Here is a 56505-nt window from a genome sequence, read left to right as displayed (position 1 = left end):
CACGCAGCGACTGGACGATCCGGCTGCACCGGCCCGAACTGTCATGGGACGTGCGGATCGAGACCCACTCCGACCTCACCTGCGACCACATCGGCTTCCGCACCCGGGACGAGGTGGTGTGCCGGGACGGCGACGAGATCGTCTTCCACCGCACCTGGGAGAAACGCGTCCCCCGCGTGACGGGGTGACCCGGCTGCCCCGGCGGACGCGGCGGACCCACGACGCCCGGCACCCCGCCGACCGCGAAAGCGGCCGGGTCGCGAGAAGTTGCCGTTCCGCCGCGCACCGCCCGGCGGAACGGTGCGAACCTCCCCCTCACCTGGGACTCCCGCGACACTCATGGGGCACTGCCACCACCTGGGGGTGCCGACGTAACGTGTTCCCCACACACGTGGAAAGCGAGGCAAGCACCGATGCCCGAGCAGAGCCCGCTCGATCTGGCCGAAGGCGATCCCTTCGGCCCGCACAACCTCCCGTACGGCGTCTTCACCACGGCCGACGAGCCGGATCGCCGGCGGCTCGGCGTCCGCATCGGAAACCATGTCCTCGACGCCGGGGCCGCGGCTCATGCCCTCGGCTCCCCGTACGCAGCGCTGCTGGCGCAGCCCACCCTCAATCCGCTGCTGGCGGCGGGCCGGACCGCATGGCGCGATGTGCGGCGTGCGCTGACCGCGTGGGTCTCGGTGCCCGCGCACCGGCCCGACATAGAGCCCCTGCTGCACCCGCTGGGCTCGGTGACGCTGCACCTTCCGTACGAGGTCGCCGACTACGTCGACTTCTACGCGAGCGAGCACCACGCCACCAACGTGGGCAGGATCTTCCGCCCGGACGGCGACGCGCTCACCCCCAACTGGAAGCATCTGCCGATCGGTTACCACGGCAGGTCCGGCACGATCGTCGTCTCCGGCACGGAAGTGACGCGCCCCCACGGGCAGCGCAAGGCCCCGTCCGACGCGGCTCCCGTCTTCGGCCCGTCCGTGAAGCTCGACATCGAGGCCGAGGTCGGCTTCGTCGTCGGCACCCCTTCCGAGCGGGGCACACCGGTCGCCCTCGGGGACTTCCGCGACCATGTCTTCGGGCTCTTCCTCCTCAACGACTGGTCGGCGCGCGACATCCAGGCCTGGGAGTACGTGCCGCTCGGCCCGTTCCTCGGCAAGTCCTTCGCCACCTCCGTCTCCGCCTGGGTGACCCCGCTGGAGGCCCTGGACGCCGCGCGGACCGACCCGCCCGCCCGGGACGTCGACCTGCTCCCGTATCTCGACGACTCCGCCGACGAGGAGCCGGGCGGCTTCGACGTACACATCACGGTGTCGATCAACGGCGAGGCCGTCGCCGAGCCGCCGTTCGCGAGCATGTACTGGACAGCCGCCCAGCAGCTCGCCCATATGACGGTCAACGGCGCCTCGCTGCGCACCGGTGACGTCTTCGGCTCCGGCACCGTCAGCGGCCCGGAGGTCCAGCAGCGCGGCTCGCTGCTCGAACTCACCTGGAACGGACGGGACGCCCTCGAGCTGACCGGCGGCAAGCGCACCTTCCTGGAGGACGGCGACGAGGTGACCATGACCGCCTGGGCCCCCGGCCCCGACGGCGTACGCGTCGGACTCGGCGAGGTCACCGGACGGATCGCTCCCTCGGCATGACCCGCACGGTCCGGGGTCTCGTCACACCCGCGTCCCTGGGACTGCTCCTCGCCGGCTGCTCGGACACGCCGAGCCCGGCGGAGCGGTACCGGGAGGGCTACCGCTACGGCCGCGACGAGATCCCGGACGGCCATGTGGACGATGCCACCTCCCCGGCCGACACGGCCGGGGAGGCCGGGGCGGACGCGGAGTGCGGCGAGCACGCAGAGACCGACGGGATCGAACCCTTCCCGCCCTCCGAGGCGTGGACGGCGGGCTGCCGGGACGGGGCCCGCGGCCTGCCGCCGTCGTGGGACTGAGTGGCAGATCTTCGACTCTCCGCCCTGAACATGCAGGTCAACGCGTTGCTGCCGGGTGCTCAGGTGGCGCAATACTGTGGCAACACCATTGTGCGGAAAGCGTCGGTATGGTCCCTCGCATGCCAGCCGAACGCCTCCGTGAGCACACCGTGCCCCTCGCCGCCGCACGCCGGCGACGGCTGCGCGCGGACCAGGCACGGCAGCTCGCCGACCTGCTGCGCCACCAGGCGCGCACGGGCGGGTTCCCCAGTGGTGTACTGCCGCTGGAGGGCGCGATCGGCGAGGAGTACCGGGTATCGCGCAACACCGTCCGGCAGGCACTCGACCTGCTGCGCACGGAAGGACTGATCGAACGGCAGCCGGGCGTCGGCACGGTCGTGGTGTCCGAGAAGTACCCGCACGGCCTCAACCGACTGCAGGGTCTCGCCGAGACCCTGCGCGAACACGGCGACGTCACCAACGAAGTCCGTACCGTCGGCCCCGTCACCGCGCCCGCACCCGTGGCCCGGCGACTCCGCCTCCCGGAGCACGCCGACGTGCTCTACATCGAACGGCTGCGCCTGCTGGGCGGGCTGCCGCTCTCCCTCGACCTCACCTACATCCCGATGGACATCGGTGCCGACCTGATCGGCTGCGACCTGGAGAACACCGATGTCTTCCGGCTGCTGGAATCCCTGACCGGACAGCCGCTCGGCACCGCCGAGATCACACTCGAGGCCGTCAACGCCGACGCGCACTCGGCGAACGTGCTCCAGGCACCGCGCGGCGCCGCCGTGCTGATGCTGGAGCGGCTCACCCATCTCGCCGACGGGCGCCCCGTCGACCTGGAGTTCATCCGCTTCCGCGGCGACCGCATCACGATGAGCGGTCTGCTGCACCGCTCCTGCTGACCCCCGAGCTCCCTTCCGTACCGCTCTTACTGGAGACAGCCATGCCTTTGGCGCCCCAGCGGGCCGACGTGCCCGTGACCATCGACGAGTCGAAGTGCATCGACGGCTGCACCCTGTGCGTCGACATGTGCCCGCTCGACTCACTCGCCATCCACCAGGACAACGGCAAGGCGTACATGCACGTCGACGAGTGCTGGTACTGCGGCCCGTGCGCCGCCCGCTGTCCCACCGGCGCGGTCACGGTCAACATGCCCTATCTGCTCAGGTGAGAGGTCCCACCCCATGTCGCGCAAGACCATTGCCCTGCTCGTCACCACCGCCGCCCTGCTCCCCCTGGCCGGCTGCGGCGGGGACGCGGACGCCGGCGGCTCCCGCACCGTCACGGTGACCGTCGGCTACCAGTCCAAGACCATCAACACCGTCACCGCCGGCACGCTGCTGCGTTCCCTCGGCTACTTCGAGGAGGAGTTGAAGAAGCGCGGCACGCGGGACGGCGTCACCTACAAGGTGGAGTGGCAGGACTACGCCACCGGTGCGCCGATCACCGCGCAGATGACCGCCGGAAAGATCGACATCGGTTCGATGGGCGACTTCCCGCTGCTGATCAACGCCGCCCGGGGCAAGCAGCTGAACCGGCCGACCCACCTGGTCTCCGTCACCGGCTACAACCTGCGCGGCGGCCTCAACACCATCGTCACGGCCCCCGCTTCGAAGCTCGCCTCTCTGAAGGACCTGCGCGGCCGCAAGGTCTCGACGAGTGTCGGCTCCGCGGCCGACGGCACGCTCGTACGGGCCCTCCAGCGCGCCGGGATCGACCCGCAGAACGACATCCGCAAGCTCAACCAGCAGCCCGCGGTAGGGGCGTCGGCGCTCCAGTCCGGCAGCGCGGACGCGCTCTCGCAGTTCGTGGCGTGGCCGGGACTGCTGACCTTCCAGGGCCGGGCGAAGGCGCTGTACGACGGTGCCGAGCTCAACCTGCCCACGTTCCACGGGGTCACCGTGCGCGAGGACTTCGCCGAGAAGCGTCCGGCGGTGCTGGAGGACTTCCTGCGCGCACAGATCAGAGCCACCGACTATCTGCACAAGAAGCCGGTTCAGGCCGCCGAGTCGGTCGCGAAGGCGACCGGGCTGCCGGCCGAGGTCGTCTACCTCTACAACGGCGCGAACGGCATCGCCACCTTCGACCCGTCCGTGAAGGCCGAGCTGGTCGCGGCGCTGAAGAAGGACGTGCCGGTGCTGAAGTCGGCGAAGCTGGTGGGCGACGTGGACGTGGACGACTTCGTCGACGAGCGCCATGTGAAGCGGGCGTACGGCTCGGGCTACGAGAAGGCTGTGGCCACCAAGGCCGGTGCCGCCCGTGCCGAGCTCTGGCTGAAGGACGGCACCACCACGGCCTTCGACTCCCCCGCGGCGCTGCTCGCCCGGGTCGCCGCCGACCCCGACAAGGTGCGCGCCGCGTATGTCCCGGACGCCACGACCGGCACGCTCTGGTTCGCCGACAAGGCGGTGTGGGTGGCGGACGGCACGAAGCTGCTGCCCTTCGTCACCCCGTCCGCCGCAGCGGCCTACGAGGCCGGCCACACCGGTGCCCGGACCGTCCCGTACACCGAAGCGCTGAAGCAGGCGTCATGACACCCCGGCATGCGCTGCGGGTGGCGTCCCTCGCCGGCGCGCTGGGGCTGTGGCAGCTGCTGACCTCGCTGGACGTCAATCTGTGGCTGCGCTTCGAGCAGTTCCCGACGGTCACGGACATCGCCCGTACCTTCGGGCAGCGCGCCGGCAGCGGCCCGTACTGGCAGGACCTGACCGACAGCCTCACCCGTATCGTCACCGGCTTCTCGCTGGCGTCGGTGGCGGGTGTGGCGGTCGGCACGGCGATCGCCAGGTCGCGTCTCGCGGCGGACCTGCTGGGCCCGATTCTCGAGGTGCTGCGCCCCATCCCGGCGATCGCCCTGGTCCCGGTGGCGATCCTGCTCTTCCCCAGCAATGAGCAGGGCATCGTGTTCATCACCTTCACCGCGGCGTTCTTCCCGGTCATGGTCTCCACCCGGCACGCGGTGCGCGCGCTGACCCCGGTCTGGGAGGAGGCGGTCCTCACGATGGGCGGCAGCCGGTGGCGCGTACTCGGCTCGGTGGTACTGCCGGGGGCGCTGCCGGGCATCTTCGGCGGACTGTCGGTGGGCATCGGCGTCTCGTGGATCTGTGTGATCTCGGCGGAGATGATCTCCGGTGAGTACGGGGTGGGTTACCGCACCTGGCAGGACTACACGGTCGTGGACTACCCGGGCGTGTTCGTCGGGATGGCGACGATCGGCCTGCTGGGCTGGCTGACGTCGACGGCGGTGGAGCTGCTGGGGCGACGGCTGACGAGGTGGCTGCCGCGTACGGAGTCGGCCCCACCGGGCCGGGTCGCGCCCCGCCGCGGGGGGCCGGCGCGCGAGCGGGTGCCGGCGGGGACATGAGGTGCGCCTGCGGCGGGCGTTGTTCCCCTACGGCCTGGCGGCCGTAGGGGAAGGGCGGGCAGGGGAGAGCCCGCCGCAGGCCCCAACACCCGCACCCACCCCATTCCTGGTCCCACCCCACCCCGCTCCACTCAACTCCACTCCACTCCACTCCAAGGAGGCGTAGACCGATGACCACACCCCCCGACACCACCCTCGCCCCCGTCGTCGCCCCACTCCGTGGAACCCGGCTCACCCTGCGCGGGGCGACGCTCGGGCGGCCCGGGGCGCCCGTGCTCGACGGGGTCGACCTCGATGTCGTACCGGGCGAGATCCTCGCCGTCGTCGGGCCGTCCGGCTGCGGAAAGTCGACCCTGCTGCGCACCCTCGCCGGGCTGCTCCCCTCCCTCGGCGGCGACGTGACGCAGGACGGCGAGAACATCACCGCCCCCCGCGCCGACCGGGCGCTGATCTTCCAGGACGACGCCCTGCTGCCGTGGCGCAGCGTCCGCGCCAACGTGGAACTCCCCCTCGCCATCAGGGGTGTTACCCGTGCGGCACGGCGGGCCGTCGCCGAAAGCTGGCTGGAGCGAGTGGGACTCGCCGGGCACAGTGCGAAGTTCCCGCACCGGATCTCCGGCGGGCAGCGCCAGCGCGTCCAGCTCGCCCGGGCGCTCGCGGGCGAGCCGCGGGCCGTGCTGATGGACGAGCCCTTCGGCGCGCTGGACGCCCAGACCCGCGCCGGTATGCAGCAGTTGCTCGTCGACGTGCTGCGCGGCACCGGCGCGACCGTCGTCTTCGTCACGCACGACGTGGACGAGGCGCTCTTCCTCGGCGACCGGATCGCACTCCTCGGCACCGATCGCGTCCTCGACGTACCGCGCCCGCGCGACCGCGAGGCCCATGGCGACCCGGCCACCGTCGCCCTGCGCCGTACCGTCCTCGAATCCCTCGGCACCTGAGAGGCCTGCACCATGGACATCCCCTCCCTCGCGGACGCCGACGAGCTCTCCTGCGACGTCCTCGTCATCGGCGGCGGCACGGCCGGGACGATGGCCGCGCTGACCGCCGCCGAGCACGGCGCCAACGTCCTCCTCCTGGAGAAGGCACATGTGCGTCACTCGGGCGCACTCGCCATGGGCATGGACGGCGTCAACAACGCCGTCATCCCCGGCCGCGCCGAGCCCGACGACTATGTCGCCGAGATCACCCGTGCCAACGACGGCATCGTCGACCAGTCGACCGTCCGCCAGACCGCGACCCGCGGTTTCGCGATGGTGCGGCGCCTGGAGTCGTACGGCGTGAAGTTCGAGAAGGACGAGCACGGCGAGTACGCGGTCCGCCAGGTGCACCGCTCCGGCTCGTACGTGCTGCCCATGCCCGAGGGCAAGGACGTCAAGAAGGTCCTCTACCGGCAGCTGCGGCGCCGCGAGATGCGCGAGCGCATCCGGATCGAGAACCGGGTCATGCCGGTGCGCGTGCTGACGGCGGACGGGCGCGCGGTGGGGGCCGCCGGGTTCAACACCCGTACGGGCGCGTTCGTGACCGTACGGGCGGGTGCGGTGATCCTCGCGACCGGGGCGGCCGGGCGGCTCGGGCTGCCCGCGTCCGGCTATCTGTACGGCACGTACGAGAACCCCACCAACGCCGGTGACGGCTATGCGATGGCCTACCACGCGGGCGCCGAACTCACCGGGATCGAGTGCTTCCAGATCAATCCGCTGATCAAGGACTACAACGGCCCGGCCTGCGCGTACGTCGCCAACCCCTTCGGCGGCTACCAGGTCAACCGGCACGGTGAGCGTTTCGTCGACTCCGACTACTGGTCCGGTCAGATGATGGCGGAGTTCGCCGCCGAACTCGCCTCCGACCGCGGCCCGGTCTACCTCAAGCTCAGCCACCTCCCCGAGGAGTCGGTGGCGGCGCTGGAATCGATCCTGCACACGACCGAGCGGCCCACCCGCGGCACCTTCCACGCCAACCGCGGCCACGACTACCGCACCCACGACATCGAGATGCACATCTCGGAGATCGGCCTGTGCGGCGGCCATTCGGCCTCCGGCGTACGGGTCGACGACCACGCCCGCACCACCGTGCCCCGGCTGTACGCGGCCGGGGATCTGGCCTGCGTCCCGCACAACTACATGATCGGCGCCTTCGTCTTCGGCGATCTGGCGGGCGAGGACGCGGCCCGGTACCGGGCATGGGAAGGAGAGCTGCCGGCCGAGCAGCTGCGCGACGCGCATGAGTTGATCTACCGGCCCCTGCACAACCCGGACGGTCCGCCGCAGCCGCAGGTGGAGTACAAGCTGCGCCGCTTCGTGAACGACTACGTGGCGCCCCCGAAGAGCGGGGCCCGGCTCTCCCTCGCCGTGGAGCACTTCGAGCGGATGCGCACGGAGATCGCCGCGATGGGCGCCACCACCGCGCACGAGCTGATGCGCTGCGCCGAGGTGAGCTTCATCCGGGACTGCGCCGAGATGGCGGCCCGCTCGTCGCTGGCACGGACGGAGTCCCGCTGGGGTCTGTACCACGAACGTACGGATCACCCGCAGCGCGATGACGAGGACTGGCTGCACCACCTCGATCTGCGCAAGTCCGCTTCCGGGACGATGGAGTTCACGGCCCGTCCGGTCGCCCCCTATCTCGTCCCGGTCGAGGAGTTCACCCCGGTCGGCGGCCCGTCCCGGCATCTCGGCGAGGTCCGCCTCGAGCAGGTCGCGACGGCCGGCGCGCGCGAGGTCGCGCCGACCGGCTCCGGTATCGCCGCGCCCGTACGTCCCGAGGCGCAGGCCGCGACCGCATCTCCGCGCATCCTGGAGCTGGTGGCCCTCGCCGACGAACAGCCCGAACTGGACGCCGTTGTGCCCTACTTGGCCGACGCCGACCCGGCGGTCCGCCGGGCGGCGGTCGCCACGCTCACGGAGACCACCCCGAACGGCACCGGCCCCGCGTTGGCCGGGGCGCTCGCGGACCCGGACCAGGGTGTGCGGACAGCGGCCGCCGACTCGCTGCGCGAGCTGGTCGAGACACTGCCACCGGAGCCTGCGCTGCGGGAACTGCTCGTGGCCGCCCTCTCCTCCAGCGACCCGGCGGTCCGCACGGCCGCGCTCGATGTGCTGCGCGCCCTGCGGCTGGCGGAGTCCGCCGTCTACTCACCTGCCCTCGGGGACCCGGACATCGGCGTACGGATCGCAGCCGTTCGCGCCCTGGTCTCGGTCGATGCCGTCGACCCGCTGGAGACGGCGGCGGCCGACCCGGCCCGCGAGGTCCGCGTCGCGACGGCGAAGGGTCTGGCGGCGGTCACGGACCCGCGCGTGCTCGCACCGCTCACGCTGCTGGTCCGCGACGACGACGTCCTGGTGCGGGCGGCCGCCTTCGAGGCGCTCGGCACCACGGGGTGCCCCCCGGAGCTCACGGAGCCGGCGGTGGCGGGACTGGCGGACGCGGCTTGGCAGGTCCGGGCCGGAGCGGCCATCGCCCTGCGCGGCGCAGCCTCCGAGGTGGCGGTTCCTGCCCTGGCGAAGACGCTCGACGACCCGAACGCCGATGTGCGCAAGGCGGCGGTGCTCGCCCTGCTGCGCCACACGGCCGACGAGGCCGCCCGCGCCGCTCTGGCGACCGCCACCAGCGACCCGGACGCGGATGTTCGGGCGTACGCGGGGCGGGTCGGCACGACGTGACGCGTGCACACGTGCACGGGGCCGGCAGGAAGGAAGCGGCCGCTCCCCACGCTCGACGGCCGAGGTCCGGCGCCCGGAAGGACGCCGGACCTCGGCCGTCGTTTGCGCTTGACGCACCGCGAGGCGGCGCTACCGCACGAACACCCCCGCCTGGCCGGCCAGGTCCAGGAAGTACTGCGGCGCGACACCGAGCACCAGCGTCACCGCGACACCGACCCCGATCGTCGTCATGGTCAGCGGCGACGGCACGGCGACCGTCGGACCCTCCGGCTTGGGCTCGCTGAAGAACATCAGCACGATGACCCGGATGTAGAAGAACGCGGCGATCGCCGACGAGACCACACCCACCACGACCAGCGCACCCGCGCCGCCTTCCGCCGCCGCCTTGAAGACCGCGAACTTTCCGGAAAAACCGGAGGTCAGCGGAATGCCGGCGAAGGCGAGCAGAAACACGGCGAACACCGCGGCCACCAGCGGCGAACGCCGCCCGAGACCGGCCCACTTGGACAGATGCGTCGCCTCGCCGCCCGCGTCGCGGACCAGGGTGACGACCGCGAAGGCGCCGATCGTCACGAACGAGTAGGCGGCCAGGTAGAACAGCACGGACGAGATGCCCTCGGGCGTGGTCGCGATGACACCGGCGAGGATGAAGCCTGCGTGCGCGATCGAGGAGTACGCCAGCAGCCGCTTGATGTCGGTCTGGGTGATGGCGACGATCGAACCACCCAGCATCGTGACGATGGCGATGGCCCACATCACCGGCCGCCAGTCCCAGCTCAGGCCCGGCAGCACCACATAGAGCAGCCGCAGCAGCGCACCGAACGCAGCCACCTTGGTGGCCGCGGCCATGAAGCCGGTGACCGGGGTCGGCGCGCCCTGGTAGACGTCGGGCGTCCACATGTGGAACGGCACCGCGCCGACCTTGAACAGCAGACCCGTCAGGATCATCGCGCCGCCGATCAGCAGCAGCGCGTCGTTCCCCATGGTGTTGGCGAGCGCCGGGTCGATCGTGCGGACGCTGCCGTCGACGACATCGGCGATCTGCGCGTAGGAGACCGAGCCCGCGTACCCGTACAGCAGCGCGATGCCGAAGAGCAGGAACGCGGAGGAGAAGGCACCGAGCAGGAAGTACTTCACCGCCGCCTCCTGCGACATCAGCCGCTTGCGGCGGGCCAGCGCGCACAGGAGGTAGAGGGGCAGCGAGAAGACCTCCAGCGCCACGAAGAGCGTCAGCAGATCGTTGGCGGCGGGGAAGACCAGCATGCCGGTGATCGCGAACAGGGCGATCGGGAACACCTCGGTGGTGGTGAACCCGGCCTTGACCGCGGCCTTCTCGGAGTCGCTGCCCGGCACGGCGGCCGCTTCGGCGGCGAAGGAGTCGACGCGGTTGCCGTGTGCCTCGGGGTCGAGCCGGCGCTCGGCGAAGGTGAACACCGCGACCAGCGAGGCCAGCAGGATCGTGCCCTGCAGGAACAGCGCCGGACCGTCGACCGCGATCGCGCCCATCGCGGCGATGCGCGCCTTCGTGGTGCCGTACCCGCCGGCGGCGAGGGCCACGACCGCGGCGAACGCGGCGGCGAGGGCGACAACGGCGAGGAACACCTGCGTGTGGTACCGGGCCTTGCGCGGTACGAAGGCTTCCACGAGCACGCCCACGATGGCCGCGCCGACGACGATCAGCGCGGGTGCCAGTTGGGCGTACTCGATGTGCGGCGTGGGGATCTTGCCGATCGGCTCGACCGCCGCCGTCGTCCACAGGCTGTGGACAGCTGTAGCGCTCACTTGGCCGCCTCCACCTCGGGCTGGGGGTCCTTCTTCTGGACGTCGGACATCGTGTGCTCCACCGCCGGGTTGATGATCTCGGTCAGTGGCTTGGGGTACACACCGAGGAAGAGCAGCAGCGCGATCAGCGGCGCGACGACCACCAGCTCGCGTGTCCTGAGGTCCGGCATCTTGCTCACCTCGGCCTTCACCGGGCCCGTCATCGTCCGCTGGTACAGGACGAGGGTGTAGAGCGCGGCGAGCACGATGCCGAAGGTGGCGATGATCCCGGCCACCGGATAGCGCGTGAACGTGCCGACCAGTACCAGGAATTCACTGACGAAGGGCGCGAGGCCCGGCAGCGAGAGCGTGGCCAGACCGCCGATCAGGAACGTGCCCGCGAGGACGGGGGCGACCTTCTGCACACCTCCGTAGTCGGCGATGAGGCGCGAACCGCGGCGCGAGATCAGGAAGCCCGCCACCAGCATCAGCGCGGCGGTGGAGATCCCGTGGTTGACCATGTACAGCGTCGCGCCCGACTGGCCCTGACTGGTCATCGCGAAGATGCCCAGGATGATGAAACCGAAGTGCGAGATCGACGCGTAGGCGACCAGGCGCTTGATGTCGCGCTGGCCCACCGCGAGGAGCGCGCCGTAGACGATGCTGATCAGGGCCAGCACCACGATGACGGGCGTGGCCCACTTGGACGCCTCCGGGAAGAGCTGGAGGCAGAAGCGCAGCATCGCGAAGGTGCCGACCTTGTCCACGACCGCGGTGATCAGTACGGCGACCGGGGCCGTCGCCTCACCCATGGCGTTGGGCAGCCAGGTGTGCAGCGGCCACAGCGGCGCCTTGATCGCGAAGGCGAAGAAGAAGCCGAGGAACAGCAGCCGCTCGGTGGTGGTCGCCATCTCCAGCGAGCCGGACGCCCGGGCCTCGGCGATCTCGGTGAGCGAGAAGCTCCCCGCGACCACGTAGAGGCCGATGACGGCGGCCAGCATGATCAGTCCGCCGACCAGGTTGTAGAGCAGGAACTTCACGGCCGCGTACGAACGCTGGGCCGCCGCGTTCTCGTCGCTGCCCGCGTGGGCGCGGTCGCCGAAGCCGCCGATGAGGAAGTACATCGGGATGAGCATGGCCTCGAACAGGATGTAGAAGAGGAAGACGTCGGTGGCCTCGAAGGAGAGGATCACCATCGCCTCGACCATCAGGATCAGGGCGAAGAAGCCCTGGGTCGGCCGCCAGCGTGAGCTCTTCGTCTCCAGGGGGTCGGCATCGTGCCAGCCGGCGAGGATGACGAAGGGAACGAGCAACGCGGTGAGCGCCAGCAGCGACACCCCGATGCCGTCCACGCCCAGTTCGTACCGGACTCCGAAGTCCTTGATCCAGGCATGGGATTCGGTGAGCTGGTAACGGTCGCCGCCGGGCTCGAACCGTACGAGCACGATCGCGGCGAGCACAAGGGTGGCCAGCGAGACGAGCAGCGCGAGCCACTTCGCTGCCGTTCTCCGGGCGGCGGGCACGGCGGCGGTGGCGATCGCACCGAGCGCCGGCAGCGCCGCCGTGGCCGTCAGGATCGGGAAACTGGACATAGGCTCAGACCGCCCTCATCAGCAGGGTCGCGGCGATCAGGATCGCCGTACCGCCGAACATCGAGACCGCGTAACTGCGGGCGTAGCCGTTCTGCAGCTTGCGCAGGCGGCCCGAGAGCCCGCCGACCGAGGCGGCCGTGCCGTTGACAACTCCGTCGACCAGTGTGTGGTCGACATACACCAGGGAGCGGGTGAGGTGCTCGCCGCCGCGGACCAGGACCACATGGTTGAAGTCGTCCTGGAGCAGGTCGCGGCGGGCGGCCCGGGTGAGCAGCGAGCCGCGCGGTGCGGTGACCGGGACCGGTCGGCGCCCGTACTGCGCGTAGGCGAGCGCGACGCCGATGACCATCACCGCAACGGTCGCGCCGGTGATCGCGCCCGCGCTGATCGGCGGGTGACCGTGGTCGAAGCTCGTGACCGGCTTCAGCCAGTTCACGAAGGCTTCGTGCCATGAGAACAGCCCGCCCGCGAAGACCGAACCGAAGGCGAGCACGATCATCGGCACCGTCATCGTCCTTGGCGACTCGTGCGGATGCGGCATCTCGCCCTTCTCGTCCTGCTGCCAGCGCTTCTCGCCGAAGAAGGTCATCAGCATCACGCGCGTCATGTAGTACGCGGTGATCGCGGCGCCGAGGAGCGTGACCGCGCCGAGGATCCAGCCCTCGGTGCCACCCTTGGCGAACGCCGCCTCGATGATCTTGTCCTTGGAGAAGAAGCCGGACAGACCCGGGAATCCGATGATCGCGAGATAGCCGAGACCGAACGTGACGAAGGTGATGGGCATGAACTTCCTCAGGCCCCCGTACTTCCGCATGTCGACCTCGTCGTTCATGCCGTGCATGACCGAGCCGGCGCCGAGGAAGAGTCCGGCCTTGAAGAAGCCGTGTGTCACCAGGTGCATGATCGCGAAGGCGTAGCCGATGGGGCCGAGGCCCGCGGCCAGGATCATGTAGCCGATCTGCGACATCGTCGAACCGGCCAGTGCCTTCTTGATGTCGTCCTTCGCGCAACCGACGATCGCACCGAAGAGGAGCGTGACCGCGCCGACGACGGTGACGACGAGCTGGGCGTCGGGTGAGGCGTTGAAGATCGCGCCGGAGCGGACGATCAGGTAGACACCAGCGGTCACCATGGTCGCCGCGTGGATCAGGGCCGAGACCGGGGTCGGGCCCTCCATCGCGTCACCGAGCCAGGACTGCAGCGGGACCTGTGCGGACTTGCCGCACGCCGCGAGCAGCAGCATCAGAGCGAGGGCCGTCAGCGTGCCCTCACCGGTCTCCCCCACGGCCCCGAGGACCGGCCCGAAGGCGAAGGTCCCGAAGGTCGTGAACATCAGCATGATCGCGATCGACAGGCCCATGTCGCCGACCCGGTTGACCAGGAAGGCCTTCTTCGCGGCGGTCGCCGCGCTGGGCTTGTGCTGCCAGAACCCGATGAGCAGGTAGGAGGCGAGACCGACGCCCTCCCAGCCCACGTACAGCAGCAGGTAGTTGTCGGCGAGGACCAACAGCAGCATCGCCGCGAGGAACAGGTTCAGATAGCCGAAGAAGCGGCGGCGGCGCTCGTCGTGCTCCATGTACCCGACCGAGTACAGGTGGATGAGCGAGCCGACACCGGTGATCAGCAGGACGAACGTCATCGACAGCTGGTCGAGCTGGAAGGCGACGTCCGCCTGGAATCCCTCGACGGGGATCCAGGTGTACAGCATCTGGTGCAGGGTGCGTTCGTCCGCGCCCTTGCCCAGCATGTCCGCGAACAGCACCACGCCGATGACGAAGGACGCGGCGGCGAGCAGTGTGCCGACCCAGTGGCCGACGCGGTCGAGCCGGCGTCCGCCGCACAGCAGGACCGCTGCTCCGAGCAGAGGCGCCGCGATGAGCAGCGCGATCAGGTTCTCCACGATTCAGCGACCCCTTACAGCTTCATCAGGCTGGCGTCGTCGACCGAGGCCGAGTGGCGGGAACGGAACAGCGACACGATGATCGCGAGCCCGACCACGACCTCCGCGGCGGCGACGACCATCGTGAAGAACGCGATGATCTGGCCGTCGAGATTGCCGTGCATGCGGGAAAAGGCGACGAACGCGAGGTTGCAGGCGTTGAGCATCAGCTCGATGCACATGAAGAGGATGATCGCGTTCCGCCGGATCAGCACTCCGGCCGCGCCGATGGTGAACAGCAGGGCCGCGAGATAGAGGTAGTTGACCGGATTCACCGCTTGGCCTCCTCATTGTCCCGGTCCCGTCCGAGCCGCGCCTCGGAGCGCTGCTCGAGCGCTTTGAGGTCGTTGAGCGCGTCGGTGGACACATCGCGGATCTGGCCGCGATCGCGGAGCGTCTTGCTGACAGTGAGCTGGGACGACGTGCCGTCCGGCAGCAGGCCGGGGATGTCCACCGCGTTGTGCCGGGCGTAGACGCCGGGGGCGGGCAGCGGGGGCACCTGCCTGCCTTCCCGTACGCGCTGCTCCGACATCTCGCGCTGGGTCCTGGCCCGCTCCGTGCGCTCCCGGTGGGTGAGCACCATTGCGCCGACGGCAGCGGTGATCAGCAGCGCGCCCGTGATCTCGAAGGCGAAGACGTACTTGGTGAAGATGAGCCGGGCGAGGCCCTCGACGTTGCCGCCGTTCGCGGTATTGGCGACGCCCAGTCCGTTGAAGTGGTTCAAAGAGGCGTGGGAGATGCCCGCGATCAGCAGCACGCCGAAGCCGAGCCCGCAGACAACGGCCCACCAGCGCTGGCCCTTCAGCGTCTCCTTGAGCGAGTCGGCGGCGGTGACACCGACCAGCATGACAACGAAGAGGAACAGCATCATGATCGCGCCGGTGTAGACGATGACCTGCACGACGCCGAGGAAGTACGCCCCGTTGGCGAGGTAGAAGACCGCCAGGACGATCATGGTTCCGGCGAGGCACAGCGCACTGTGCACGGCCCGCTTCATCAGGATCGTGCCCAGCGCCCCGATGACCGCGACAGTGCCGAGCACCCAGAACTGGACGGCCTCGCCCGTCGAAGTGGCCGATGCGGCAAGGGCGTTCATACGTCCGCCTCCTCGCCCTTGTCGGCCTTGGAGACGGCGACCTGCTGGACCGTGCCGGGCGCGGCCTCGGTGACCAGACCCCGGTAGTAGTCCTGCTCGTCCATACCGGGGAAGATCGAGTGCGGGGAGTCGACCATGCCCTCCTCCAGGCCGGCGAGCAGCTGCTCCTTGGTGTAGATGAGGTTCTCGCGGCTGCTGTCGGCCAGCTCGAAGTCATTGGTCATCGTCAGCGCGCGCGTCGGACAGGCCTCGATGCACAGGCCGCACAGAATGCAGCGGGCGTAGTTGATCTGGTAGACGCGGCCGTACCGCTCGCCCGGGGAGTAGCGCTCCTCGTCGGTGTTCTCCGCGCCTTCCACATAGATCGCGTCCGCCGGACAGGCCCAGGCGCACAGCTCGCAGCCGATGCACTTCTCGAGCCCGTCCGGATGGCGGTTCAGCTGGTGCCGGCCGTGGAAGCGCGGCGCCGTGACCTTCTGCTGCTCCGGATACTGCTCGGTCAGCCGCTTCTTGAACATGGCCTTGAAGGTCACGCCGAAGCCGGCAACCGGATTCTGGAACTTCTCGGATTCCTCAGACACCGTCAGCCTCCTTTCCGTCACGAGGACCATCACTGTCAGCATTGGGTCCGCCACTGACAATCAGCTCGCGGTCACTGCGCGGGCGCCTGCGCGGCACCTGCGGCAATTCCTGCCCGGGCAGCGGCGGTACGGGGAAGCCGCCCGCCATCGGGTCGAAGGCCGGGGGCTCCGGCTTGGCCGCCTCGGCCTCCTTCTCCTTCTTGCCGCGGAAGATGTCTGCCACGAAGGAGAGCAGCAGCACGGCGATCACCCCGCCGCCGACGTACAGCACGATCTGCTGGAAGTCGTAGTTCTCGTTCCGCAGCGCCCGCACGGTGGCGACCAGCATCAACCAGACCACCGAGACCGGGATGAGGACCTTCCAGCCGAGCTTCATCAGCTGGTCGTAGCGCACCCGGGGCAGCGTGCCGCGCAGCCAGATGAAGAAGAACAGCAGCACCTGGACCTTGAGGACGAACCAGAGCATCGGCCACCAGCCGTGGTTCGCGCCCTCCCAGAAGGTGGAGAGGGGGTACGGAGCCCGCCACCCGCCGAGGAAGAGGGTGACCGAGACGGCGGAGACGGTGACCATGTTGACGTACTCGGCCAGCATGAACATCGCGAACTTGATCGAGCTGTACTCGGTGTTGAAGCCGCCGACCAGGTCGCCCTCGGACTCCGGCATGTCGAACGGGGCACGGTTTGTCTCACCGACCATCGTGACCACGTAGATGATGAACGAGACCGGCAGCAGCACGATGAACCAGCGGTCCGCCTGCGCCTCCACGATCGCCGAGGTCGACATCGACCCGGAGTAGAGGAAGACCGAGGCGAAGGCCGCGCCCATCGCGATCTCGTACGAGATCATCTGCGCGCACGAGCGCAGTCCGCCGAGCAGCGGGTACGTCGAGCCCGACGACCAGCCCGCCAGCACGATGCCGTAGATGCCGACCGAGGCGACCGCGAGGATGTAGAGCATCGCGATCGGCAGATCGGTCAGCTGCATCGTGGTGCGCTGGCCGAAGATCGAGATCTCGTTGCCCGCCGGTCCGAACGGGATCACGGCGATCGCCATGAACGCCGGGATGGCCGCGACGATCGGCGCGAGGACGTAGACGATCTTGTCCGCCCGCTTGACGATCAGATCTTCCTTGAGCATCAGCTTGATGCCGTCGGCGAGCGACTGCAGCATGCCCCAGGGACCGTGCCGGTTGGGGCCGATGCGCAGCTGCATCCAGGCCACCACCTTGCGCTCCCACACGATGGAGAACAGCACGGTGATCATCAGGAAGGCGAAGCAGAACACGGCCTTGACGAGAACGAGCCACCACGGGTCGCGCCCGAACATGGACAGGTCCTCGAGCGCGAGGACGCTGCGCTGGGCTTCGGCGACATGAGCCAGGGTGATCATGCACGCACCTCCGATGCGGGGGCGGCCGGTGCAGCGCCCGGCAGGACGGCGTGGGCTGGAAGCGCGCTCGGCCACCCGGGTTCGTGCCTGGGCGCGGACCCGGGTCGGCGGGAGACTCCTCGGACGGTCATGACTCCACCTCCGGTGTCGCCTCGACTGCCTCCGGCTCGGCGGCCGGACCGATGCGAACCAGTTGGCCGGGTGTCGCCCCGGTGTCGGCGGCGACCCCACCGCCGACGGAGTTCAGCGGCAGCCAGACCACCCGGTCGGGCATCTCGCTCACCTGGAGCGGCAGCCGGACCGCGCCGGCGGGCCCTGAGATCTCCAGCTCGTCGCCGTCCTTGACGCCCGTCTCGGCCGCGGTCACCGCGGACAGCCGGGCCACCGCGGCGTGCCGGGTACCGGCCAGCGCCTCGTCGCCCTGCTGCAGCAGCCCCTGGTCGAGCAGCATCCGGTGACCGGCGAGCACCGCCTCGCCCTCGCCCGCGCGGGGCAGCGGCGGCGCGGTCCTGATCGGCTCGGAGGCACCGGCGTCCACCGTGCCGAGGGCATCGGAACCGTCCCAGTGGCCGAGCCGGTCCAGTTCAGCGCGTACGGACTTCAGATCTGGCAGCCCGAAGTGGATGTCGAGCGCGTCGGCGAGCATGTGCAGCACCCGCGCATCGGCCGGTGCGAGGCGCCGCGTCATCTGCTCGGGCTTGAGCGCCGCCTCGAACAGCCGCACCCTGCCTTCCCAGTTGAGGAAGGTGCCCGGCTTCTCGGCGACGGCGGCGACGGGGAAGACGACGTCCGCCCGCTCGGTGACCTCGCTCGACCGCAGCTCCAGTGAGACCAGGAAGCCCACCGAGTCGAGCGCTTCGCGGGCGCGCGCCGGGTCGGGCAGGTCGGCGACCTCGACGCCCGCGACCAGCAGCGCCGCCAGCTCGCCGGTGGCCGCCGCCTCGAGGATCTGGCCGGTGTCGCGGCCGTAGCGGTGCGGGAGTTCGCGTACCCGCCAGACCTCGGCGGTCTCCTCACGGGCCCGCGGGTCGGTGGCCGGGCGGCCCCCCGGAAGCAGCGACGGCAGCGCGCCCGCCTCGATCGCGCCGCGCTCACCGGCCCGCCGCGGGATCCACACCAGCTGGGCGCCGGTGGCGCTCGCCGTGCGTACGGCTGCGGTGAGTCCGCCGGGCACGGCCGCGAGCCGCTCGCCGACGAGGATCACCGCGCCGTCGGAGCGCAGCGCCTCGGCCGCCTCGGCGCCGACCTCGTCGAGGCCGACGCGGGAGGCGAGCGCGTCGAGCCACTCGGTCTCGGTGCCGGGGGCCGCGGGCAGCAGGGTGCCGCCCGCCTTCACCAGGCCACGGGTCGCGTGCGTGGCGAGGGCGAAGGTGCGCTGACCGTGCTTGCGGTGGGCCTTGCGCAGCCGCAGGAAGACGCCAGGTGCCTCCTCCTCGGACTCCAGGCCGGCGAGCAGCACCGCCGGGGCCTTCTCCAAGGTGCTGTACGTGACCCCGCTCGATCCCCCGGAGCCTTCGGCCCGGGAGGTGCTCCCGAGGTCCCGGCCCCGGCCGGCGACCCTGGCGGCCAGGAAGTCGGCCTCCTCGCTGCTGTGCACGCGCGCGCGGAAGTCGATGTCGTTCGTGTCGAGGGCGACGCGCGCGAACTTGGCGTACGCGTACGCGTCCTCGACGGTCAGCCGGCCGCCGGTGAGCACGCCGGCCCGGCCGCGGGCCGCGCTCAGCCCGCGGGCCGCCGCCTCCAGCGCCTCGGGCCAGCTCGCCTGCTCCAGCTCACCGGTCCCGGCGTTGCGCACCAGCGGAGTGGTCAGCCGGTCCCGCTGCTGCGCGTAACGGAAGCCGAAGCGCCCCTTGTCGCAGATCCACTCCTCGTTGACCTCGGGGTCCTCGGCGGCCAGCCGCCGCATGACCTTGCCGCGACGGTGGTCGGTACGGGTGGCACAGCCGCCCGCACAGTGCTCGCACACGCTCGGCGAGGAGATCAGATCGAAGGGGCGGGCGCGGAAGCGGTAGGCGGCCGAAGTCAGCGCGCCCACCGGGCAGATCTGAATGGTGTTCCCGGAGAAGTACGACTGGAACGGGTCGCCCTCGCCGGTGCCGACCTGCTGCAGCGCGCCCCGCTCGAGCAGCTCGATCATCGGGTCGCCGGCCACCTGGTTGGAGAACCGGGTGCAGCGCGCGCAGAGCACACAGCGCTCACGGTCCAGCAGCACCTGGGTGGAGATGTTGACCGGCTTCTCGTACGTCCGCTTCCTGCCCTCGAAGCGGGAGTCGGCCTGGCCGTGCGAGACGGCCTGGTTCTGCAGCGGGCACTCGCCGCCCTTGTCGCAGACCGGGCAGTCCAGCGGATGGTTGATCAGCAGCAGCTCCATCACGCCCTTCTGCGCCTTCTCGGCGACGGGCGAGGTGAGCTGCGACCTGACGACCATGCCGTCGGTGCAGGTGATGGTGCAGGACGCCATCGGCTTGCGCTGGCCCTCGACCTCGACGATGCACTGGCGGCAGGCGCCGGCCGGGTCGAGGAGGGGGTGGTCGCAGAACCGCGGGATCTCGATGCCGAGCAGTTCGGCGGCACGGATGACCAGCGTCCCCTTGGGGACGGAGATCTCGATGCCGTCGATGGTCAGCGAGACCAGGTCCTCGGGCGGTACCGCTGCCTCGCCGCTCCCGGAGGGAGCGCCAGTCGTCACAGTCATGCGTTCACCTCCGTGTGGGTGGCGTGCCGGTCCGCCCATACCGTGGACTTGGCCGGGTCGAAGGGGCAGCCCCTGCCCGTGATGTGCTGCTCGTACTCCTCGCGGAAGTACTTGAGCGAGGAGAAGATCGGCGAGGCGGCGCCGTCGCCGAGCGCGCAGAAGGACTTGCCGTTGATGTTGTCGGCGATGTCGTTCAGCTTGTCGAGGTCGGACATGACGCCCTTGCCGGCCTCGATGTCACGCAGCAACTGGACGAGCCAGTACGTGCCTTCACGGCACGGTGTGCACTTGCCGCAGGACTCGTGTGCGTAGAACTCGGTCCAGCGGGTGACGGCCCGCACCACGCACGTCGTCTCGTCGAAGCACTGCAGCGCCTTGGTGCCGAGCATCGACCCGGCCGCGCCCACGCCCTCGTAGTCCAGCGGGACATCGAGGTGCTCGTCGGTGAACATCGGGGTCGAGGAGCCGCCCGGCGTCCAGAACTTGAGCCGGTGGCCGGGGCGCATCCCGCCGCTCATGTCGAGCAGCTGGCGCAGGGTGATGCCGAGCGGGGCCTCGTACTGGCCGGGGCCCGCGACATGGCCGCTGAGCGAGTACAGCGTGAAGCCCGGGGACTTCTCGCTGCCCATCGACTTGAACCAGTCCTTGCCCTTGTTCAGGATCGCGGGAACGGACGCGATGGACTCCACGTTGTTCACCACAGTGGGGCACGCGTACAGACCGGCGACCGCGGGGAAGGGTGGACGCAGCCGGGGCTGGCCGCGGCGGCCTTCCAGGGAGTCCAGCAGCGCGGTCTCCTCACCGCAGATGTACGCGCCCGCGCCCGCGTGCACGGTCAGCTCGAGGTCGAGTCCGCTGCCCAGGATGTTCTTGCCGAGGTAGCCCGCCTCGTACGCCTCACGCACGGCCTCGTGCAGCCGCCGCAGTACGGGGACGACTTCACCGCGCAAATAGATGAAGGCGTGCTGGGACCGGATCGCGTAGCAGGCGATCACGATTCCCTCGATGAGGGAGTGCGGGTTGGCGAACAGAAGGGGGATGTCCTTGCAGGTTCCCGGTTCCGACTCGTCGGCGTTGACGACGAGGTAGTGCGGCTTGCCGTCGCCCTGCGGAATGAACTGCCACTTCATCCCGGTGGGAAAGCCGGCGCCGCCGCGCCCGCGGAGCCCCGAGTCCTTCACGTAGGCGATCAGGTCGTCGGGCGACATCCTGAGCGCCTTGCGCAGACCCTCGTACCCCTCGTGCCGCTTGTATGTCTCCAGGGTCCAGCTCTCCGGAGCGTCCCAGAAGGCGGAGAGGACGGGCGCGAGAAGCTTCTCGGGGCTCGTCTCTCCCCCGACCTCCGGCCGTGAGGAGCCCTCGTACTCGGTGGACAAGGACATCACTCCCCCTCCTCGGCTGTGGGTCCGGCCGGGTGCGCCGGGTCGGACGCGGACGTCTGCTGCGGTGCGTCATGCGAACTGAGGTGTTCACCCGGCGACGGCTCGTGCGACGCCGCCTCGTGCCGCGTCTCGCCGCGCTGGGAGACGACCCGGGCGGCCGACAGCTCGCCCTTGGCGAGGCGCAGGCCGATCAGCGAGGCGGGACCCGCTCCGCCGGACGCCTCGACCGCGCCGGGGCGCTCGTCGGGGAAGCCGGCCAGGATGCGGGCCGTCTCCTTGTACGTGCACAGCGGCGCGCCGCGGGTGGGGGTGACCTGCTCCCCCGCCCGGAGATCGTCCACGAGCCGCTTCGCCGACTCGGGCGTCTGGTTGTCGAAGAACTCCCAGTTGACCATCACCACCGGCGCGAAGTCGCAGGCCGCGTTGCACTCGATGTGCTCGAGGGTGACCTTGCCGTCCTCGGTGGTCTCGTTGTTGCCGACGCCGAGGTGCTCCTTGAGCTCCTCGAAGATCGCGTCTCCGCCCATCACCGCGCACAGGGTGTTCGTACAGACACCCACCTGGTACTCACCCGACGGCTTGCGCCGGTACATCGTGTAGAAGGTGGCGACCGCGGTGACCTCGGCCGTGGTCAGGTCCAGCATCTCGGCGCAGAAGCGCATCCCGGTGCGGGAGACATAGCCCTCCTGCGACTGCACGAGGTGCAGCAGCGGCAGCAGAGCGGAACGGCTGTCGGGGTAGCGGGGGATGATCTCCTTGGCGTCCGCCTCGAGCCGGGCGCGTACATCGGCCGGGTAATCGGGGGCGGGGAGCTGGGGCATCCCCAACTGGACGTCAGTCATCGGTCGACGCCTCCCATCACGGGGTCGATGGACGCGACGGCGACGATCACGTCGGCGACCTGGCCGCCTTCGCACATGGCCGCCATGGCCTGCAGATTGGTGAACGACGGATCCCTGAAGTGGACCCGGTAGGGGCGCGTGCCGCCGTCGGAGACGACATGGGCGCCCAGCTCGCCCTTGGGCGACTCGACCGCGGCGTAGGCCTGCCCGGCCGGCACCCTGAAGCCCTCGGTCACCAGCTTGAAGTGGTGGATCAGCGCCTCCATGGAGGTGCCCATGATCTTCTTGATGTGGTCGAGGGAGTTGCCGAGCCCGTCCGGGCCGAGCGCGAGCTGCGCGGGCCAGGCGATCTTCTTGTCGGCGACCATGACCGGTCCCGGCTCGAGCCGGTCCAGGCACTGCTCGATGATGCGCAGCGACTGCCGCATCTCCTCGAGCCGGATGAGGAAGCGGCCGTAGGAGTCGCAGCTGTCGGCGGTCGGGACGTCGAAGTCGTACGTCTCGTAACCGCAGTAGGGGTCCGTCTTGCGCAGGTCGTGCGGCAGCCCGGCCGAGCGGAGGATCGGTCCGGTGGCGCCGAGCGCCATGGCTCCGGTCAGGTCGAGATAGCCGACGTCCTGCATACGGGCCTTGAAGATCGGGTTGCCGGTGGCGAGCTTGTCGTACTCCGGCAGGTTCTTCTTCATCGTCTTCACGAACTCGCGGAGCTGGTCGACGGCACCCGGCGGCAGGTCCTGGGCGAGTCCGCCGGGCCGGATGAACGCGTGGTTCATCCGCAGACCGGTGATCAGCTCGAAGATGTCGAGAATCAGTTCACGATCGCGGAATCCGTAGATCATGATCGTGGTGGCGCCGAGCTCCATACCGCCGGTGGCGATGCACACCAGGTGCGAGGAGAGCCGGTTGAGCTCCATCAGCAGAACCCGGATGACAGTGGCCCGGTCCGGGATCTGGTCCTCGATACCGAGCAGCTTCTCCACGCCCAGGCAGTACGCCGTCTCGTTGAAGAACGGCGTCAGGTAATCCATGCGCGTGACGAAGGTGGTGCCCTGCGTCCAGGTCCGGTACTCGAGGTTCTTCTCGATACCGGTGTGCAGATAGCCGATGCCGCAGCGGGCCTCGGTGACCGTCTCGCCGTCGATCTCCAGGATCAGGCGGAGCACGCCGTGCGTGGAGGGGTGCTGAGGGCCCATGTTGACGACGATCCGCTCGTCGTCGGCCTTGGCCGCGGACTGGACGATCTCGTCCCAGTCGCCACCGGTGACCGTGTATACAGTCCCCTCGGTGGTCTCGCGGGGCGATGCCGGTGAAGTGCTCACGAGTACGACCTCCGCTGGTCCGGAGCCGGGATCTGGGCGCCCTTGTACTCGACGGGGATGCCGCCGAGCGGATAGTCCTTGCGCTGCGGGAAGCCCTGCCAGTCGTCCGGCATCATGATCCGGGTGAGGGCGGGGTGGCCGTCGAAGACGAGCCCGAAGAAGTCATAGGTCTCGCGCTCGTGCCAGTCGTTGGTGGGATAGACCGACACCAGGGACGGGATGTGCCGGTCGCTGTCCGGGGCGCAGACCTCGAGCCGGATCAGCCGGCCGTGGGTGAGCGAGCGCAGGTGGTAGACGGCGTGCAGCTCGCGGCCCTTGTCCTCGGGGTAGTGGACGCCGCTGACGCCCGTGCACAGCTCGAAGCGCAGTGCCGGGTCGTCGCGCAGGGTCCGGGCGACCTGCGGCAGGTGCTCGCGGGCGATGTGGAAGGTGAGCTCTCCACGGTCGACGACCGTCTTCTCGATCGCGTTCTCCGGGACGAGTCCCTGCTCCTCCAGCGCGCCCTCGAGCTCGTCGGCCACCTCGTCGAAGTAGCCGCCGTAGGGGCGGCTCGCGGGGCCCGGCAGCCGTACGGAGCGCACGAGCCCGCTGTAACCGGACGTATCCCCTCCGTTGTTGGCGCCGAACATGCCGCGCTGAACGCGGATCTCCTCGCCGTGCTCACCGCGCTGGCCGGGAAGGTTCTGCTCGGAGAGCTCCTTCTCCGGATTCGGCTGGTCGCTCATCGCAGCAGCCCCTTCATCTCGATCGTCGGGAGCGCCTTGAGGGCCGCTTCCTCCGCCTCACGGGCCGCCTCCTCGGCGTTCACACCGAGCTTGGAGCTCTGGATCTTCTGGTGAAGCTTGAGGATCGCGTCGATCAGCATCTCCGGGCGGGGCGGACAGCCCGGCAAATAGATGTCAACGGGGACAATATGATCAACGCCCTGCACAATCGCATAATTATTGAACATTCCGCCCGATGATGCGCAGACACCCATGGAGATGACCCACTTGGGATTGGGCATCTGGTCGTAGACCTGGCGCAGAACGGGCGCCATCTTCTGGCTCACCCGCCCGGCCACGATCATCAGGTCGGCCTGGCGCGGCGAGCCGCGGAAGACCTCCATGCCGAAGCGGGCCAGGTCGTACCGGCCGGCACCCGTCGTCATCATCTCGATGGCGCAGCAGGCCAGGCCGAAGGTCGCTGGGAAGACGGATGCCTTGCGCACCCAGCCCGCGGCCTGTTCGACGGTGGTCAGCAGGAAACCGCTCGGCAGCTTCTCTTCGAGTCCCATTGGTGCCCCTCAGCCCCTCAGTCCCATTCCAGGCCGCCGCGCCGCCACACATACGCGTAGGCGACGAAGACGGTGAGCACGAAGAGCAGCATCTCCACGAGCCCGAAGATCCCCAGGGCGTCGAAGGTGACGGCCCAGGGATAGAGGAAGACGATCTCGATGTCGAAGACGATGAAGAGCATCGCCGTCAGGTAGTACTTGATGGGGAAGCGGCCGCCTCCGGCCGGTGTAGGGGTGGGCTCGATGCCGCACTCGTACGCTTCAAGTTTCGCCCTGTTGAACCGCTTTGGGCCGATAAGCGTGGCCATGACCACGGAGAAGATCGCAAACCCTGCCCCGAGGGCGCCGAGCACAAGGATGGGCGCGTAGGCATTCACCCTCCCGCTCCTTCCAGTCGTCCTTGACCGTTGGACCGCACCGGGCCTCCACCTCGCCGCCTCACGAAGATCGTGCATATGTGAGGCAGTTCACAAGCCCGACTGCTCCGCATCCTATGCCTGCCGGTCTGTGATCTGCGACACGGGGTCCGCCCTCGCGTTTGTGATCTCCACCACCCCACGAACGATCATGAAGTCGGATGAGCGGTGATCTTCATACGCGAAGCGCCCGGGCGGTCACCAGACGTGACATCTGGCGCTGTTACCGCTGGTCAGAGGGGGGTCGCCCTATCAAGGGGTGGCGGGTGCGGGCAAATTGGCGATGGACCGCATCGGGTGATAGTGGACGCCTGTTCACTCGACCGTGGGACGGCGCGGACGGGGATGGACGCACGCGTGACGCGTGCACACATTCACGAGCCCCCCACACCGCCGCCACCCGGGTCCGGCGTTGACCATTCTGTGACCTGCACCACTCGTTACCGTTCCGCGACAAAAGCGGGCTTGGCCATCGGTGTGAAGCGGTGGTAAGTGACAGGCAATTCGGACCTTTTACGGAAAGCCCATGATCACAGCTGTGATCACGAGTGCCGGATTTGCCCGTTACGGCGTCAATAAGGGCCCCAGGGGAGCGGATTCGAGGATTCCGGCCACAACTGTGGCGCAACACACGTTTCTTGAAGGGAACCGCCAACCCCTGATAGCGGTTGTTCTCATGTCCCAGACCGCTCACATACCCAGCCACCGGAAGCCCCGCCGCAGCGCCTCCAAGCTCGCGCTCCGCGCCGGAGTTGCCGGTGGCTTCCTCGGCACCATCGCGGTGGCCGGTGCCGCCGGGCCGGCGAGCGCCGACCCGGTGACCGAGACCATCGAGATCCCCGTCCTCACCACCGACCTCGCCGCCTCGGTCGCGCAGTCCGCGGAGGCCACGCAGCTGGTCGCGCTCGACCTCGAGCTGCAGGCCCAGGAGGACGCCGCCGCGGCCAAGGCCGCCAAGGCCGCCAAGAAGGCCAAGGCCGAGGCGGACCGCAAGGCGGAGGCCAAGGAGAAGGCCGAGGCCAAGGAGCGCGCGGAGGCAGCGGCCAAGGAGCGCGCTTCGCGCACCGCCGCCCGCACCACGCTCTCCGCGTCGGCCTCCACCAGCTCCGCGCCGGCGAGCGGCTCCGCCGCCACCGTCGTGGCCTTCCTCAAGGCGCAGCTCGGCGACGCGTACATCATGGGCGCCACCGGTCCGAACGCCTGGGACTGCTCCAGCCTCGTCCAGGCCGCGTTCCGCACCGTCGGCGTCGACCTGCCGCGCGTCTCGCAGGACCAGTCGGTCGCGGGCACCCAGGTGGGCACCTCCAACCTCCAGGTCGGCGACATCCTGTACTGGGGTGGCGCGGGCTCCGCGTACCACACGGGTGTGTACATCGGTAACGGCCAGTACCTGGACGCCGCCAACCCCAGCAAGGGCGTCGTGATCCAGGACCTGTCGGGCTACCCGGCTTCGGGCGCGATCCGCGTTCTCTGAGCACAGGCCGCTTCATCCGTCGAAGGGCCGCCGGCTCCCGCCCGGGAGCCGGCGGCCCTTCGACGTCTGCACGGGGCATCGCGTCAGCAGGTGCGCCCTGTGTACGCCGCACCGTCGATGCGCCCCGCCGGGCCCAACCACGTGACGCCGGGCACCACACACCGCTCGTAGTTGGGGCCGAACACCTCCACCTCGATGACGATGTGTGAGCCGTCGCCGGTGCAGTGGTTGTAGTACGCGTCGCTGGCCGTCTCGTAGAACCCGCAGGGGTTGGCGGCTGCCGACGGAGCAAGGGCGACGGTCAGGCCGAGGGCCAGGGTGACGGCGCCGACGGCGGCGGTCAGGGAACGGCGAACGCTCACGGAAGTACTCCTTCTCAAGGGTGCGGCACCGAGCACTGCCTGCTCGCGCGCACCTAAAGGATCACTGCCGCTACCCTCGGTAGTCGTCGATCTTGTGTCTGTGGACGAGGAGTTCACCGGATCGAGCGATGACGCCCTGCCGGGCCACAGCACTGTGCGGGGCGTACCCGCCGGCTTTCGCTCTCCGGGGCCTCAGGCCTTGCGGAAGGCCTCGATCAGCCGGGCGTAGCTGTCGGTGCCGTAGCCCGCCGCGGAGGCCTTCGCCATCAGCTCACGGTGCAGTTCCGGCAGGCGCACGTCGACGCCTCGGTCACGCGACGCCTCCAGCAGGTGCTCCACCGCGGCCAGCTGGACGTCGATCGTCGCGTCGTCGCCCGGGTAGTGGCCCGCGTCGATCTGGGCCGCGTACGTGTCCATGAAGCCGCTGACCGCGGTCAGCCAGCGGACCGCCAGCGGCGTGAAGGCGGCCGCGGGCACACCGTCCGCTCCGACCAGAGCCGTGGCCTGCAGCCAGCCGCCGAACACCGACCACATCAGGCCGAGCAGACCCGTGTCGTACAGCGAGGCGAGCCCGGCGTCCGCGCCCAGGTCGATGGGGTCGCCCAGGGCCCTCAGCGTCTCCCGGTGCGCGGCGAACGCGTCCGGCGATCCGCTGTAGAGGATCATGCTCGCCGGATTGCCGACGCCTGGCGGCGTGGACATGATGCCGCCGTCCAGATACGCGAAGCCGTTGCGATCGCCCCAGGCGGCGCTCTCGCGGGCCTGCTCCGGCGAGCCCGACGTCAGATTGACCAGGGTGCGGCCGGCCAGTTCCGCCGTCACCGGGTCGAGGAGTTCGTGTGCGGCAGCGTGGTCGAGGACACAGACCACCACCACCTCGCTCGCCGCGACAGCCTCCGTGACCGACCCGGCCCGCACCGCGCCCCGCTCCACCAGGGCGTCCGCCTTGCCCGGCGTTCGGTTCCAGACCGTCGTCGGATGCCCGGCGGCCAGGAACGCCCCCGCAAGCGCCGCCCCCATCTGTCCCAGCCCCACGACAGAGACCTTTTCATGACTCATGCTCACAAACTCCTCATCTGCCCTGTCGGCGTCCTTCTCGGTACGAGAACAACCCTCACAGCGGGCCGAAGCGGCCGACAGTGGCAGGACTGCCTCCTTCCGCAAAATTCCTGCCGTAGCCTCGGCAGCATGAGCGCAGGAGTCGTCGCCGTCGCCGTCGTACCCGATCCGCGAGGCGGTCTCTCCCTGTGGGACATGTACGAACTCACCATCGCCTGCACGGTGTTCGGCATCCCGCACCCCGACCTCGCCGACCCCTGGTACGAGCTGAGGCTGTGCGGCAGCCCCGCCGCCGCGCCCGGGTCCGCGTTCGCCGTCCGTACGGACCATGGCCTCGACGCCCTCGCCGGCGCCGACACCGTGATCGTGCCCTCCGTGCCCGAGGCATGCGTCGACGCGGACGCGCCCATACCCGCCGAGCTCGTCGACGCCCTGCGCGCCGCCGCCGCGGCCGGGTCCCGGATGGTCTCGCTGTGCACCGGCGCCTTCGCGCTCGCCGCCGCCGGGCTGCTCGACGGCCGCAGGGCCACCGCCCACTGGCAGCACACCCGCGAACTCGCCGCCCGCCACCCGGAGGTCGTCGTGGACGACTCGGTCCTCTACACCGACGAACGCACCGGCGACGGCCATGTCCTGACCAGTGCGGGCGCGACCGCCGCGCTCGACCTGTGTCTGCATCTGGTCCGCCAGGACCTCGGCGCCAAGGTCGCGAACCAGCTCGCCCGCCGACTCGTCGTACCGTCCCATCGCAGCGGCGGCCAGGCCCAGTTCATCGAGCACCCGGTGCCCAGCGCCCCCGACGACGACGGCCTGGGGCACGTGCTCCAGTGGGCCGGCGAGCGTCTGAGCCGTCCGCTGACCGTCGAGGAACTGGCACGCCGGGCCCGAATGAGCCCGCGCACCTTCTTCCGCCGTCTGCAGGCGGCCACCGGCACCACGCCCCTGCAGTGGCTCCTGCACCAGCGGCTCGCACTCGCCCAGTCACTGCTGGAGAGCACCGATCTGCCCGTCGAGATCATCGGCGAGCGCAGCGGGCTGGGCAGCGCGGCCAATCTGCGCCACCACTTCACCCGCGCCTTCGGGGTCTCCCCCAGCGGCTACCGCCGGGCGTTCACGCCTTCGGGGCCACCTTCGACAGACCGTTGATGATGCGGTCCATCGCGTCGCCGCCCGTCGGGTCGGTGAGGTTGGCCAGCATCTTCAGCGTGAACTTCATCAGCAGCGGATGTGTCAGACCGCGCTGTGTCGCGATCTTCATGACCTTCGGGTTGCCGATCAGCTTCACAAAGGCTCGACCGAGCGTGTAGTAGCCGCCGTAGGTGTCCTTGAGGACCTTCGGGTAGCGGTGCAGGGCCAGTTCGCGCTGGGCCGGGGTCTGCCGGGCAGTCGCCTGGACGATGACATCGGCGGCGATCTGCCCGGACTCCATCGCGTACGCGATGCCCTCGCCGTTGAACGGGTTGACCAGGCCGCCCGCATCCCCGACCAGCAGCAGGCCCTTGGTGTAGTGCGGCTGCCGGTTGAAGGCCATCGGAAGGGCCGCCCCGCGGATCGGGCCCGTCATGTTCTCGTCGGTGTAGCCCCAGTCCTGGGGCATCGAGGCGCACCAGGCCTTGAGCACCTCACGCCAGTCCAGCTCCTTGAACGAGGCGGAGGTGTTGAGCACGCCGAGGCCCACGTTCGAGGTGCCGTCGCCCATGCCGAAGATCCAGCCGTAGCCGGGCAGCAGCCGGTCCTCGCCGGGACCGCGCCGGTCCCACAGCTCCAGCCAGGACTCCAGGTAGTCGTCGTCGTGACGGGGCGAGGTGAAGTACGTCCGTACGGCAACGCCCATCGGGCGGTCCTCGCGCCGGTGCAGGCCCATGGCGAGCGAGATCCGGGAGGAGTTTCCGTCGGCGGCGACGACGAGGGGGGCGTGGAAGGTGACCGGGGTCTTCTCCTCGCCGAGCTTGGCGTGCACGCCGGTGATCCGGCCGGTGCGGTCGTCGATGACCGGCGCGCCCACATTGCAGCGCTCGTACAGCCGCGCGCCCGCCTTCTGCGCCTGCCGGGCCAGCTGTTCGTCGAAGTCGTCGCGCTTGCGGACCAGGCCGTAGTCCGGGTACGAGGCGAGATCCGGCCAGTCGAGCTGGAGCCGTACACCGCCGCCGATGATGCGCAGGCCCTTGTTGCGCAGCCAGCCGGCCTCTTCCGAGATGTCGATGCCCATCGCGACCAGCTGCTTGGTGGCGCGCGGGGTCAGTCCGTCGCCGCAGACCTTCTCGCGGGGGAACGCGGTCTTCTCGAGGAGCAGGACGTCGAGTCCCGCCTTGGCGAGGTAGTACGCGGTCGTGGAGCCGGCCGGGCCCGCCCCGACGACGATCACATCGGCAGTGTGCTCCGTGAGGGGTTCGGTCACGGCGGGTTCTCCCGAAGACTCGATATTGCGTACCGAACGGCACAGGACATGTGCAGTCTATGGGGCGTACTGATCAACCGAACGAAGGGCTCCGTCCATGAGCAGCAGTCCGCTCCCCGCCGTTCAGCTGCGTGTGCCCACCGATGAGGACGCCCTGGCGTGGCACCGGGCCTTCGCCGACCCGGACGTCATGGAGTTCCACGGGGGTTCTCCGGCGGAGCTGTCCGTGTACGAGGAGTTGACCGCCCGGCAGCGGATGCACGACGCCGAGCGCGGTTTCTGCCTGTGGACGATTCTCGACGAGGACGGCGAGGTCCTCGGCTTCACCGGAGCACAGCCATGGCCGCACAAGGACTTCGGGCCTGCCGGCGAGATCGAGATCGGCTGGCGGCTGGCACGGTCGGCGTGGGGCCGGGGGTACGCGACGGCCGCCGCCCGCACCGCGCTGGAGCGGGTACGGGCGGCGGGGGTCGAGCGGGTGGTGGCGATGGTGGACGCCCGCAACGAGCGGTCCATCGCCCTGACGCGACGGCTCGGCATGGAGCTCGCCGAGACCTTCACGACGCTGTCCGAGCGGCAGGGGTACTGCTTCCGCCTGGACCTCAGTCGATCCTGAAGGTCTCGACGGCGGTGGAGAACACCACGTCCTTGTCGGCGTCCCACTGGTCCGCGCGGCCGGCGGCGAGGATCGCGTACTCCGTGCCGTCGGCCGCGACGAACGCCTGGTCGATGACATGCCGCTCAAGGTCGCCCTCGTCCGGCTCGGGGACATGGACGAACTCCCAGAGCGCTCCCGGCCGGCCCTGGTAGGTGTTCTGGGTCAGCTGCTTGCGCTCGTACCTGGTCCGAGGGGTCTCCAGGTGCTTCTTCTCCAGTCCCAGGAAGTTCTCGTACGAGGTCATGGGGGTGTTCTTGATGACGCCGATCTGGAGGTACGCGCCGCCCGTCGGAGCCTCGTAGAAGACCTGGCTGCCCGCCTGCCGGCGGCTCCAGCCCTCCATCACACCGACGGTGAACCCGGCCGGGTCCTGCTTGAGCACCATGCCGGCGGGGAGGGTGCCGTCGCCCGCCGGGGTGGAGGACGCATCCGCCGACGCGCTCGCCGACGGGGTAGGGGAGGCGGCGGCGGAGGACCGGGACGGTGCCGGGGATGCGGAGGCCCGGGGCGTGCCGCCGGACTTCTGGGACTGCTGCGCCGCGGGCGCCCTGTCGTCCTTGTTCTTCAGAACGAGTACACCCGCCGTCGCGCCGCCACCGATGACGAACGCCGCGGTGAGGGTGGCCGTCCAGATCAGGACCTTCCGCCTGCGCTCGGCGCGGGCGCCGGTGTCGACGTCGGTGTCGGCGTCGGGGCGGGAGATGGCCGAGGCCGCGCCGAGCTGCACGGTGTAGGGCGCGTACCCGCCCTGCGGCCCGCCGGGCGCCTGGGGGTGAGGAATGTACGGCACGGGCACGGGGCCGCTGTCGGGCGACGGGGCGCGTGCCTCCGGCCCGGCGGCCGGCGCCGTGGACGCACCGGCGGACCTGTCCGGCGGAACAAGGGACGCCGAGACCTGCCCGGGCACGAACCCCGCGGCGGGCCGCCCGGCTGCGTCGTGCCCCGCCACCGCCCCGGGAGCAGGAGGCGCCCCCGCGGACGCGTCCGGCAACGTGAGCGGACCGGCGGGCCCCCCGCCTGCGGCAGACCCGATGGGCGGCCCGGCGGGCTGCAGCCCCTTGGACGATCCGTGCGCGGCAGGCGCCTCCGGCGACGCCGCGGGTGCCGGGACCACCCCGGGTGCGGCCGGGGCGGGGTGCGCCGCGAACGGGGCCGCGGGCATGGGCTGCGCGGCGGGCGACCACGTACCGCCCGGGTCGTACCCCGGCAGCGGCACGACGGCCGGCTGCCGGCCCACCATCCGCAGGACGTACGGGCCGAGGAACGTCGCCCCGCCCACCCACAGCAGCCCGAACAGCAGCGCCTCCGCGACGTCGGGGGCAAGTTCGGACGTGCCCGTGGCGCCGAACTCACTGCCGCCGCCTTCGGCCGAGATTCCGCTGAGTCCAGCGCCCAGCAGGATCAGTCCCAGGGCGAACACCCCCGCCTGCACCTGATCGCGCCGGTCGGGCGAGCGGCGGGCCGCGAACACCCCGAGGATCAGCGCGCAGAGCAGGCCGAGGACCAGCGCCCAGACCACCGCACCGTCGCCCCACACGTCCGCGATCTCGCCGAGTCCGATGCTGCCGTGCCCCGTGCTGGGGCCGAGCAGGCCGAACTGACCGCCGACGTCGTAGTCGACGGGCGCGCCCCAGCTCACCCCGAGCACCGCGAAGCCGATGTTCGGCAGGAGGGGCAGGGCGATCAGCAGCGCCTGGCCGTCCACTTCGTCCACGTTGGCGTACAGGATGAATCCGGTCAGCGAGCACAGCGCCAGCACCACACCGAGCGCGCGCACCGCCGTGCCCAGGGCGCGAACCGCCGACAGGGCGGCCGGCCGCTGCGCCAGCCACGCGGCGAGCTGGTCGCGCTGCAGCACGCCCGAGCTCACCGCGAGCGAGAGGGCCAGCGCGCCGAGCGCGGCGAGCAGCGGTGCCGAGGAGAAGCTGATTCCCTCGACCTCGGGCTGGGCGAACAGCCCGAGGAGCAGCACCTCGCCGGCGAACAGCAGGGACATCCGTACGGCGGCCTCGAGACCTTCGGCGCGCCTGCGCAGCATCCGGGCGCCCACGAGCAGAGCGACCATGACCAGCACGGTCACCGTCATCGGCACCACGGAGAACGACGCCATGCCCTGGCCGATGGAGTCCGTACCGGAGCCGGAGTAGCGGTCGCCGTCGGAATAGCCGCCCGAGTAGCCACCCGAGTAGTCACCCCGTTCGTAGGGCGAAGGGCTGCCCACAGCCTTCACTTCGACGCCGCCGCCCACGCCCTGCAGCAGCAGCGCGAGAGCGATCCGCAGCCGGTCGCTCCAGCCGACGACGACCTCGTCCTCCTGCCCGTAGGACGGAATGGCGAGCAGCGCCGCGAGCACCAGCAGCAGCCCGGCCGGCCACATCGTCGCCTTCGCCGCTGCCGGCCAGCCACCACGGAGGACGCGGCCGATGAACTCCCCGACGGGGGAGGGCTGTACGGGACCCGGCGCATACGCGGGCGGCGCGGCGGGAGGCGCACCGAGCGCCGGCACCGGCGGTGCCGCCGACGGCAGGGCGGGGGCAGGAGCGGGGGCGGCCGTAGCGGCAGCTGGCGGAGGGGCAGGAGGCAGCACGGGCTCGGGCAGTCGCTCCCGCCCGCATTTCATGCAGTAGCGCGCCTCATCCGGGGATGGGTTGCCGCAGTGCGGGCAGTACGACGCCATGGGGAGACTCCGAAGTGGCTGGCGGGGACAACGAGATAAGGAAGTCGTAAACAACTGACTCATCTTCCCCGCCCACCGGTTCCCGTCAACTCACTTACCCCGCAAGGGAAGTGAGCGGGTCAGAACACCGACTGACCGGTCAGCGTCGTGAAGCGGTCCAGCGCCGCCACCCCCACCACCGAGTTCCCCCGCGCGTCGAGACCTGGGCTCCATACGCACAGGGTGCAGCGCCCCGGCACCACCGCCACGATTCCGCCGCCCACCCCGCTCTTGCCCGGCAGCCCGACCCGGTAGGCGAAGTCACCGGCCGCGTCGTACGTACCGCAGGTGAGCATCACGGCGTTGATCTGCTTGGCCTCGCTGCGGGTGAGCAGCCGGGAGCCGTCGGCGCGCAGCCCGTGCCGGGCCAGGAACCGGGCCGCGAGCGTCAGATCGGCGCAGCTCATCTCGATCGAGCACTGCCAGAAGTAGTGGTCGAGGAGGGTCGGCACGGGGTTGACGATGTTGCCGTACGAGGCCATGAAGTGGGCCAGGGCGGCATTGCGGTCTCCGGCCGCGGACTCCGACTCGGCGACCTTCGGGTCGAACGTCAGCTCCGGATTGCCGCTCTCCTGCCGCAGGAACTCAAGGAGTTCGCTGCTCGCGTCACCGGTCAGGGACTGAAGCGCGTCGGTGACGACGAGCGCGCCGGCGTTGATGAACGGGTTGCGCGGGATGCCGTGCTCGTACTCCAGCTGCACCAGCGAGTTGAAGGGGTTGCCGGATGGCTCCCGGCCCACGCGCTCCCAGAGGCTGTCCCCGCCGCTGGCGAGGGCCAGCGCGAGGGTGAAGACCTTGGTGATCGACTGGGTGGAGAACGGGCGCTGCCAGTCCCCGACCCCGTGCACAGTGCCGTTCAGGTCCGCGATGGCCATGCCGAAACGGTGCCGGTCGACGGATGCGAGGGCCGGGATGTACTCGGCGGGCGTTCCGCTGCCGACGAGCGGTGCGACGTCGGCGGCGATCTCCTCCAGGACGCCCTGATAGTCCACGGCCACCGCCGAGTGCTCCACGGCGGGCCGCCCTAGAGCGGCTTGGTGCCGCGGTGCAGCGCCACCACGCCGCCCGTCAGATTGCGCCAGGCGACCTTGGACCAGCCGGCCTGCTGGAGCCGCCCGGCCAGAGCGGCCTGATCGGGCCAGCTCCGGATGGACTCGGCGAGATAGACGTACGCATCCGGGTTGGACGACACGGCCCGCGCGACCGGCGGCAGCGCCCGCATCAGGTACTCCTCGTACACGACCCGGAACGGAACCCACGTCGGGTGCGAGAACTCGCAGATCACCACCCGGCCGCCGGGCTTGGTCACCCGGTACAGCTCGCGCAGCGCCGCGTCCGTGTCCTGCACGTTGCGCAGCCCGAAGGAGATCGTCACGGCGTCGAAGACGTCGTCGCGGAACGGCAGCCTGGTCGCGTCGCCGGCGGTGAGCGGCAGCCACGGGTTGCGCTTCTTGCCCTCGCGCAGCATCCCGAGCGAGAAGTCGCACGGCACGACGTAGGCGCCGGTCGCGGTGAAGGGCAGCGAGGACGTGCCGGTGCCGGCCGCAAGGTCGAGGACCTTCTGCGCCGGGCGGGCGTCCACCGCCTTGGCGACCTCCTTGCGCCACCGCCGGTCCTGGCCGAGCGAGAGCACGTCGTTGGTGAGGTCGTAGTTCGCCGCCACGTCGTCGAACATCGAGGCGACTTCGTGCGGCTGCTTGTCCAGGGTTGCTCGGGTCACGTACCCCATTCAAGCAGCACGCCCGTCGGCCGGACGGCACGCCCCGCAGCGGCGCAGCACGCCGTGGTGATCACCATGGACGCCTCGTGACGCAGTGTCCGCGCATCCCGACCGCCCGCTGCTACTTCCACACCCTTCTCCTCAGGCGGACGACGTACGCGAAAAGGCCCAGCATCACGGCGATGACCGTGGCGGCGACGGCGAGCGCGGCCCAGCCGGGCATCGTGCCCTCGCGGTCGTCCTCGTCGTCGTTCCAGCCGTTCTCCTCCTCGTACTGCTCCTCGGCCGTATCGGAGACGACCGCGTCCACGAACCGCGGCAGGGAGACGTCGAGGGGGGTGTCGTAGTCGCCGAGCAGCTCGGCGGTGGCCGCGTCGCGGTCGACGCCGTACTCCTGGGAGACCGGCCGATCACCGTCCTCGCTCGCGATCACATAAACGCCGTCGCGGCGCAGCCGGTCGTGCACGAAGGACAGCAGGATCTCGGGATCGCCCTCGTACGGGTCCCGGGAGTCGTAGTTGCTGCGGGCGACCACGACGAAGACCGGCACCGTGGAGTCACGGATCTGCTTGCGCATGCGCTGTCGCACGGACGCATCGAGCTGCCCCGCGCTGTCCGGGTCGACGTACACCGGGTCCTGGGCCAACCGGTCGGCGATCATGCGGGCGCGGTCGGGCTGTTCCGCGGCTGCGGCGGGCGCCGCGCCCGCGAGGACGGCGAGCAGCGCGAGGAACACTGCCGTGGGCGCCCGGCGTGCGGCGGTCATCGGACCCCCTCCAGCCGGGCGTCGAGTTCGGCCGCGGCCCGCCGGGCCGACCGGGTCGGGGTGGGACGGCGGCGAACGAGCCGGACCACCAGCAGCACCAGCGGCCGCAGCACATACGCGCCCACCAGGGCGCCCAGGATCAGCGCCGCCGCAATCCTGCCCCAGTGGTCCGCGGACAGCCGGTCGTCGGGATGTTCACTCGCGGCGTCGCCGTCGTCGGCAGCCGGGTCGTTCCAGGTGGTCGGGCCGCTGAGCTTGCCGGGCGGCCCATCGGCGAGCCGGTCGGCGGCCCGCGCGTAGTCGAGCGTGAGATCGCGGATGGCGGCACTGTCGCGCTCGCACTGCTGCGGGATCTCCGGCGGGTTCTTCTTCGGCAGTGTCTGGGTGTTGACGGCGAAACAGCCGTCGTCCATCACCAGGAGGTACGCGCCGTTCCTTCCGGTCCGGCGGGCGAGGGACCGGATGCGGGGGTCGTTGATGTAGCCCTGGGGTACGCCGGGAAGCACCGCGAGATATACGGGGGCCTCGAGCTTCCTCAGCCCTTCCTCGACCTTAGTACGGTCCTCGGGCGTGAGGAGATGGCCGAGGTCGGGGTCGACGTACACGGGCCGCTCGCGCAGCGCGGCGGCGGCGCGCTCGACCGGGTCGTACGGGGCGGATGCGCCGACACCCAGGAGTGCGGCCGCAACGAGCAGCAGCGCTGCCGTCCTCCTCATGAGCGGGCCTCCCCGTCGCGGCCGGTGCCGGCTGCGGCGCCCGCATCGGTACCGGGCCCGGCAACCCGGTCGGTGCCGGTGCGGTCCTCCGGCTCCTCGTCCGGCTCCTCGTCGGCGAACTCGTCCGCCCACCTCCCCAGGAAGTCGATCACGTCTTCCGGCGACCAGTCGGGCGAGGTCGCCCCGTAGCCGGTGACCGACCACATCGGGTTCGTCTCGTCGGACTCGTGGTACGGCCGCATCCCCGCCTCCGTTGCCACCAGCAGCGGATCGGGTCCGTGCTCGGCGCACGCGGGGCAGACCGCGATGTCGGTGACCTCGCCGTCGCCGCGGGTCCACGGGGTGCGCGCGGTCCCGCGCTCGTGCAACGGATTGTGGTAGCAGGGCGGTTCGGCAGTCAGGGGTACTCCGTCACGCTGCGCGGCCAGCGCCCGCATGCCGATCCTGCTCACCTCGATCGCGGCGACAAGGTCGGGCAGATCGGCGCCCTGGACAAGCGACAGCCGCTCCTCCCACCAGGCGAGACCGTGCTCGGCGACGACCTCGGGATCGGGCTCGTGGACGGGCGGAAGGGCACAGATCACCAGGTCGTCAGCGAGATCCCAGGCGTCGTCGGCCACTGAGCCCGCCATCTTCAGCCCGGCCGCCTCCGCCGTCACCACCGCGTCCCTCAGGGCGTCCGTGCGACGCTTTGCCAGGTCGTACAGCGTGTCGTACGAGTGGTCGGGAACATCCGGGGCGGAACTCCAGTCGACGTCGGGCAGCGGCTGTGGCTGCCGCTGCGGGGTGCGCCTGCGCCTCGGCCACAGCGGCACGTCCGTGAAACGGTGCAGCAGCGTGAGCACGCCCACCCCGACCGCACCGGCCGAACCGGCCCACAGGGCGGCCTGCGCCGCGCGGTACTCGGGCCCCCGGTAAGCCACGTCGTCGATGACCGCGGCCTTGCTGCGCGGCACTTGACCGGTGCGCAGCCCGTCCAGCGCGAGGACCGCGACATCGGCGAGCGAGGCGCTCTCGTCGGCGGCCCGGTCCTCCACCCGGTTCTCCACGCTCGCGGCGCTCGCGCCGGGCGGCTTCACCCCGTACTGGCGCAGCCGGGCCCGCCCGTCCTCGGAGACATGGACGTACACGCCGTCCTTGCCGAGCCGGTCGTGCAGCAGCGCGAGATACGCGATGCCGAACTCCCCGCTGCCGTCGCCCTCCCACACCGGGCTGACGGAGACGTAGACGGAGGTGCCGGCCGCCTTCAGCTTCTGTGCCGCCGCGCGTATGCGCTCGATGTCCTTGGGGCCCATGGCGCCGGGGTCGAGGTGCGGGCTGATGTGGACGGGGTCCTCGCGCAGGGCGTCCGCGGCGATGTCGGCGCGGGTGGGCGCCGGCTCGGCGGCGTGGGCGACACCAGCGGTCCCGGCGAGTCCGGCGACCCCGGCCGCCATGAGCAGGCCGAGGGCAACACCTGCCACCCGTATCGCGTATGCCACACCAGACCCTCCCGTCCTGTCGGCGACGCCCACCCTAGCGCCGCGCCCATCGGGCCGAACCGGCAAGGCACTTGGCGGGCGGACGGGCGGCGGGGGTCGCGAGGCCGCCCGTCGGCCGTTCCCTCGCCTGTCGGCCGACCGCCCGGGTTCACCGCCGTCGGTACACCAGCCGGCCGTCCAGGACCGTCGCGACGCAGCTGCGCGCGCCGTGCAACCGCAGTGCTCGGGCGGGGATGTCGTCCATCGGCACGTCGAAGACCGCGAAGTCCGCGGGGGCGCCGACCGTGAGGTCCCCCCCGATCAGGGCGCTGAGCGGAAAGAGGGCGAACGGGTCGAGCGAGAGCGTCTCGCCCTCCCCGCCCAGGCGTGGTCGGCTCACCCGCAGTCCCGACCGCGCCACCGCCGTCCGTACCGCGTCCCGGTCGAACGGCCCGGAGAGCGCGGTCACTCCGTGCCGCAGCATCCGCTGCAGCCCGCGCCGGGCACTCGCGCCCCAGCGCGTGTCGTCCATCGCGAGCGCCGCCAGTGCCTCGCCGGTCAGCGGCTCGGTGCCGAGCTCGTCGGCCTCGCGCGCATCGGGGTGATAGGCCGCCTCCAGCAACGCGACAGCCTGCGGATGGAGCAGACCCGGCATCAGCAGCCCCGGCCAGCGCCGCACCCGCGCCCGAGGACGGGCGGCGACCAGCTCCTCGTACGAGCCGATGGCGATGATCAGCCCGCCGTCCACGGCGACGGCCTGCGCCTCGGGGCGGCGGACGAAGACCCGGTCCGCGGCGTGAATCGTCAGCAACGCGGCCTCAGTTGGAGGCGAGCAGCTTCAGCTCGGGGTGCGCTGTGCCGCCCGCGATCGCCGTGGACGAGATGTGCGAGGCCACGCGGTCGTCGACGGGGTCGTTCGCCGGGTCGTCGTGCACGACGATGTGCTCGTACGTCGTGGTGCGCTGCGCCGGGACGCGGCCCGACTTACGGATCAGGTCGATGATCTCCTGGCGGTTGGAGCGGTGCTTGGCACCGGCCGAGGAGACGACGTTCTCCTCCAGCATGATCGAGCCCAGGTCGTCGGCGCCGTAGTGCAGCGACAGCTGGCCGACCTCCTTGCCGGTGGTCAGCCAGGAGCCCTGGATGTGGGCGACGTTGTCGAAGAAGAGCCGGGCGATCGCGATCATCCGCAGATACTCGAAGATCGTGGCCTGCGTACGGCCCTTGAGGTGATTGTTCTCCGGCTGGTACGTGTACGGGATGAAGGCCCGGAAGCCACCCGTCCGGTCCTGTACGTCGCGGATCATCCGCATGTGCTCGATACGCTCGGCGTTGGTCTCGCCCGTGCCCATCAGCATGGTGGAGGTGGACTCCACACCCAGGCCGTGGGCGATCTCCATGATCTCCAGCCACCGCTCGCCGGACTCCTTGAGCGGGGCGATCGCCTTGCGCGGCCGCTCCGGCAACAGCTCGGCGCCGGCGCCCGCGAACGAGTCGAGACCGGCCGCGTGGATCCGGGAGATCGCCTCCTCGACGGGGACGCCGGAGATCCGGGCCATGTGCTCGACCTCGGACGCGCCCAGCGAGTGGATCACCAGCTGCGGGAAGTCCTTCTTGATGGCGGCGAAGTGCTTCTCGTAGTACTCGACGCCGTAGTCCGGGTGGTGGCCGCCCTGGAACATGATCTGCGTCCCGCCGAGCTCGACGGTCTCGGCGCACCGGCGCAGGATGTCGTCCAGGTCGCGCGTCCAGCCCTTGGCCGTGTCCTTCGGCGGCGCGTAGAAGGCACAGAACTTGCACGCCGTGACACACACGTTGGTGTAGTTGATGTTGCGCTCGATGATGTACGTCGCGATGTGCTCCGTACCCGCGTACCGCCGCCGCCGTACGGCGTCCGCCGCCGCGCCCAGTGCGTGCAGCGGCGCGGAGCGGTACAGCTCGAGCGCTTCCTCGGGCGTGATCCGCCCGCCTTCGGCGGCACGGTCCAGGACGGCTGCGACATCAGAAGTCGTAAGGTCGGCCTTCTCGGTCACCGGGCGTCACCCTTCGGCGGTTTTCCTGTGGATCTACGGACCGATCCAGGCTACGCCACCGGCTCGCGGCCCGGCCGTGCGCCTCCCGGGCCGCGCCTCGGCACCACCGCGGCTCGCCTGCGCAGCCCCGCGTAGAGCACCGCGGCTCCCGTCGCGGCGAAGAGCCCCGCGGCGATCATCAGCGTGAGCCGGGTGGTGCCCGCCTGGTCCGGTCCGTCCGGCAGGCGCGGCTCCAGCAGGCCCAGCGGGTCCTTGCGCAGCGTCACGCGCTGGAGCATCCGGATGTGCGAGAAGCAGTTCTGCTGCTGCGACACGTCGTGCACGGTCCGGCTCTCGATCTCGACGACCCGGCACTGCAGCAGACCGTCCTTCTCCTCGATCGTCGCGACCATCGCGGGTACGGGTTCGCCGAGCTGCTTCATGTACAGCTCGTAGCCCCCGGGGCCCGCGAAGAACGTCAGAGCGAAGCCGCACACACAGGCGACGACCGCGGCGCCCGGCCGGTGCCAGCGGCCACCGAGCACGACGGCGGCGGCCGTCACGGTCCCGAGACCGAGGACGACACCGACGAACATCCCGTACGGGTACTGGGCGGTGACGCCCGCCAGGGTGAGCAGCCCTGGTATGAGGAGCGCCCACATAAAGGAGTTCCACCGGGTCTGCGCTTGGGGCGGAGGCGGCGGGAGCTCCTCGCCCGCCGCCTGCCAGCACTCGGTTCCCGGCCGGTCGGGGTCTCTCACGGGGTCACCCGGCCTCTGCCCCACCGCTGCGCCGGCAGGCGGTAGGCGGTAGGTGCCCAACTCCTGGGGATCGTCCGGCTTCAGTGGTTCCATGCTGGTGCCCCCGACCGCTTGCGTTTCTGAATTCCCGTGACTGCAAACCACAGTAGAGGCGGATGGGATCACGGAGGATGATGGGTACCGTGCGCTGATGCTGGGAGCTGTGGTCACGGGGCAGACCTGCGATCTGGCGGCAATGACGACAACTGGGGGATGTCCATCGGGGGTTCGACCAAGCCGGGGCGACGAAGGGCGGCGCCGCCGTCGCTCGTACGGACTCCATCGAGGGCCCGGCCGCGCCGTGACCGGGGCAAGGGCTTCGTGGCCAACACGCTCGGCATCCTTGGCGTCCTGGGCATCCTCGCCCTGTTCGCACTGTGGGTCCTGGGGGGCATCACCTGGGGCGAAGCGCTGTGGAAGGAGTTCGCTCAGGACTGGCCCGGGGGAGGATACGGATTCGGTGCCACGGCAGGGGCGTTGCTGGCCTGTGTGCTGGCCGTGCTGGGGGTGTGCGCTGCCGGCATCAACTGGAAGACAGGAAAGGTTCGTTCACTCATCCGCGGAGCAGTCGCGTTGGGGTGTGCGGGCGCAGCCCTGACGATTTCGTTCGTGGCCATCGCTTCCATACCGCCCAAGAAACGCAGCCGCCGCGCGGAGCATTGGGTTCACAGCCATTACCCCTATGTCTGGGTCGTCGGCCTACTCGCCACCCTCGCCACCGCAGCCCTGCTCCTCTGGCTGTACGAGATCCACAGGCGGGGCCGCAAGTCCGACGTCCTGTCCGACCTGTCCTCTCCGGAGCCGTAACCACCGTCATCGGTGGTACCAGTCCTTGCTGTCCGTGATCGCCAGCCAGGCGTACGTCTGGTGTATCCCCACAGCACCGGCGCCTCTGCCTCCTCGCCCCAGGAGGAGGCAGAGCCCGTCCGTGTACCCCCGTCCACCCGCGGTTGCTCACGCGTTTGCTGTGCGCACGCCACACCAGCTGCCGTCAGTCGGCCGGCTTCTTCACGAGCGTCGCGTACGGGTTGCCCGCGGCTTCCTCCTGGGACCGGTAGCGCACCGTCCCCTTCGCCGTGAGTGTGTACGTCACCGTCGTGGTGCCGCTCGTGCACAGCGGCGATGTCGGCCGGTCCGGATCCGTTCGCTCCGTGATGCGCAACTCCCGTTCGGTACCGGAGGCGAGCTTCCCCACGCCGTTGCATTCGAACGGGCCGAGCTTTACGGACGTACGGATCACGTCCTTGCCCTTCCTGCCCTTGGTGATCACCGCGGTGAGCATGCCTCCCGAGAGGCCGTTGTCCTGGGTGATCTCGCCCTGCCATGTGCCGACGAAGGCCGCGGGGACCGCACCAACCTGCCGGGGCGCGGTGCCGGGCGCGGTGGACGAGGAGCCGCTGGGCGTGGCACCGGTCGGGGTTTCGGCGGGGCCGGTCGAGGCGGGCGGCCTCGCCGCCGTGTCACTGCCCTTCTGTGCGTCGGGGCTGCCCCGCCACAGGTCCTGCAGCACACCGCTGCCGATCGTCACCGCGGCCAGTGCGCCCGCGACGGTCAGCGCCACGGTGCAGCTGATCCGCCGGCCCCGGCGGGCCCCGTCCGTATCCGGGCTCATGGCGGTGCTCGCCGAGACGGAGAACCCGATGCTCGGACCGGCGCCGGTCCCGGTCTCCGGCGTGCGTGCCGACGGCACCTCCGCGTCGGCCGACGGCTGCGGTGCCGAGTCCGCTACGAGCGGCCCCGGTCGTGGCGGTTCCACCGGCGGGCCGAAGACGCCGATGGCCGCACTGCTGAACGCCACCGGTCCGGATACCACCGGGTCGGGTTCCGTCAGCGCCTCCAGGTTCAGCAACTCGACTGCCGCGCGGCTGATCTGCTCGACCAGCAGCCCCGGCAGCCGGCCCACCCCGATCATCGCCGCCACCCCGTCCGGGGCAAGTCTCGCCACGATCTCGTCCGGCGTCGGCCGCGCGGCCGGGTCCTTGGCCAGGCACCCGGCCACCAGCCCCCGCATCTCCCCATCCAGCGAGCCCAGTTCTGGCTCGCCGTGCACCACCCGGTAGAGCAGGGCGGCCGACGAGTCGCCCGGGAAGGGGGCCTCGCCGGTCGCCGCGTACGCCAGGACCGCGCCCAGCGAGAAGACGTCGGCCGCACCGGTGACGCCCTTGCCGAGGATCTGCTCGGGGGACATGTAGCCGGGCGAGCCGACCGAGACACCCGTGGAGGTGAGCGAGGCGGTTCCCTCCGTGGCGCGGGCGATCCCGAAGTCGATCAGCCGCGGGCCCTCCAGGGTTAGCAGCACATTGGACGGCTTCACGTCCCGGTGCACCAGGTCCAGCGCGTGCACGGCCGCCAGCGCCTGCGCAAGTCCGGCGCCCAGCGCCCGTACCACGCCGTCGGGCAGCGGACCGTGGTCGGCGACCGCCTGCGACAGGGGCGGCCCGGCGACATAACCGGTCGCCACCCAGGGCAGGGTGGCGTCCGGATCGGCGTCCAGTACGGGCGCGGTCCACTCGCCGCCGACCCGCCGTGCGGCGGCCACCTCACGCCGGAACCGGGCCCGGAACTCCTCGTCGAGTGAGAAGTGCGGATGGACGATCTTGACCGCGACCGTACGGCCGCCTGCGCTGCGCCCGAGGTAGACGCGGCCCATGCCGCCCGCACCCAGCCTGCCGAGCAGTCGGTAGGCGCCGATGCTCCGTGGCTCGCCCGGATCCAGCGGCTGCATCTGAACTCCCCCGATTGCGTTGCCGATTGCCGATCCTCAGCCTAGGGGCGACCCGCCATGTACGGCAGCACGCGGAAGTGACGGCCGTCAGCAGGCCGGAGACCGGGTCGGCAGCACGCGAGGGACAGGGTCCGCGGCACGCAGCCGCCTCAGCCGCCGAGCAGCTCGACCGCCACATCGGCCGGGAACCCGGTCGTCGGCCCGGTCCGACGGGCGAACTCCCGTACACCGGCGAGCTGCTGCGCCCCGAAGCGGAAGTCCAGCGTCGTGAAGTAGCGCTCCAGCAGCTCCGCGTCGAAGGCCTCCCAGCGCGCCGCCTGCTCGGCGACCTTGCCGACCTCCTCGAGGGAGAGGTCCCGGGAGGCGAGGAACGCCTCGTGGACCTTGCGCACGACGGCGGGCTCACGCGCCAGGTAGTCCTTGCGCGCCGCCCACACGGCGAAGACGAACGGCAGCCCGGTCCACTCCTTCCACATGTGCCCGAGGTCATGGACCTCGAGGCCGAGGCGGGGCGCGTCGTGCAGCGAGGCGCGCAGCGCGGCGTCGCCGATCAGCACGGCCGCGTCCGCCTCCTGCATCATCAGCCCGAGGTCGGGCGGACAGGTGTAGTAGTCGGGGGTCACCTGGTACTGCTCGGCGAGCAGCAGCTGCGCCAGCCGTACGGAGGTGCGGGACGTGGAACCGAGCGCGACCCGCGCCCCGTCGAGCTTCTCCAGGGGCAGCTGCGAGACGATCACGCAGGACATCACCGGTCCGTCGCAGCCGACCGCGAGGTCGGGAAATGCGACAAGCCGATCGGCATTGCGGAGGAATTCCACAAGGGTGATCGGCGCGATGTCGAGGTCGCCGTTCACCAACCGCTCGCTGAGCTTCTCGGGGGTGTCCTTCGTAAGCTCGAGATCGAGGAGAGTTCCGGTTCTGGCCAGCCCCCAGTAAAGCGGCAGACAGTTCAGGAACTGGATGTGGCCAACACGTGGCCGGCTGCGACGGTGGTCGGTTGCGGTTGCTGCGCTTTCTCCAAGACTGTCCACATCGCGAGGCTAGACCTGTGGCGCAAGGACTACGCCGCCGGGGCACGGCGATCCGCGCCCACCCCCCGTCCGAGCTGGGCTTCGTCCCCTCCCGCCGTCAGCGACTCAAGATCGATTCAAACGGACGGGTGACGTGATCTTTCCCTCTACCGCAGCACACACGCTGCGTGCTAGGCTCGACGCAAGTTGCAGTTTGGTTTCCCTTGCAGTACAGAGCCTGCGGAGCATGTAACCCGCAGGCTTTTGTAGTTTTCAGACTTCTTGCAGGTTCTGGAGCAGGGCAACCCTTTGGCCCAAGGAGGGCTTATGGCTACCGGAACCGTCAAGTGGTTCAACGCTGAAAAGGGCTTCGGCTTCATCGCCCAGGACGGCGGCGGCCCGGATGTCTTCGTCCACTACTCCGCGATCAACGCGTCCGGGTTCCGCTCCCTCGAGGAGAACCAGGTCGTGAACTTCGACGTCACCCAGGGTCCGAAGGGCCCGCAGGCGGAGAACGTCACCCCGGCCTAAGTTGCCTGGGTCGGCGATCGCGCACGACTTAGCAGTACCCAAGGAGCCCCGCTCCGTGCGGTTTCGTACGGAGCGGGGCTCCTGCCTGTGCCGGGACCGACTGCCGGGCGGGAGGCCTGGGCGCCGGCCGCGGCCCCACCGTGCCGAGGCAGGGCCGCCGCAGCGGGGTCGACGCGGCGTGTCTCGAGCGCCACGGCCGGCACCGCCTTCCAACTGCGCCGCAGCGACGACCGGGTCACCTCGCCGGCCACATCACCGGGAAGCTCACCGGGGCGACCAGCGCTCCCCGCGCATCAGGCCTCCGAGGCCCGTCCAGGCGAAGTTCATCAGCATGCCCGCGGCCTCCTTGGCGCCGACGCCGCCGGCCTCGTTCGCCCACCCGGCAAGTGACTCGGCGGCCCCCACCAGCGCCTGGGCGAGGCCGGCCACATCACGGTCGGCCAGCTCGGCGTCCCGCTGCGACACCGCGGGCGTGCCCTGGCTCGCGGCGGCACCGATGAGACCGGTCACGAAGGCGGCGATCTCCTCCCGCATCACGCTCACCTCGGCGGCGAACGGCTCCCCGTGCGTACGGGCCTGGCGGTGCAGTACGGACCAGCCGTCCGGGTTCTCGGCGGTGTGCCGGAAGAACGCCTCGAGCCCCGCCCACATCTGCCGGTCGGCCGGCAGCCCCGGCTGGACGGCCGCCTGCACGGCCTCGGTGAGCGCCTTCGCCTCGCGTCGGATGCAGGCCGTGAAGAGCTCTTCCTTGGAGTTCAGATACAGATAGACCAGCGGCTTGGACACCCCGGCGAGCTCAGCGATCTCGTCCATCGACGCCGCCCGGTAGCCGCGCTGCCCGAAGGTCTGTACGGCGGCGTCCATCATCTGCCGCTCGCGCACGGCGCGCGGCATGCGCTTGGCCTTCGTCCCCTTCACAGGACCCATGTCAGACATCCTCCCGCCCCGCACCCCTACTCCGCGGTAAGCCTACGGGCCCCGGAACAGCGGTCGTGACGCGGAGTGGCGGGCAGCGCGGTGGGCACGCGCTCTGTGCGCGGGCGCAGTTGGGAGAGCAGGAGTCCGCGCCGCCGAGGATGCGACGGAGCTCGGCCCCCGGCCCGCGTACGGCAGACGCACACCGCGCCCGCCGCAGACAGAAGACGCGTGCTGTGCCCGGAGAACGGGCACAGCACGCGTCGTCACGATCCCGACCGGGTCAGGAACGCCTGGTGCTCTGCGGGACAGAGTTCATCGAGCCCAGGGCCCCTGTGAACTCGCTCGGTCCGAAGCCGAAGGCAAGCGGCGGTCCTCCCACCGGCGGAGCCGGAACCCATGGTTCATCCCAGATGATGTCGTCCACGACAACGTCACCGTGCGTCTCCCAAAGGGTCCCGTCCGGGGCGGTGGTCCTCGCCCACGCGTCGCCCGTGATGATGTCCACGGAGAGGTCGACGCCGCAGGAGTCCTCAGGCAAGCCCGGTTGCGTGGCGTCGGAGATGGGCTCCCACGCCGGCGGGTCGTCGGCCTCGTCCTGGGCGAATGCCCCAGAGTCGTTGATCACGACGATGTGCTCACGGCCGGTCACGAAGGTGAACGAGTCGGTGTCGTGGCAGCGCCCTCTCGGACCCGTGGGACCGGTCGGACCCGTGGGACCGGTCGGGCCGGTCGGGCCGGTCGGGCCGGTCGGACCCGTGGGACCGGTCGGGCCGGTCGGACCCGTGTCACCCGTCGCGCCTGTGGGACCCGTGTCACCCGTCGCGCCTGTGGGACCCGTGTCACCCGTCGCGCCCGTGGGACCCGTCGGGCCCGTGTCACCGGTGTCACCCGTCGGACCGGTCGGGCCCGTGTCACCGGTGTCACCCGTCGGACCGGTCGGGCCCGTGTCACCGGTGTCACCGGTCGGACCGGTCGGGCCCGTGTCACCGGTGTCACCCGTCGGACCGGTCGGACCCGTGTCACCGGTGTCACCCGTGTCACCGGTGTCACCCGTGTCACCGGTGTCTCCCGCCGGCCCCGTGGGACCTGTGGGCCCCGTGGGGCCCACCTTGCACTTGTCCTTGTCGCCCTTGCCCCTGTCCTTCTTCGCCTGCTCCGCCTGGGACTTGGTCCTCAGGTCGGAATCACATTTGTCCTTGTCCTTGTCCTTGGCCGACGAGCTGGCCACGGCCAGATCTGCTGCCGTGTTGGCGCTCTGCACCGCGGCAGCCGTGGGACTCGCGATCCCCGCGAGCACGAGCGCGAGCGACGCGACCGTGCCGCCGGTCAGCCAGGCGCGCCGCCGTGGAAGCGGGCCCATAGGGGACTTGGTCCTGTGCTCAGGACTCATACACTGCTCCTTTTTGAACCAGTTCGAGTGACGCTCCGGAAGCAAGTTCGGGCTTCCCTGGGAATCATCGGTTCGCGTACGCAATGCCTTTACGGACTTGCGGAGCTATCAACGCAATGGCCTATGAGACGCACACCAATGGACGCGTACGCGGCGGCGAACCCGCCACGGCTGTCGGCGTGCCGTCCCCGGGCGGGCGGGTCCGCTGCATAGGGTCGCCGACGGACCGACCCGCCGGAATGGGTGATGCTGTGAAACCGTCTGTGTGCCTGTGCATGATCGTCAAGAACGAGTCGAAAGTCATCGAGCGATGCCTCGCCTCGGTGCGTGGCCTCGTGGACACCTGGGTGATCTCCGACACCGGCTCGACCGACGGAACCCAGCAACTGATCCGCGACGCGCTCAAGGACATCCCGGGCGAACTGCACGAGGAGCCCTGGGTCAACTTCGGCCACAACCGGACCCTGAACATCAGACACGCCCACGGCAAGGCGGACTACCTGCTCCTTCTCGACGCCGACCTCGCGATCCGGCGGGAAGGTCCCCTGCCCCCGCTGACCGCCGACGCCTACATGCTGCGCCACGAAGGCGCGACCGAGTACCGCATCAGGCGTCTGGTCCGCGGCGACATCGCCTGGCGGTACGAGGGCGTCACCCATGAGTACCTCACCGCCGACCAGAAGCACGGCCAGGAGAATCTGGACGCGCTCGTGATCGAGGACTTCCACGACGGAGGCTCACGGCACGATAAGTTCGAGCGCGACGCCCGCCTGCTGAGCGCCGAGATGGAACGCGACCCCACCAATACCCGCACGGTCTTCTACCTGGCACAGACCATGCGCGACATGGGCGACACCGACAAGGCGATCAGCCTGTACGAGCGCCGCGCCGAGATGGGGGGCTGGGTCGAAGAGGTGTACTACGCCCTCCTGCAGGTCGGGATTCTCAAGGTCGGCAGCGACGACTGGCCGGGAGCGATGGACGCCTTCTCCCGCGCCTGGGAGTCACGTCCCCAGCGGCTCGAAGCGTGCTACGAACTGGCAGCGGGACTGCGCCGACGGGGCCGCCACCAGGCCGCGCACGCGATCGTCCGGGCCGGGCTGGGGAAGAAGCCGCCGGAGGACCTGCTGTTCATCCAGCCGTGGGTGTACCGCTGGGGGCTGTTGTTCGAGTTCTCGATCACTGCCTACTGGGTGGGTGACTTCGCCGGCTCGCTGCAGGCGTGCGACCGACTCCTGGCGATGCCCGACGTGCCCGACGCCTTTCGCAAGCAGACGGTCACCAACCGCGAGTTCGCCGCCAAGCGGTTGGCCGCGGTCCCTGAACCCGCCAAGGTGCGGGGGCCGGGGGCACTGCGCACGCGCTCCAAGCAGGGCGCCCGCTGACGGCCGGCGCGGGCAGGTTGCCGGGAGCGCGTACCGCAGCCGGCCCGGCGCCTACCGCGCGGCGCCGTCCTCCTGCGTACGGTTGGCCTCCAGCCGGGACTTGGCCCGGTCGACCTTGCCGACGATCTGCTCGGACATGGCGTCGCGCTGCTTGCGCAGCAGCACGAAGCTGAGCGGTGCGGAGAGGACGAGCGCGAGCAGGACGACCCAGACGAAGTTGGAGTCGCCGAGTCCCTTGGGCAGCACGCCGAGCTGGACCAGGCCGCCCACGAAGACGAGGCAGCCGACGAAGATCGCGAGCCGCAGGGTGGTGTACCGGAGCGCGGCGCTCGTCTTTCCAGCGGACACGGCGGGCCTTCTCTCTACGTTCGACGGACGTGCCTGTCCAGTGAAGCACGCCGGGCGCAACGGGCTGCCCGTAGGGCCGCCTCGCCTCGATGAGAGGTGGCACTCGCAGCCCGCACCGGTGGCCGGGGAGGGCGCCGGGTCAGTTCAGGGGCAGGAGCATGATGACGTCGTCGCGCTCGTCGCCCTCGGCGACACGGATCGCCCCGGGCACCCGGCCGACCTCCTTGTAGCCGCAGGCGGCGTAGAACCGGTCGGCGCCGGTGCCGCCGCGGCAGGTGAGCCGTATCGCATCGATGCCGTCGAGTCCACGGGCGGCGTCGGCGGCCGCGGCCATCAGATCGCGGCCGTACCCCTTGCCCTGGTGACGGGGGTGGACCATCACCGTGTAGAGCCAGATCCAGTGGGCCATCAGACGGTGCGGGTTGAGCGCGAGGAAGGCGGTCGCCGCGATCTCGCCGTTCTCGTCACGGCCGACGAGGAGGCGCATCCGGCCCTCGGCCATGGCCGTCAGATGCTTGCGCCATTCGGGCCTGACGTCCTCGACCGTGACGGGGGGTACGAAGCCGACGGCGCCGCCCGCGTTGCTGACTTCGGTCCACAGCGCCAGCACGCCGTGGCCCAGGGCGGGCCCGCCGCGCGGGTCGAGTTCGAAGGTGAGGGCCATGGGGTCAGCCTAGGAAACGAAAACCCCGGCGTGCACCGGGGTTTCGATGAGCGAGACGGCGCGGCGCCGCGGCGCCTCAGACGCGCATGGGCTGCGGCGACTCACGCCGGTCGGCGTCCGGTCCCGGGTACTCGCGAATGACCTCGTAGCGGGTGTTGCGCTCCACCGGGCGGAAACCGGCGTCGCGGATCAGGTCGAGCAGATCGTCGCGGGTGAGCTTGTTGGGCGTGCCGTAGTTGTCCGCGTCGTGCGTGATCTTGTACTCGACCACCGAGCCGTCCATGTCGTCCGCACCGTGCTGCAGCGCGAGCTGCGCGGTCTGAACCCCGTGCATCACCCAGAAGACCTTGACGTGCGGGACGTTGTCGAACAGCAGCCGGGACACGGCGAAGGTCTTGAGCGCCTCGGCCCCGGTCGCCATGGTGGTGCGCGCCTGGAGCTTGTTGCGGACCTTTCCGTCCTGCACGTCGACGAAGTCGTGCTGGTAGCGCAGCGGGATGAAGACCTGGAAGCCGCCGGTCTCGTCCTGCAGCTCACGCAGTCGCAGGACGTGGTCCACACGGTGGCGCGGCTCCTCGATGTGCCCGTACAGCATCGTGCACGGGGTCTTGAGGCCCTTCTCGTGCGCGAGGCGGTGGATGCGCGACCAGTCCTCCCAGTGGGTGCGGTGGTCGACGATGTGCTGCCGCACCTCCCAGTCGAAGATCTCCGCGCCGCCGCCGGTCAGCGACTCGAGTCCGGCCTCGATGAGCTCGTCGAGGATCTCGGAGGCCGAGAGCCCGGAGATGGTCTCGAAGTGGTGGATCTCGGTGGCGGTGAAGGCCTTCAGCGAGACGTCGGGGAGGGCCTTCTTGAGCTCGGAGAGCGAGCGCGGGTAGTAGCGCCAGGGCAGGTTGGGGTGGAGCCCGTTGACGATGTGCAGCTCGGTGAGGTTCTCGTTCTCCATCGCCTTGGCGAGGCGGACGGCCTCCTCGATGCGCATGGTGTACGCGTCCTTCTCGCCCGGCTTGCGCTGGAACGAGCAGTACGCGCACGACGCGGTGCACACGTTGGTCATGTTGAGGTGGCGGTTGACGTTGAAGTGCACGACGTCGCCGTTCTTGCCGGTGCGCACTTCGTGGGCGAGGCCGCCGAGCCATGCCAGGTCGTCCGACGCGTAGAGGGCGATGCCGTCCTCACGGGTCAGCCGCTCACCGGCCCGGACCTTCTCCTCCAGCTCTCGCTTGAGTCCTACGTCCATCCCCGGCCGCCTCCCATACCTCTGCTCATCGGGCCCCATCACGTTACTCCCCCGCACTTCACGGGCGGGGAGGCCCCCATGGACGCTGCGCGCGTCAGCTCTCCTCCGGCAGCTCTCCGACCCGGTTCTCCCACTTGGTCGAGAGCACGATGGTCGTGCGCGTACGGGAGACCCCGCGCGTGCCCGAGAGCCGGCGGATCGTCTTCTCCAGCCCGTCGACGTCGTTCGCCCGCACCTTGAGCATGTACGAGTCGTCGCCCGCGATGAACCAGCAGTCCTCGATCTCGGCGAGGTCCCGCAGCCGGCGTGCCACGTCCTCGTGGTCGGCGGCGTCGGAGAGCGAGATGCCGATCAGGGCCGTGACACCGAGACCGAGCGAGGCGGCGTCGACCGTGGCGCGGTAGCCGGTGATAACGCCCGCGGCCTCGAGACGGTTGATGCGGTCGGTGACGGAGGGGCCGGAGAGCCCGACGAGCCTGCCGAGTTCGGCGTAGGAAGCCCTGCCGTTCTCACGCAGGGCCTGGATGAGCTGCCTATCCACGGCGTCCATATGCCTGAGCCTTCCATTATTCAGCGATACCGCAAGTTTACGTGTAGAATCTAAGGTGTGCAGGGCTGGCGTCCTGCGATTTACTCAAACGATCAAAGACGATCCATACAGGAGATGACACTCACCGTGTACACGATCGAGATGGCCTACGCCCACATGCGACAGCTGCAGGAGCTGGCCAACCGCTCGCGTGCCCACCGTCCGTCCCCCACAGCCTTCGGAATGGGAGAGAATCGCATCGCCGGACAGGCCGACACGTCCCGCGCGCGGCGCCACACCAAGAAGCGCTAGTCCTCACCGGAGCTTCCCCCTCGCTCCGGCGGGAGATGCCCCCGCAGCTCCCCCTCCCACCGGCGGTACAGCCGATGCGGCACGCCTGCCGCATCGAGCACCCGCCCCGCGACGAAGTCCACCAGATCCTGGATGTGCGTCGCCCCCGCGTAGAACGCCGGAGAGGCGGGCAGCACCACAGCGCCCGCCTCGTCCAGTGTCACCAGATGCTTCAGCGTCTGCCCGCCGAGCGGAGTCTCCCGCACGGCGACGACGAGCCTGCGCCGTTCCTTGAGCGTCACGCTCGCGGACCGCTGCAGCAGATCCTTCGAAAGTCCCAACGCCACACCGGCCACACAGGCGGTGGAGGCGGGCACGATCAGCATCCCCTTGACGGGATACGACCCCGACGACGGCCCGGCGGCGAGATCCCCCGCGGCCCAGTACCGTACGTCGTCGACATCCACGGTGAAGGTGTCCGGCTTCCCGTCGGCGCCGCGCGCCAGCCAGGCGCGCAGGTCGTCGCGCCAGTGCGCGTCACGGAAGGCGATCCCGGTCTCGTCGAGCAGCGTCAGGCGCGAGGCCCTGCTGACGACGAGGTCCACGCTCTCGCCGACGGCGAGCAGCCCGCGCAGCACGGCGGCGGCGTACGGCGTGCCGGAGGCACCCGACACTCCCACGACCCACGGCCGGCGTGTGTTCAATTCCTGCGGCTCCACACCGGTGAGCCTATCCGGCCACCGGGACACCGGAACCGGTCAGGTACCCGGACGGACTCAGACCGTGAGGCCGCGCGCCAGCAGGTCGAGCAGGGCGCACACGAAGAGCGAGACCCCGATGAAGCCGTTCGTGGTGAAGAACGCCCTGTTCAGACGCGACAGATCGTGCGGGCGCACGATCGTGTGCTCGTAGAGGAACGCCACAGCCACGATCACCAGGCCCAGCCAGAAGAACAGGCCCGCATCCGTGGCCAGTCCGTACCAGAACAGCAGAGCGGTCGTCACCACGTGCGACACCCGTGCTCCGTACAGCGCGGCCGGGATACCGAAGCGGGCCGGCACCGACATCACTCCATGGGCACGGTCCGCCTGGACGTCCTGGCAGGCGAAGATCAGGTCGAAACCGCCGATCCACACGCCGACGGCGAGTCCGAGGATCACCGCGTCCCACGACCAGGCCCCCGTGACCGCGATCCAGGCGCCGACCGGGCCCATCGCCTGGGCCAACCCGAGGAGGGCGTGCGGGAAGTTGGTGAACCGCTTGCCGTACGGATAGACCACCATCGGCACCACGGCGACCGGCGCGAGCGCCAGGCACAGCGGGTTGAGCAGGGCCGCGGCCCCCAGGAAGATCACCAGGGCGACGACGGCCCCGGTCCACGCGGACTTCACGGAGACGGCCCCCGTGACCAGCTCCCGGCCCGCGGTGCGCGGGTTACGGGCGTCGATCTCGCGGTCGATGATCCGGTTGCACGCCATGGCGAAGGTCCGCAGCCCGACCATGGCCACGGTGACGAGCAGCAGCTTGCCCCAGTGGATCCTCCCGTCCAGCTCGAACATCGCGGTCAGCGCGGCGATGTACGCGAAGGGCAGCGCGAAGACCGAGTGCTCGATCATCACCAGGCGCAGGAAGGCCCTGGTACGCCCGGGCTGCGGAACGGCCGCTGCGGCGGAGGTCACAGCCCGTACTCCTTCCAGCGGCGGTCGACCTTCGCGGCCGTATCGGGGTCCGACTCGACCATGTTCGGCCAGCCGCCGTCGCGGACGTATCCCTCCTCGGGGAGCTTCCTCGTCGCGTCGATGCCCGCCTTGCCGCCCCAGAACTGCTGGTAGCTGGCGTGGTCGAGATGGTCGACAGGACCCTCGACCACGGTGAGGTCGCGGGCGTAGTCGGTGTTGCCGAGTGCGCGCCAGGAGACCTCGTGCAGATCGTGGACGTCGCAGTCGGCGTCCACGACCACGATCAGTTTGGTCAGCGACATCATGTGCGCGCCCCAGATCGCGTGCATCACCTTCTGCGCGTGCTTCGGGTACTTCTTGTCGATCGAGACGATCGCGCAGTTGTGGAAGCCGCCCGACTCCGGCAGGTGGTAGTCCACGATGTCCGGGACGATGATCTTGAGCAGGGGCAGGAAGAAGCGTTCCGTGGCCCGGCCCAGCGGGCCGTCCTCGGTCGGCGGGCGGCCCACCACGATCGACTGGAGCAGCGGGCGCTTGCGCATCGTGACGCAGTCGATGGTGAGCGCCGGGAACGGCTCCTGCGGCGTGTAGAAGCCGGTGTGGTCGCCGAACGGGCCTTCCGGCAGCATCTCCCCCGGCTCCAGCCAGCCCTCCAGCACCACTTCGGCGTTCGCCGGGACCTGGAGGGGGACGGTTTTGCAGTCGACCATCTCGATCCGCTTGCCCGCGACGAAGCCGGCGAAGAGGTACTCGTCGATGTCGCCGGGCAGGGGCGCGGTCGAGGCGTACGTGACAGCGGGCGGGCAGCCGAAGGCGATCGCGACCGGCAGCCGCTCACCGCGCCGGGCCGCCACCTGGTAGTGGTTGCGGCTGTCCTTGTGGATCTGCCAGTGCATGCCGATGGTGCGCCTGTCATGGCGCTGCAGGCGGTACAGGCCCAGATTGCGCACACCGGACTCCGGGTCCTTGGTGTGCGTGAGCCCCAGGTTGAAGAAGGAGCCGCCGTCCTCCGGCCAGGTGAACAGCGCGGGCAGCTGGTTCAGATCGACGTCGTCGCCCTGGAGGACGACCTCCTGCACGGGGGCGTCCTTCACCTTCTTCGGCGGCACATGCACCATCGAGCCGAGCTTGCCGAACGCCTCGCGCACACCGACGAACCCGTGCGGCAGCTCCGGCTTGAGCAGCCCGCCGATCCTGTCGCTGATCTCCGCGTACGACTTCAGGCCCAGCGCCTTCAGCAGACGCCGGTCGGTGCCGAACACGTTCATCGCCAGCGGCATGGCCGAGCCCTTGACGTTCTCGAACAGCAGGGCCGGGCCGCCTGCCTTGTTCACCCGGTCGACGATCTCCCCGACCTCCAGATACGGGTCGACTTCGGCCTTGATGCGCTTGAGGTCTCCCTCGCGCTCCAGTGCCCGGAGCAGGGAGCGAAGATCGTCGTAAGCCATGGGGCCAAGTATCCGTCACCAGCTACTCTGGGCCCGTCACCGGGGCCGTGGAAGACGGCCCGCCATTGCTTCCAGGGGGCTGTCCCACATGCTCAGGGCGCTGATGTACATCCTGCCGCTGGCGCTGACGATCTACGCGTTCATCGACTGCCTGAACACCCCCGAGGACGAGGCCAAGCATCTCCCCAAGCTGGCCTGGATCTTCATCATCCTGCTCTTCTGGATCGTCGGACCGATCGTCTGGTTCGCCGCAGGCAAGATGCGGCACGCCCCGGCCGGTGGCCGCACGCCCTCCGAGTGGCACCGCAACCACCGCACCCAGTGGGTCGCGCCGGACGACAACCCCGACTTCCTGAAGTCCCTCAAGGAGGAGAACAAGAAGGACGAGGCGCTGCTGAAGGACTGGGAGGCCGATCTGCGCCGCCGCGAGGAAGAGCTCAAGAAGCGCGAGCAGGGCGACGACTCCGAGAAGTCCTGAAGGCCCTGGCGCCTGGAGCTCCGGCTCCTGGTGACTTCGAGAAGGCAATGGAGTCGCTGACATTTTGTCGGCTGCCCGCGCCGCCGGGGCTGTTCGACCACCGGTCTGTGACGCTATGAGCGGGGCCCGCGCCGCGGTCCACAAGCCGGTGGGCGGCGCTGCCGATGGGCCCATCGGCAGATCCGGTGACGGTGCCCCCGGAAAGGACACCATGGCGCACAGCGAGTACGCACGATGGCTGGCCACGGCCGTCGAGGAGGCCCGGGCCGGGCTCGCCGAGGGCGGCATCCCGATCGGGGCGGCCCTGTACGGCGCGGACGGCACACTCCTGGGACGCGGCCACAACCGGCGCGTCCAGGACGGCGATCCGTCCATGCATGCGGAGACGGCAGCCTTCCGTGCCGCCGGCCGACGCCCCCAGCCACGGCCCGGGCAAAGCGTCAGCCCCCGCGAAAACCCCCCACCCACCGCCACCACCAACGGCCC

Annotated in this window: 55 protein-coding genes (2 of these 55 cut by a window edge); 19 read left to right on the top strand and 36 right to left on the bottom strand. The window is 70.2% G+C overall.

What is annotated here, in order from left to right; genetic code table 11:
* The 9 genes from ACFYWI_RS03330 to ACFYWI_RS03290 all read left to right on the top strand — a co-directional run.
* Positions 1–188, top strand: partial view of a CocE/NonD family hydrolase gene (locus ACFYWI_RS03330; RefSeq protein ID WP_389225207.1) — the 3' end only. 1831 nt of this gene lie to the left of the window's left edge; the window shows 188 of its 2019 coding nt (coding positions 1832–2019); the start codon falls outside the window, past its left edge; it ends in the stop codon at positions 186–188.
* A 225-nt stretch (positions 189–413) separates the two neighbouring features.
* Entirely contained in the window at positions 414–1640 is a 1227-nt protein-coding gene (gene fahA / locus ACFYWI_RS03325) for a fumarylacetoacetase (RefSeq protein WP_389224645.1), read from the top strand.
* Positions 1637–1939, top strand: a complete 303-nt coding sequence (locus ACFYWI_RS03320) for a hypothetical protein (RefSeq protein WP_389224643.1) — start codon at positions 1637–1639, stop codon at positions 1937–1939. Before fahA ends, ACFYWI_RS03320 begins: the two co-directional genes overlap by 4 nt.
* 119 nt (positions 1940–2058) lie before the next feature.
* Positions 2059–2829, top strand: coding sequence for a GntR family transcriptional regulator (locus tag ACFYWI_RS03315; RefSeq protein ID WP_389224641.1), 771 nt, complete (start codon positions 2059–2061; stop codon positions 2827–2829).
* A 41-nt stretch (positions 2830–2870) separates the two neighbouring features.
* Positions 2871–3098, top strand: a complete 228-nt coding sequence (locus ACFYWI_RS03310) for a ferredoxin family protein (protein WP_356912040.1) — start codon at positions 2871–2873, stop codon at positions 3096–3098.
* 13 nt (positions 3099–3111) lie between these two features.
* Positions 3112–4461 (top strand): ABC transporter substrate-binding protein, encoded by a 1350-nt coding sequence (locus ACFYWI_RS03305; RefSeq protein ID WP_389224639.1) that lies wholly within the window; start codon positions 3112–3114, stop codon positions 4459–4461.
* Positions 4458–5291 (top strand): ABC transporter permease, encoded by an 834-nt coding sequence (locus ACFYWI_RS03300; protein WP_389224637.1) that lies wholly within the window; start codon positions 4458–4460, stop codon positions 5289–5291. The genes ACFYWI_RS03305 and ACFYWI_RS03300 overlap by 4 nt, the downstream gene beginning before the upstream one ends.
* Positions 5292–5461: 170 nt before the next feature.
* The gene (locus tag ACFYWI_RS03295; protein WP_389224635.1) at positions 5462–6232 is read left to right on the top strand and encodes an ABC transporter ATP-binding protein; all 771 of its coding nucleotides are present in this window, start codon (positions 5462–5464) and stop codon (positions 6230–6232) included.
* A gap of 12 nt (positions 6233–6244) precedes the next feature.
* On the top strand, positions 6245–8953 hold the full coding sequence (locus ACFYWI_RS03290; protein ID WP_389224633.1) for a fumarate reductase/succinate dehydrogenase flavoprotein subunit: 2709 nt from the start codon (positions 6245–6247) through the stop codon (positions 8951–8953).
* A 129-nt stretch (positions 8954–9082) separates the two neighbouring features.
* Here ACFYWI_RS03290 and nuoN read toward each other — a convergent pair whose 3' ends face one another.
* The 14 genes from nuoN to ACFYWI_RS03220 all read right to left on the bottom strand — a co-directional run bounded on the left by nuoN (position 9083) and on the right by ACFYWI_RS03220 (position 25203).
* Complete coding sequence (nuoN, locus tag ACFYWI_RS03285) at positions 9083–10735, bottom strand: NADH-quinone oxidoreductase subunit NuoN (protein ID WP_389224630.1); 1653 nt, start codon at positions 10733–10735, stop codon at positions 9083–9085.
* Complete coding sequence (locus tag ACFYWI_RS03280) at positions 10732–12306, bottom strand: NADH-quinone oxidoreductase subunit M (protein WP_389224628.1); 1575 nt, start codon at positions 12304–12306, stop codon at positions 10732–10734. The genes nuoN and ACFYWI_RS03280 overlap by 4 nt, the downstream gene beginning before the upstream one ends.
* Positions 12307–12310: 4 nt before the next feature.
* Positions 12311–14206 carry an NADH-quinone oxidoreductase subunit L gene (gene nuoL, locus ACFYWI_RS03275; RefSeq protein ID WP_389224626.1) on the bottom strand — a complete coding sequence of 632 codons (1896 nt, stop codon included), beginning with the start codon at positions 14204–14206 and terminating at the stop codon, positions 12311–12313.
* Between the two features lie 14 nt (positions 14207–14220).
* Entirely contained in the window at positions 14221–14520 is a 300-nt protein-coding gene (gene nuoK / locus ACFYWI_RS03270) for an NADH-quinone oxidoreductase subunit NuoK (RefSeq protein WP_389224624.1), read from the bottom strand.
* Positions 14517–15341 carry an NADH-quinone oxidoreductase subunit J gene (locus ACFYWI_RS03265; RefSeq protein ID WP_389224622.1) on the bottom strand — a complete coding sequence of 275 codons (825 nt, stop codon included), beginning with the start codon at positions 15339–15341 and terminating at the stop codon, positions 14517–14519. The genes nuoK and ACFYWI_RS03265 overlap by 4 nt, the downstream gene beginning before the upstream one ends.
* Positions 15338–15952 carry an NADH-quinone oxidoreductase subunit NuoI gene (nuoI, locus tag ACFYWI_RS03260; protein ID WP_389224620.1) on the bottom strand — a complete coding sequence of 205 codons (615 nt, stop codon included), beginning with the start codon at positions 15950–15952 and terminating at the stop codon, positions 15338–15340. Before nuoI ends, ACFYWI_RS03265 begins: the two co-directional genes overlap by 4 nt.
* Entirely contained in the window at positions 15915–17312 is a 1398-nt protein-coding gene (gene nuoH / locus ACFYWI_RS03255; protein ID WP_389224618.1) for an NADH-quinone oxidoreductase subunit NuoH, read from the bottom strand. The genes nuoI and nuoH overlap by 38 nt, the downstream gene beginning before the upstream one ends.
* A 127-nt stretch (positions 17313–17439) precedes the next feature.
* Positions 17440–20007 carry an NADH-quinone oxidoreductase subunit G gene (locus tag ACFYWI_RS03250; protein WP_389224616.1) on the bottom strand — a complete coding sequence of 856 codons (2568 nt, stop codon included), beginning with the start codon at positions 20005–20007 and terminating at the stop codon, positions 17440–17442.
* On the bottom strand, positions 20004–21389 hold the full coding sequence (gene nuoF / locus ACFYWI_RS03245) for an NADH-quinone oxidoreductase subunit NuoF (protein WP_389224614.1): 1386 nt from the start codon (positions 21387–21389) through the stop codon (positions 20004–20006). Before nuoF ends, ACFYWI_RS03250 begins: the two co-directional genes overlap by 4 nt.
* Positions 21389–22231, bottom strand: a complete 843-nt coding sequence (nuoE, locus tag ACFYWI_RS03240) for an NADH-quinone oxidoreductase subunit NuoE (protein ID WP_389224612.1) — start codon at positions 22229–22231, stop codon at positions 21389–21391. The genes nuoF and nuoE overlap by 1 nt, the downstream gene beginning before the upstream one ends.
* Positions 22228–23550, bottom strand: a complete 1323-nt coding sequence (locus tag ACFYWI_RS03235; RefSeq protein ID WP_389224610.1) for an NADH-quinone oxidoreductase subunit D — start codon at positions 23548–23550, stop codon at positions 22228–22230. Before ACFYWI_RS03235 ends, nuoE begins: the two co-directional genes overlap by 4 nt.
* The gene (locus tag ACFYWI_RS03230; RefSeq protein ID WP_389224608.1) at positions 23547–24275 is read right to left on the bottom strand and encodes an NADH-quinone oxidoreductase subunit C; all 729 of its coding nucleotides are present in this window, start codon (positions 24273–24275) and stop codon (positions 23547–23549) included. The genes ACFYWI_RS03235 and ACFYWI_RS03230 overlap by 4 nt, the downstream gene beginning before the upstream one ends.
* On the bottom strand, positions 24272–24826 hold the full coding sequence (locus ACFYWI_RS03225) for an NADH-quinone oxidoreductase subunit B family protein (RefSeq protein ID WP_006382209.1): 555 nt from the start codon (positions 24824–24826) through the stop codon (positions 24272–24274). Before ACFYWI_RS03225 ends, ACFYWI_RS03230 begins: the two co-directional genes overlap by 4 nt.
* Before the next feature lie 17 nt (positions 24827–24843).
* Positions 24844–25203 carry an NADH-quinone oxidoreductase subunit A gene (locus ACFYWI_RS03220; RefSeq protein ID WP_389224605.1) on the bottom strand — a complete coding sequence of 120 codons (360 nt, stop codon included), beginning with the start codon at positions 25201–25203 and terminating at the stop codon, positions 24844–24846.
* A 715-nt stretch (positions 25204–25918) separates the two neighbouring features.
* Here ACFYWI_RS03220 and ACFYWI_RS03215 point away from each other — a divergent pair.
* Entirely contained in the window at positions 25919–26716 is a 798-nt protein-coding gene (locus tag ACFYWI_RS03215) for a C40 family peptidase (protein WP_389224603.1), read from the top strand.
* Between the two features lie 83 nt (positions 26717–26799).
* On the opposite strand, the gene ACFYWI_RS03210 is transcribed toward ACFYWI_RS03215, so the two are convergent.
* Positions 26800–27078: a DUF6355 family natural product biosynthesis protein gene (locus tag ACFYWI_RS03210; RefSeq protein WP_389224601.1), complete on the bottom strand. Its 279-nt coding sequence runs from the start codon at positions 27076–27078 to the stop codon at positions 26800–26802.
* Between the two features lie 192 nt (positions 27079–27270).
* Positions 27271–28377, bottom strand: a complete 1107-nt coding sequence (locus ACFYWI_RS03205) for an NAD(P)-dependent oxidoreductase (RefSeq protein ID WP_389224599.1) — start codon at positions 28375–28377, stop codon at positions 27271–27273.
* Between ACFYWI_RS03205 and ACFYWI_RS03200 the strand changes: the two genes are divergently transcribed.
* Positions 28267–29283, top strand: a complete 1017-nt coding sequence (locus ACFYWI_RS03200; protein WP_389224597.1) for a helix-turn-helix domain-containing protein — start codon at positions 28267–28269, stop codon at positions 29281–29283. The two genes, ACFYWI_RS03205 and ACFYWI_RS03200, sit on opposite strands and share 111 nt — an antisense overlap.
* Here the strand turns inward: ACFYWI_RS03200 and ACFYWI_RS03195 are convergent.
* Positions 29249–30535, bottom strand: coding sequence for a geranylgeranyl reductase family protein (locus tag ACFYWI_RS03195; protein ID WP_389224594.1), 1287 nt, complete (start codon positions 30533–30535; stop codon positions 29249–29251). The two genes, ACFYWI_RS03200 and ACFYWI_RS03195, sit on opposite strands and share 35 nt — an antisense overlap.
* A gap of 97 nt (positions 30536–30632) precedes the next feature.
* On the opposite strand from ACFYWI_RS03195, the gene ACFYWI_RS03190 reads away from it, so the two are divergent.
* A complete protein-coding gene (locus ACFYWI_RS03190) occupies positions 30633–31151 on the top strand; it encodes a GNAT family N-acetyltransferase (RefSeq protein ID WP_389224592.1) in 519 nt (172 codons plus the stop codon).
* Here ACFYWI_RS03190 and ACFYWI_RS03185 read toward each other — a convergent pair.
* From ACFYWI_RS03185 to ACFYWI_RS03145, 9 genes are all read right to left on the bottom strand, one after another.
* Entirely contained in the window at positions 31138–33870 is a 2733-nt protein-coding gene (locus ACFYWI_RS03185; RefSeq protein WP_389224590.1) for a zinc-ribbon domain-containing protein, read from the bottom strand. The two genes, ACFYWI_RS03190 and ACFYWI_RS03185, sit on opposite strands and share 14 nt — an antisense overlap.
* A 119-nt stretch (positions 33871–33989) precedes the next feature.
* Positions 33990–34901, bottom strand: a complete 912-nt coding sequence (locus ACFYWI_RS03180) for a glutaminase (RefSeq protein WP_389225205.1) — start codon at positions 34899–34901, stop codon at positions 33990–33992.
* Positions 34902–34933: 32 nt separating this feature from the next.
* The gene (locus tag ACFYWI_RS03175) at positions 34934–35629 is read right to left on the bottom strand and encodes a demethylmenaquinone methyltransferase (protein ID WP_389224588.1); all 696 of its coding nucleotides are present in this window, start codon (positions 35627–35629) and stop codon (positions 34934–34936) included.
* Between the two features lie 121 nt (positions 35630–35750).
* Positions 35751–36395 (bottom strand): hypothetical protein, encoded by a 645-nt coding sequence (locus ACFYWI_RS03170; RefSeq protein WP_389224586.1) that lies wholly within the window; start codon positions 36393–36395, stop codon positions 35751–35753.
* Complete coding sequence (locus ACFYWI_RS03165; RefSeq protein ID WP_389224584.1) at positions 36392–37111, bottom strand: hypothetical protein; 720 nt, start codon at positions 37109–37111, stop codon at positions 36392–36394. Before ACFYWI_RS03165 ends, ACFYWI_RS03170 begins: the two co-directional genes overlap by 4 nt.
* Positions 37108–38592 carry a hypothetical protein gene (locus ACFYWI_RS03160; RefSeq protein ID WP_389224582.1) on the bottom strand — a complete coding sequence of 495 codons (1485 nt, stop codon included), beginning with the start codon at positions 38590–38592 and terminating at the stop codon, positions 37108–37110. The genes ACFYWI_RS03165 and ACFYWI_RS03160 overlap by 4 nt, the downstream gene beginning before the upstream one ends.
* A gap of 148 nt (positions 38593–38740) precedes the next feature.
* Positions 38741–39382, bottom strand: coding sequence for a hypothetical protein (locus tag ACFYWI_RS03155; protein ID WP_389224580.1), 642 nt, complete (start codon positions 39380–39382; stop codon positions 38741–38743).
* Between the two features lie 7 nt (positions 39383–39389).
* A complete protein-coding gene (gene mqnC, locus ACFYWI_RS03150) occupies positions 39390–40604 on the bottom strand; it encodes a cyclic dehypoxanthinyl futalosine synthase (RefSeq protein ID WP_389224578.1) in 1215 nt (404 codons plus the stop codon).
* 50 nt (positions 40605–40654) lie between these two features.
* Positions 40655–41437 (bottom strand): hypothetical protein, encoded by a 783-nt coding sequence (locus ACFYWI_RS03145; RefSeq protein ID WP_389224576.1) that lies wholly within the window; start codon positions 41435–41437, stop codon positions 40655–40657.
* Positions 41438–41596: 159 nt separating this feature from the next.
* On the opposite strand from ACFYWI_RS03145, the gene ACFYWI_RS03140 reads away from it, so the two are divergent.
* Positions 41597–42190, top strand: a complete 594-nt coding sequence (locus ACFYWI_RS03140) for a hypothetical protein (RefSeq protein ID WP_389224574.1) — start codon at positions 41597–41599, stop codon at positions 42188–42190.
* Positions 42191–42374: 184 nt separating this feature from the next.
* Here ACFYWI_RS03140 and ACFYWI_RS03135 read toward each other — a convergent pair whose 3' ends face one another.
* On the bottom strand, positions 42375–44108 hold the full coding sequence (locus ACFYWI_RS03135; RefSeq protein WP_389224572.1) for a protein kinase: 1734 nt from the start codon (positions 44106–44108) through the stop codon (positions 42375–42377).
* Between the two features lie 149 nt (positions 44109–44257).
* Entirely contained in the window at positions 44258–45139 is an 882-nt protein-coding gene (locus ACFYWI_RS03130; protein ID WP_389224570.1) for a menaquinone biosynthetic enzyme MqnA/MqnD family protein, read from the bottom strand.
* A gap of 306 nt (positions 45140–45445) precedes the next feature.
* Between ACFYWI_RS03130 and ACFYWI_RS03125 the strand changes: the two genes are divergently transcribed.
* A complete protein-coding gene (locus tag ACFYWI_RS03125) occupies positions 45446–45649 on the top strand; it encodes a cold-shock protein (protein WP_003967102.1) in 204 nt (67 codons plus the stop codon).
* Between the two features lie 264 nt (positions 45650–45913).
* Here the strand turns inward: ACFYWI_RS03125 and ACFYWI_RS03120 are convergent, their stop codons facing one another.
* Entirely contained in the window at positions 45914–46567 is a 654-nt protein-coding gene (locus ACFYWI_RS03120) for a TetR/AcrR family transcriptional regulator (protein ID WP_389225203.1), read from the bottom strand.
* 158 nt (positions 46568–46725) lie between these two features.
* Here ACFYWI_RS03120 and ACFYWI_RS03115 point away from each other — a divergent pair, with 158 nt between their 5' ends.
* Complete coding sequence (locus tag ACFYWI_RS03115) at positions 46726–47988, top strand: DUF4573 domain-containing protein (RefSeq protein WP_389225201.1); 1263 nt, start codon at positions 46726–46728, stop codon at positions 47986–47988.
* 220 nt (positions 47989–48208) lie between these two features.
* Complete coding sequence (locus tag ACFYWI_RS03110) at positions 48209–49342, top strand: glycosyltransferase (RefSeq protein ID WP_389224568.1); 1134 nt, start codon at positions 48209–48211, stop codon at positions 49340–49342.
* Between the two features lie 51 nt (positions 49343–49393).
* Here ACFYWI_RS03110 and ACFYWI_RS03105 read toward each other — a convergent pair whose 3' ends face one another.
* From ACFYWI_RS03105 to ACFYWI_RS03090, 4 genes are all read right to left on the bottom strand, one after another.
* Positions 49394–49690, bottom strand: a complete 297-nt coding sequence (locus tag ACFYWI_RS03105) for a DUF4229 domain-containing protein (RefSeq protein WP_389224566.1) — start codon at positions 49688–49690, stop codon at positions 49394–49396.
* A 139-nt stretch (positions 49691–49829) separates the two neighbouring features.
* Positions 49830–50354: a GNAT family N-acetyltransferase gene (locus ACFYWI_RS03100; protein WP_389224564.1), complete on the bottom strand. Its 525-nt coding sequence runs from the start codon at positions 50352–50354 to the stop codon at positions 49830–49832.
* Between the two features lie 76 nt (positions 50355–50430).
* On the bottom strand, positions 50431–51594 hold the full coding sequence (gene mqnE, locus ACFYWI_RS03095; protein ID WP_389224562.1) for an aminofutalosine synthase MqnE: 1164 nt from the start codon (positions 51592–51594) through the stop codon (positions 50431–50433).
* Positions 51595–51688: 94 nt separating this feature from the next.
* The gene (locus ACFYWI_RS03090; RefSeq protein WP_328397839.1) at positions 51689–52144 is read right to left on the bottom strand and encodes an Lrp/AsnC family transcriptional regulator; all 456 of its coding nucleotides are present in this window, start codon (positions 52142–52144) and stop codon (positions 51689–51691) included.
* Between the two features lie 114 nt (positions 52145–52258).
* Between ACFYWI_RS03090 and ACFYWI_RS03085 the strand changes: the two genes are divergently transcribed.
* Entirely contained in the window at positions 52259–52435 is a 177-nt protein-coding gene (locus ACFYWI_RS03085; protein WP_389224560.1) for a hypothetical protein, read from the top strand.
* On the opposite strand, the gene ACFYWI_RS03080 is transcribed toward ACFYWI_RS03085, so the two are convergent.
* The 3 genes from ACFYWI_RS03080 to ACFYWI_RS03070 form a co-directional block, all read right to left on the bottom strand.
* Complete coding sequence (locus ACFYWI_RS03080) at positions 52432–53118, bottom strand: UbiX family flavin prenyltransferase (RefSeq protein ID WP_389224558.1); 687 nt, start codon at positions 53116–53118, stop codon at positions 52432–52434. The two genes, ACFYWI_RS03085 and ACFYWI_RS03080, sit on opposite strands and share 4 nt — an antisense overlap.
* 72 nt (positions 53119–53190) lie before the next feature.
* Positions 53191–54093: a menaquinone biosynthesis prenyltransferase MqnP gene (mqnP, locus tag ACFYWI_RS03075; RefSeq protein ID WP_389224556.1), complete on the bottom strand. Its 903-nt coding sequence runs from the start codon at positions 54091–54093 to the stop codon at positions 53191–53193.
* Positions 54090–55541 carry a menaquinone biosynthesis decarboxylase gene (locus tag ACFYWI_RS03070; protein WP_389224554.1) on the bottom strand — a complete coding sequence of 484 codons (1452 nt, stop codon included), beginning with the start codon at positions 55539–55541 and terminating at the stop codon, positions 54090–54092. The genes mqnP and ACFYWI_RS03070 overlap by 4 nt, the downstream gene beginning before the upstream one ends.
* An 88-nt stretch (positions 55542–55629) precedes the next feature.
* On the opposite strand from ACFYWI_RS03070, the gene ACFYWI_RS03065 reads away from it, so the two are divergent.
* Both ACFYWI_RS03065 and ACFYWI_RS03060 read left to right on the top strand, forming a co-directional pair.
* On the top strand, positions 55630–56019 hold the full coding sequence (locus ACFYWI_RS03065) for a PLD nuclease N-terminal domain-containing protein (protein WP_389224552.1): 390 nt from the start codon (positions 55630–55632) through the stop codon (positions 56017–56019).
* Positions 56020–56230: 211 nt separating this feature from the next.
* Positions 56231–56505, top strand: partial view of a nucleoside deaminase gene (locus ACFYWI_RS03060; RefSeq protein ID WP_389225199.1) — the 5' portion only. Its footprint extends 274 nt past the window's final position; only the first 275 of its 549 coding nucleotides appear in the window; its start codon is at positions 56231–56233; its stop codon lies off the right edge, out of view.

The organism is Streptomyces sp. NPDC002889, assembly GCF_042888425.1.
In the GTDB taxonomy this organism is placed as follows: domain Bacteria; phylum Actinomycetota; class Actinomycetes; order Streptomycetales; family Streptomycetaceae; genus Streptomyces.
Note: the sequence above shows the minus strand (reverse complement) of the source record. Positions and strands in the feature narration are given on the sequence as shown.

Coding starts and splice junctions, on each gene's coding strand:
- fahA (WP_389224645.1), top strand. CDS start 414: ATGCCCGAGCAGAGCCCGCTCGATCTGGCCGAAGGCGATCCCTTCGGC.
- ACFYWI_RS03320 (WP_389224643.1), top strand. CDS start 1,637: ATGACCCGCACGGTCCGGGGTCTCGTCACACCCGCGTCCCTGGGACTG.
- ACFYWI_RS03315 (WP_389224641.1), top strand. CDS start 2,059: ATGCCAGCCGAACGCCTCCGTGAGCACACCGTGCCCCTCGCCGCCGCA.
- ACFYWI_RS03310 (WP_356912040.1), top strand. CDS start 2,871: ATGCCTTTGGCGCCCCAGCGGGCCGACGTGCCCGTGACCATCGACGAG.
- ACFYWI_RS03305 (WP_389224639.1), top strand. CDS start 3,112: ATGTCGCGCAAGACCATTGCCCTGCTCGTCACCACCGCCGCCCTGCTC.
- ACFYWI_RS03300 (WP_389224637.1), top strand. CDS start 4,458: ATGACACCCCGGCATGCGCTGCGGGTGGCGTCCCTCGCCGGCGCGCTG.
- ACFYWI_RS03295 (WP_389224635.1), top strand. CDS start 5,462: ATGACCACACCCCCCGACACCACCCTCGCCCCCGTCGTCGCCCCACTC.
- ACFYWI_RS03290 (WP_389224633.1), top strand. CDS start 6,245: ATGGACATCCCCTCCCTCGCGGACGCCGACGAGCTCTCCTGCGACGTC.
- ACFYWI_RS03280 (WP_389224628.1), bottom strand. CDS start 12,306: ATGTCCAGTTTCCCGATCCTGACGGCCACGGCGGCGCTGCCGGCGCTC.
- ACFYWI_RS03265 (WP_389224622.1), bottom strand. CDS start 15,341: ATGAACGCCCTTGCCGCATCGGCCACTTCGACGGGCGAGGCCGTCCAG.
- nuoI (WP_389224620.1), bottom strand. CDS start 15,952: ATGGTCCTCGTGACGGAAAGGAGGCTGACGGTGTCTGAGGAATCCGAG.
- nuoH (WP_389224618.1), bottom strand. CDS start 17,312: ATGATCACCCTGGCTCATGTCGCCGAAGCCCAGCGCAGCGTCCTCGCG.
- ACFYWI_RS03250 (WP_389224616.1), bottom strand. CDS start 20,007: ATGACTGTGACGACTGGCGCTCCCTCCGGGAGCGGCGAGGCAGCGGTA.
- nuoF (WP_389224614.1), bottom strand. CDS start 21,389: ATGTCCTTGTCCACCGAGTACGAGGGCTCCTCACGGCCGGAGGTCGGG.
- nuoE (WP_389224612.1), bottom strand. CDS start 22,231: ATGACTGACGTCCAGTTGGGGATGCCCCAGCTCCCCGCCCCCGATTAC.
- ACFYWI_RS03230 (WP_389224608.1), bottom strand. CDS start 24,275: ATGAGCGACCAGCCGAATCCGGAGAAGGAGCTCTCCGAGCAGAACCTT.
- ACFYWI_RS03225 (WP_006382209.1), bottom strand. CDS start 24,826: ATGGGACTCGAAGAGAAGCTGCCGAGCGGTTTCCTGCTGACCACCGTC.
- ACFYWI_RS03215 (WP_389224603.1), top strand. CDS start 25,919: ATGTCCCAGACCGCTCACATACCCAGCCACCGGAAGCCCCGCCGCAGC.
- ACFYWI_RS03200 (WP_389224597.1), top strand. CDS start 28,267: ATGAGCGCAGGAGTCGTCGCCGTCGCCGTCGTACCCGATCCGCGAGGC.
- ACFYWI_RS03190 (WP_389224592.1), top strand. CDS start 30,633: ATGAGCAGCAGTCCGCTCCCCGCCGTTCAGCTGCGTGTGCCCACCGAT.
- ACFYWI_RS03185 (WP_389224590.1), bottom strand. CDS start 33,870: ATGGCGTCGTACTGCCCGCACTGCGGCAACCCATCCCCGGATGAGGCG.
- ACFYWI_RS03170 (WP_389224586.1), bottom strand. CDS start 36,395: ATGACCGCCGCACGCCGGGCGCCCACGGCAGTGTTCCTCGCGCTGCTC.
- ACFYWI_RS03165 (WP_389224584.1), bottom strand. CDS start 37,111: ATGAGGAGGACGGCAGCGCTGCTGCTCGTTGCGGCCGCACTCCTGGGT.
- ACFYWI_RS03145 (WP_389224576.1), bottom strand. CDS start 41,437: ATGGAACCACTGAAGCCGGACGATCCCCAGGAGTTGGGCACCTACCGC.
- ACFYWI_RS03140 (WP_389224574.1), top strand. CDS start 41,597: ATGTCCATCGGGGGTTCGACCAAGCCGGGGCGACGAAGGGCGGCGCCG.
- ACFYWI_RS03135 (WP_389224572.1), bottom strand. CDS start 44,108: ATGCAGCCGCTGGATCCGGGCGAGCCACGGAGCATCGGCGCCTACCGA.
- ACFYWI_RS03125 (WP_003967102.1), top strand. CDS start 45,446: ATGGCTACCGGAACCGTCAAGTGGTTCAACGCTGAAAAGGGCTTCGGC.
- ACFYWI_RS03115 (WP_389225201.1), top strand. CDS start 46,726: ATGCGACGGAGCTCGGCCCCCGGCCCGCGTACGGCAGACGCACACCGC.
- ACFYWI_RS03100 (WP_389224564.1), bottom strand. CDS start 50,354: ATGGCCCTCACCTTCGAACTCGACCCGCGCGGCGGGCCCGCCCTGGGC.
- mqnE (WP_389224562.1), bottom strand. CDS start 51,594: ATGGACGTAGGACTCAAGCGAGAGCTGGAGGAGAAGGTCCGGGCCGGT.
- ACFYWI_RS03090 (WP_328397839.1), bottom strand. CDS start 52,144: ATGGACGCCGTGGATAGGCAGCTCATCCAGGCCCTGCGTGAGAACGGC.
- ACFYWI_RS03085 (WP_389224560.1), top strand. CDS start 52,259: ATGACACTCACCGTGTACACGATCGAGATGGCCTACGCCCACATGCGA.
- ACFYWI_RS03070 (WP_389224554.1), bottom strand. CDS start 55,541: ATGGCTTACGACGATCTTCGCTCCCTGCTCCGGGCACTGGAGCGCGAG.
- ACFYWI_RS03065 (WP_389224552.1), top strand. CDS start 55,630: ATGCTCAGGGCGCTGATGTACATCCTGCCGCTGGCGCTGACGATCTAC.